49 protein-coding genes, 1 tRNA gene and 1 pseudogene are annotated in these 57671 nt (G+C 72.7%); 28 read left to right on the forward strand and 23 right to left on the reverse strand.

The genetic code is table 11. The features are described from left to right. Window positions 1-268: 268 nt before the first annotated feature. A complete protein-coding gene (locus tag PUR56_RS11065) occupies window positions 269-469 on the reverse strand; it encodes a hypothetical protein (RefSeq protein WP_329948755.1) in 201 nt (66 codons plus the stop codon). Next, the gene (locus tag PUR56_RS11070; RefSeq protein ID WP_329948756.1) at window positions 462-2561 is read right to left on the reverse strand and encodes a type I restriction-modification system subunit M/S; all 2100 of its coding nucleotides are present in this window, start codon (window positions 2559-2561) and stop codon (window positions 462-464) included. The genes PUR56_RS11065 and PUR56_RS11070 overlap by 8 nt, the downstream gene beginning before the upstream one ends. Before the next feature lie 970 nt (window positions 2562-3531). Here PUR56_RS11070 and PUR56_RS11075 point away from each other — a divergent pair. Together PUR56_RS11075 and PUR56_RS11080 are read left to right on the forward strand one after the other, a co-directional pair. Continuing rightward, window positions 3532-3780: a hypothetical protein gene (locus PUR56_RS11075; RefSeq protein ID WP_329948757.1), complete on the forward strand. Its 249-nt coding sequence runs from the start codon at window positions 3532-3534 to the stop codon at window positions 3778-3780. A 740-nt stretch (window positions 3781-4520) separates the two neighbouring features. After that, on the forward strand, window positions 4521-6632 hold the full coding sequence (locus PUR56_RS11080) for an MMPL family transporter (protein ID WP_329948758.1): 2112 nt from the start codon (window positions 4521-4523) through the stop codon (window positions 6630-6632). Window positions 6633-6881: 249 nt separating this feature from the next. Here the strand turns inward: PUR56_RS11080 and PUR56_RS11085 are convergent, their stop codons facing one another. After that, the gene (locus tag PUR56_RS11085) at window positions 6882-7721 is read right to left on the reverse strand and encodes an NmrA family NAD(P)-binding protein (RefSeq protein WP_329948759.1); all 840 of its coding nucleotides are present in this window, start codon (window positions 7719-7721) and stop codon (window positions 6882-6884) included. A gap of 251 nt (window positions 7722-7972) precedes the next feature. Next, on the reverse strand, window positions 7973-8935 hold the full coding sequence (gene sigJ, locus PUR56_RS11090) for an RNA polymerase sigma factor SigJ (protein ID WP_329884969.1): 963 nt from the start codon (window positions 8933-8935) through the stop codon (window positions 7973-7975). A gap of 165 nt (window positions 8936-9100) precedes the next feature. On the opposite strand from sigJ, the gene PUR56_RS11095 reads away from it, so the two are divergent. After that, entirely contained in the window at window positions 9101-9508 is a 408-nt protein-coding gene (locus PUR56_RS11095) for a hypothetical protein (RefSeq protein ID WP_329884968.1), read from the forward strand. 121 nt (window positions 9509-9629) lie between these two features. On the opposite strand, the gene PUR56_RS11100 is transcribed toward PUR56_RS11095, so the two are convergent. The 3 genes from PUR56_RS11100 to PUR56_RS11110 all read right to left on the reverse strand — a co-directional run bounded on the left by PUR56_RS11100 (window position 9630) and on the right by PUR56_RS11110 (window position 14472). After that, a complete protein-coding gene (locus tag PUR56_RS11100; protein ID WP_443034477.1) occupies window positions 9630-10094 on the reverse strand; it encodes a MarR family winged helix-turn-helix transcriptional regulator in 465 nt (154 codons plus the stop codon). A 257-nt stretch (window positions 10095-10351) separates the two neighbouring features. Beyond that, window positions 10352-11956, reverse strand: a complete 1605-nt coding sequence (gene dacB / locus PUR56_RS11105) for a D-alanyl-D-alanine carboxypeptidase/D-alanyl-D-alanine endopeptidase (RefSeq protein ID WP_329948760.1) — start codon at window positions 11954-11956, stop codon at window positions 10352-10354. Window positions 11957-12183: 227 nt separating this feature from the next. Next, window positions 12184-14472 (reverse strand): BTAD domain-containing putative transcriptional regulator, encoded by a 2289-nt coding sequence (locus tag PUR56_RS11110; RefSeq protein WP_329948761.1) that lies wholly within the window; start codon window positions 14470-14472, stop codon window positions 12184-12186. A gap of 202 nt (window positions 14473-14674) precedes the next feature. Here PUR56_RS11110 and PUR56_RS11115 point away from each other — a divergent pair, with 202 nt between their 5' ends. After that, window positions 14675-15592, forward strand: coding sequence for an alpha/beta fold hydrolase (locus tag PUR56_RS11115; RefSeq protein WP_329948762.1), 918 nt, complete (start codon window positions 14675-14677; stop codon window positions 15590-15592). Window positions 15593-15726: 134 nt separating this feature from the next. Here the strand turns inward: PUR56_RS11115 and PUR56_RS11120 are convergent, their stop codons facing one another. Next, window positions 15727-16563: an isocitrate lyase/PEP mutase family protein gene (locus tag PUR56_RS11120; RefSeq protein ID WP_329948763.1), complete on the reverse strand. Its 837-nt coding sequence runs from the start codon at window positions 16561-16563 to the stop codon at window positions 15727-15729. Continuing rightward, entirely contained in the window at window positions 16560-17687 is a 1128-nt protein-coding gene (locus PUR56_RS11125; protein WP_329948764.1) for a hypothetical protein, read from the reverse strand. Before PUR56_RS11125 ends, PUR56_RS11120 begins: the two co-directional genes overlap by 4 nt. Before the next feature lie 65 nt (window positions 17688-17752). Here PUR56_RS11125 and PUR56_RS11130 point away from each other — a divergent pair, with 65 nt between their 5' ends. Beyond that, window positions 17753-18544 carry an ArsR/SmtB family transcription factor gene (locus PUR56_RS11130; protein ID WP_329948765.1) on the forward strand — a complete coding sequence of 264 codons (792 nt, stop codon included), beginning with the start codon at window positions 17753-17755 and terminating at the stop codon, window positions 18542-18544. Here the strand turns inward: PUR56_RS11130 and PUR56_RS11135 are convergent. The 8 genes from PUR56_RS11135 to PUR56_RS11170 all read right to left on the reverse strand — a co-directional run bounded on the left by PUR56_RS11135 (window position 18507) and on the right by PUR56_RS11170 (window position 29374). After that, window positions 18507-19001, reverse strand: coding sequence for a DinB family protein (locus PUR56_RS11135; RefSeq protein WP_329884962.1), 495 nt, complete (start codon window positions 18999-19001; stop codon window positions 18507-18509). The two genes, PUR56_RS11130 and PUR56_RS11135, sit on opposite strands and share 38 nt — an antisense overlap. After that, window positions 18998-19804: a VOC family protein gene (locus PUR56_RS11140; RefSeq protein WP_329884961.1), complete on the reverse strand. Its 807-nt coding sequence runs from the start codon at window positions 19802-19804 to the stop codon at window positions 18998-19000. The genes PUR56_RS11135 and PUR56_RS11140 overlap by 4 nt, the downstream gene beginning before the upstream one ends. A gap of 178 nt (window positions 19805-19982) precedes the next feature. Beyond that, complete coding sequence (locus tag PUR56_RS11145) at window positions 19983-22646, reverse strand: terpene synthase family protein (RefSeq protein ID WP_329948766.1); 2664 nt, start codon at window positions 22644-22646, stop codon at window positions 19983-19985. 189 nt (window positions 22647-22835) lie between these two features. Beyond that, window positions 22836-24158, reverse strand: a complete 1323-nt coding sequence (locus PUR56_RS11150) for a hypothetical protein (protein WP_329948767.1) — start codon at window positions 24156-24158, stop codon at window positions 22836-22838. Beyond that, complete coding sequence (locus PUR56_RS11155; protein WP_329948768.1) at window positions 24155-26113, reverse strand: hypothetical protein; 1959 nt, start codon at window positions 26111-26113, stop codon at window positions 24155-24157. The genes PUR56_RS11150 and PUR56_RS11155 overlap by 4 nt, the downstream gene beginning before the upstream one ends. Continuing rightward, window positions 26110-26913 (reverse strand): toll/interleukin-1 receptor domain-containing protein, encoded by an 804-nt coding sequence (locus PUR56_RS11160; protein ID WP_329948769.1) that lies wholly within the window; start codon window positions 26911-26913, stop codon window positions 26110-26112. Before PUR56_RS11160 ends, PUR56_RS11155 begins: the two co-directional genes overlap by 4 nt. Before the next feature lie 92 nt (window positions 26914-27005). Then, the gene (locus PUR56_RS11165; protein WP_329948770.1) at window positions 27006-28346 is read right to left on the reverse strand and encodes a helix-turn-helix domain-containing protein; all 1341 of its coding nucleotides are present in this window, start codon (window positions 28344-28346) and stop codon (window positions 27006-27008) included. 287 nt (window positions 28347-28633) lie between these two features. Continuing rightward, window positions 28634-29374, reverse strand: a complete 741-nt coding sequence (locus PUR56_RS11170) for an NAD(P)-dependent oxidoreductase (protein ID WP_329948771.1) — start codon at window positions 29372-29374, stop codon at window positions 28634-28636. A 73-nt stretch (window positions 29375-29447) separates the two neighbouring features. Here PUR56_RS11170 and PUR56_RS11175 point away from each other — a divergent pair, with 73 nt between their 5' ends. From PUR56_RS11175 to PUR56_RS11185, 3 genes are all read left to right on the forward strand, one after another. Continuing rightward, the gene (locus PUR56_RS11175; protein WP_329948772.1) at window positions 29448-30191 is read left to right on the forward strand and encodes a TetR/AcrR family transcriptional regulator; all 744 of its coding nucleotides are present in this window, start codon (window positions 29448-29450) and stop codon (window positions 30189-30191) included. A gap of 161 nt (window positions 30192-30352) precedes the next feature. Beyond that, window positions 30353-30907, forward strand: coding sequence for a class IV adenylate cyclase (locus tag PUR56_RS11180; RefSeq protein ID WP_329948773.1), 555 nt, complete (start codon window positions 30353-30355; stop codon window positions 30905-30907). Window positions 30908-31096: 189 nt separating this feature from the next. After that, on the forward strand, window positions 31097-31711 hold the full coding sequence (locus PUR56_RS11185) for an HhH-GPD-type base excision DNA repair protein (protein WP_329948774.1): 615 nt from the start codon (window positions 31097-31099) through the stop codon (window positions 31709-31711). 105 nt (window positions 31712-31816) lie between these two features. Here PUR56_RS11185 and PUR56_RS11190 read toward each other — a convergent pair whose 3' ends face one another. Both PUR56_RS11190 and PUR56_RS11195 read right to left on the reverse strand, forming a co-directional pair. Beyond that, a complete protein-coding gene (locus PUR56_RS11190; RefSeq protein WP_329948775.1) occupies window positions 31817-32155 on the reverse strand; it encodes a DoxX family protein in 339 nt (112 codons plus the stop codon). A gap of 289 nt (window positions 32156-32444) precedes the next feature. Then, window positions 32445-33899 carry an MFS transporter gene (locus PUR56_RS11195; protein ID WP_329948788.1) on the reverse strand — a complete coding sequence of 485 codons (1455 nt, stop codon included), beginning with the start codon at window positions 33897-33899 and terminating at the stop codon, window positions 32445-32447. A gap of 153 nt (window positions 33900-34052) precedes the next feature. Between PUR56_RS11195 and PUR56_RS11200 the strand changes: the two genes are divergently transcribed. After that, window positions 34053-35021 (forward strand): helix-turn-helix transcriptional regulator, encoded by a 969-nt coding sequence (locus tag PUR56_RS11200; RefSeq protein ID WP_329884950.1) that lies wholly within the window; start codon window positions 34053-34055, stop codon window positions 35019-35021. Between the two features lie 146 nt (window positions 35022-35167). Here the strand turns inward: PUR56_RS11200 and PUR56_RS11205 are convergent, their stop codons facing one another. Further along, a complete protein-coding gene (locus PUR56_RS11205; RefSeq protein ID WP_329884949.1) occupies window positions 35168-35686 on the reverse strand; it encodes a YbhB/YbcL family Raf kinase inhibitor-like protein in 519 nt (172 codons plus the stop codon). A 115-nt stretch (window positions 35687-35801) separates the two neighbouring features. On the opposite strand from PUR56_RS11205, the gene PUR56_RS11210 reads away from it, so the two are divergent. After that, window positions 35802-36467, forward strand: a complete 666-nt coding sequence (locus PUR56_RS11210; RefSeq protein ID WP_329948776.1) for a rhomboid family intramembrane serine protease — start codon at window positions 35802-35804, stop codon at window positions 36465-36467. A 90-nt stretch (window positions 36468-36557) separates the two neighbouring features. Further along, complete coding sequence (locus PUR56_RS11215) at window positions 36558-37721, forward strand: hypothetical protein (RefSeq protein ID WP_329884947.1); 1164 nt, start codon at window positions 36558-36560, stop codon at window positions 37719-37721. 61 nt (window positions 37722-37782) lie between these two features. On the opposite strand, the gene PUR56_RS11220 is transcribed toward PUR56_RS11215, so the two are convergent. After that, complete coding sequence (locus tag PUR56_RS11220) at window positions 37783-39465, reverse strand: helicase HerA-like domain-containing protein (protein WP_329948777.1); 1683 nt, start codon at window positions 39463-39465, stop codon at window positions 37783-37785. A 147-nt stretch (window positions 39466-39612) separates the two neighbouring features. Here PUR56_RS11220 and PUR56_RS11225 point away from each other — a divergent pair, with 147 nt between their 5' ends. Continuing rightward, on the forward strand, window positions 39613-39909 hold the full coding sequence (locus PUR56_RS11225; RefSeq protein WP_030061387.1) for a type II toxin-antitoxin system VapB family antitoxin: 297 nt from the start codon (window positions 39613-39615) through the stop codon (window positions 39907-39909). Window positions 39910-40209: 300 nt separating this feature from the next. Further along, complete coding sequence (locus PUR56_RS11230; protein ID WP_329885014.1) at window positions 40210-40881, forward strand: LytR C-terminal domain-containing protein; 672 nt, start codon at window positions 40210-40212, stop codon at window positions 40879-40881. 92 nt (window positions 40882-40973) lie between these two features. Here PUR56_RS11230 and upp read toward each other — a convergent pair whose 3' ends face one another. Next, the gene (upp, locus tag PUR56_RS11235; protein WP_329884945.1) at window positions 40974-41609 is read right to left on the reverse strand and encodes a uracil phosphoribosyltransferase; all 636 of its coding nucleotides are present in this window, start codon (window positions 41607-41609) and stop codon (window positions 40974-40976) included. Window positions 41610-41804: 195 nt separating this feature from the next. On the opposite strand from upp, the gene PUR56_RS11240 reads away from it, so the two are divergent. The 8 genes from PUR56_RS11240 (at window position 41805) to PUR56_RS11275 (ending at window position 46941) form a co-directional block, all read left to right on the forward strand. Continuing rightward, complete coding sequence (locus tag PUR56_RS11240) at window positions 41805-42041, forward strand: hypothetical protein (RefSeq protein WP_329884944.1); 237 nt, start codon at window positions 41805-41807, stop codon at window positions 42039-42041. A 243-nt stretch (window positions 42042-42284) separates the two neighbouring features. Next, window positions 42285-42833 (forward strand): tRNA adenosine deaminase-associated protein, encoded by a 549-nt coding sequence (locus PUR56_RS11245; protein WP_329884943.1) that lies wholly within the window; start codon window positions 42285-42287, stop codon window positions 42831-42833. A 57-nt stretch (window positions 42834-42890) separates the two neighbouring features. Then, window positions 42891-43400 carry a tRNA adenosine(34) deaminase TadA gene (tadA, locus tag PUR56_RS11250; RefSeq protein WP_329948778.1) on the forward strand — a complete coding sequence of 170 codons (510 nt, stop codon included), beginning with the start codon at window positions 42891-42893 and terminating at the stop codon, window positions 43398-43400. 138 nt (window positions 43401-43538) lie between these two features. Next, window positions 43539-43628 (forward strand) — tRNA-Ser (locus PUR56_RS11255). A gap of 460 nt (window positions 43629-44088) precedes the next feature. Then, window positions 44089-44253: a hypothetical protein gene (locus PUR56_RS11260; protein ID WP_329884941.1), complete on the forward strand. Its 165-nt coding sequence runs from the start codon at window positions 44089-44091 to the stop codon at window positions 44251-44253. Between the two features lie 62 nt (window positions 44254-44315). Beyond that, a complete protein-coding gene (locus PUR56_RS11265) occupies window positions 44316-44609 on the forward strand; it encodes a Dabb family protein (RefSeq protein WP_329948779.1) in 294 nt (97 codons plus the stop codon). Window positions 44610-44926: 317 nt separating this feature from the next. Continuing rightward, window positions 44927-45772, forward strand: coding sequence for an RNA polymerase sigma factor SigF (locus tag PUR56_RS11270; protein WP_329948780.1), 846 nt, complete (start codon window positions 44927-44929; stop codon window positions 45770-45772). Window positions 45773-45963: 191 nt separating this feature from the next. Next, window positions 45964-46941: an RNA polymerase sigma factor SigF gene (locus tag PUR56_RS11275; RefSeq protein WP_329948781.1), complete on the forward strand. Its 978-nt coding sequence runs from the start codon at window positions 45964-45966 to the stop codon at window positions 46939-46941. A 130-nt stretch (window positions 46942-47071) separates the two neighbouring features. Here the strand turns inward: PUR56_RS11275 and PUR56_RS11280 are convergent, their stop codons facing one another. Beyond that, complete coding sequence (locus PUR56_RS11280; protein WP_329948782.1) at window positions 47072-47980, reverse strand: tyrosine-protein phosphatase; 909 nt, start codon at window positions 47978-47980, stop codon at window positions 47072-47074. A 415-nt stretch (window positions 47981-48395) separates the two neighbouring features. Here PUR56_RS11280 and PUR56_RS11285 point away from each other — a divergent pair, with 415 nt between their 5' ends. The 7 genes and pseudogenes from PUR56_RS11285 to PUR56_RS11315 all read left to right on the forward strand — a co-directional run bounded on the left by PUR56_RS11285 (window position 48396) and on the right by PUR56_RS11315 (window position 57594). Next, the gene (locus PUR56_RS11285) at window positions 48396-50783 is read left to right on the forward strand and encodes a hypothetical protein (protein WP_329884936.1); all 2388 of its coding nucleotides are present in this window, start codon (window positions 48396-48398) and stop codon (window positions 50781-50783) included. A 104-nt stretch (window positions 50784-50887) separates the two neighbouring features. Further along, entirely contained in the window at window positions 50888-52393 is a 1506-nt protein-coding gene (gene pelF / locus PUR56_RS11290; RefSeq protein ID WP_329948783.1) for a GT4 family glycosyltransferase PelF, read from the forward strand. 73 nt (window positions 52394-52466) lie between these two features. Continuing rightward, window positions 52467-53999 carry a hypothetical protein gene (locus PUR56_RS11295; RefSeq protein WP_329884934.1) on the forward strand — a complete coding sequence of 511 codons (1533 nt, stop codon included), beginning with the start codon at window positions 52467-52469 and terminating at the stop codon, window positions 53997-53999. A gap of 86 nt (window positions 54000-54085) precedes the next feature. Continuing rightward, complete coding sequence (locus PUR56_RS11300) at window positions 54086-55078, forward strand: SDR family NAD(P)-dependent oxidoreductase (RefSeq protein WP_329884933.1); 993 nt, start codon at window positions 54086-54088, stop codon at window positions 55076-55078. Between the two features lie 70 nt (window positions 55079-55148). Beyond that, a pseudogene (locus PUR56_RS11305) lies at window positions 55149-55856 on the forward strand (nucleotidyltransferase family protein); the annotation flags it as partial. A 134-nt stretch (window positions 55857-55990) separates the two neighbouring features. Further along, the gene (locus PUR56_RS11310; RefSeq protein ID WP_329948784.1) at window positions 55991-56896 is read left to right on the forward strand and encodes an NAD-dependent epimerase/dehydratase family protein; all 906 of its coding nucleotides are present in this window, start codon (window positions 55991-55993) and stop codon (window positions 56894-56896) included. After that, window positions 56893-57594 (forward strand): spherulation-specific family 4 protein, encoded by a 702-nt coding sequence (locus PUR56_RS11315; RefSeq protein ID WP_329948785.1) that lies wholly within the window; start codon window positions 56893-56895, stop codon window positions 57592-57594. The genes PUR56_RS11310 and PUR56_RS11315 overlap by 4 nt, the downstream gene beginning before the upstream one ends. The last annotated feature ends 77 nt before the right edge of the window (window positions 57595-57671 follow it).

The raw sequence follows: 57671 nt of genomic DNA on the forward strand, positions 1-57671 counted from the left end.
AGCGTCCTGTTCGCCATGCTCCGCGACGGCACCCTCTACGAATCCCGAACCCCAGCCGCCACCCCCGCCGCATGACCACCCCCAACAGCACCAAAACCGGCACCACATCCTTGACGAAGGACATAGAGGCACCCCCCCCGAACAACCGGACAGACATTTGGAAAGCGTGTTGAGGGCAACCCCTCACGAGTTCGAATCTCGTATCCTCTGCCGGCAGAAGGCCCGGACCGCTCAGCGGCCCGGGCCCTCGTCGTTTCCGATGTCCGGTTCAACCGCTCACGGCGGCGGAGAGGACCGCGAGGCAGAGCAGCATGCAGCCGGCGAAGGCCGCGCCGGCCGTGATGACAGCACTGTGCCGGTCCGTGCCGGCGCTCCGCTTCAGCATGAAGGCCAGCAAGGCGATGATCACGGAAGCAAGCGCGGAGACAAGCAGCCACGGAACTCGCGTGACGACGGGCAGGCTACTCATCTTCGGCTTCCTCTTCTGTGGTGTGGGCGATGTAAGGGACGAGTCCGGCATCGGGCTGGTGGGCGGCCGGCATCGCCGCGATGTCCATCAAGAGTGTTGAGAGCTCGCCCCTGGCGGCATCGGCTGCGGTAGCCACCTGCTGGTGGGCTGCGACCTGGTCATCAAACACGCGCAAAAGCTCTCCGATGCGGTGCTGCTCCTCGTACGGCGGCAGCGATACCGGGAGCTGCCTCATCGCGCTGGTCTTGATCGAGTCAACGGTCGACATCGCCGCCCGGTCCTTGATCCACGCCTGGGTCCCCGGAAGGGAGAGGTATGCCAGAACGAAACGCGGGTCCACGCCGGGCTCGAAGCCGTGCAGCCGAAGGAGATTTCCGTTGTAGAGGCTGCCGGCCCCCTCCGCTCCCACCAGTGCCACGGGTCCGACCGTCCCGGTACGCGTGCAAAGGATGTCGCCCTCGCTCAACAGGAACCGTTCGAGCTGCCGCGCGTCGCGTGCCGAGATCCTGGTGTCCTCGCTGCCGTGGATCCGCCGGTTTCGCAGGTGCTTGGGCAGCACCACACGAACAGGGCCGTCCTCGGAGTACATCCCGGGGTTCAGCAAGGAGGGTGACGGTCCGGGCTGCACCTTGCACAGATCCTGCAGGAGCACGTTCCGTCGGCCACCCGCACTGGGTCCCGGACTGCGTCCGGGCGCGGCCCGCTCCCAGCACCGCCGCGCTTCCTCGTCCAGGGATCCCGCCAGATCCAAGGCATCGTCGAGTTTCCGGCGGACGGATTCCACCTGCGCGGGTGTCGCCGCTACGTACGCACCGAGGCTGACGTAGTCGACAGGGCTGAGCGAGTAACCACGCTGCTCGATCTCTTCCACGGAGACCGATCGACCGAGCGCACGAGCTTCGTCGGGCATCGGGTTCCCGGCACGCAGCGATCGGTGGATCTGCCCCAGGAGCCGTACGTCATCGGTGCTCAGCTCTCGGCGGGTCCGAGTGACCAACTCACCCAACTCGCGGGCATTGATGAAGTGCACCTCGGTACGCTGCGACGGTGCCGACAGAAACCAGATGCAGGCCGATACCGCGGTGCCGGTGAAGAGGTGCGGGGGAAGGGCGAGGATGCCGTCGACGACCCCGTCCTCGACCAAGGCCTGCCGGATCGCACGCTCCCTCGGCTGGTCGGATACGGCAGCGTTGTCCGCCATGATCACCGCAGCTCGTCCGCCGGGCCCGAGGGTGGAGAGGATGTGCTGGATCCAGGCGAAGTTGGCGTTGGACGGCGGCGGGGGCCCGTATCGCCAGCCTCCGGCCGCGACCCGGCCCGATTCGGCGTTGAACGGCGGATTGGTCAGAACCAGGTCCACCGGCTCCTGCCGTCGCTCCGCCGGCTCGGGCCATGGTGCGATGTCATGGGTGCCCACCCGTGGAGTCACACCGTGGAGCATCAAGTTCATCGCGGTCAGGCGCAGCGTCGCCCCGTCCGGCTTTCCCGCCGTCACCGCCGTCACCGAACCATCGCCGCTGGCCGCCACCATGGCCGACAACAGTTCACCGCCGCGCGGATAGGGATCGTGGATCCGGCCCGACACACCCTCCGGGGCAACCAACTCGCTCAGCAGGGCCACCACCGTTCTGGGGGTGAAGGCTCTACGACTGTCCATGCGCTCGATGTCGGCATGCGCATCGAGCAGATCCCGGAAGGCGTCCCGGTCCAGTCCAGCCACCGAGGCCATCAACTGCCGTACTTCAGCAGTGGGTAGGGGCTCAAGACCCTGAAGCGCAAACCGCATGGCTGGCGCCACCTCACAGCCCTTCAGCAAGCGATCGGTTCGCTCCCCCACCTCGCTGAGGAAGCCCTTGGGTGTCACCGCCAGGTGTGCGTCGACCCGGTCCTCCAGGGCCGCCCAGTCCTTGTGTGCTCCCCACCTCAGAAAGATCAGGCACATCGGCAAGGGAAGATAAGCCGTCAGCGACGGCGCGCCCCACATTTCCACCATCTGGGGCTTCAGCAACTCCGCCAGAACCCGCCGGGACCGCGACCGCTGCTGCTCGGCACCCGGTGAAGACACGGCGAACCCAGCGGCCTGGCCAGCCACGGGAACTCCCTCGGACAGCCCGGCCAAGGCTCGGACCCTGTCACCGTAGGTGACCCCTGAGGGCTCCTCCTCCCTCCGTGCCGACTTGGGCACAGACCGGGCGTCAAGCCATCGCACGATGTCAGCGAGCCGGAACAGTCGCTTGTGGCCGACCCTCAGCTCCTGCGGAAAGTCCGGATAGCGGTTCTGCCAGTTCGTGACCGCAGAGGCGCCGACACCGGCCAACTCTGCGATCTTGGCTCGGGAGACGAGTCTCCCGTCACTACTCTTGTCACTCAACGCAGTCATTCTCCCCGCCATCGATCAGCTGCCCTGTGGAGCAAAGCTAGATGACCGACCATTAAGTCACCAAGTGCGCACTGAAGTGCGCAAGACTCTCCATTGCAGCAGCCTGCAGAGGAAGTACAGACCACCGATCAGAAGAGTGCGCATGAGCTGCATCTTTAGGGACTAGCTGCGAACGCGCCCCTGTGGTCAACCGGCACAAGAAGCAAGCCGTGAACTTCACACTGACAGGGAGGGCGCGCCGCAAGAAGCCTTCGGGAGTCCTCTGGAAGTCGGCGTCCCCGAAGGTTGCGAGAAGCGTCGACACTCTCCGTAATTCCGACTGCAGAGCGGAGGCATCAACCCGGCGTCCGCCCCCGTTCAATGCGACCCCACGCAGGACCTCCTGCCCGATCGACCGCCCCGGACTCCGGCCTCCGGGGCGCAGTCCTTTCAATTGACTTCGGAACGTATTCCGAAGCGGCGTGGCCGCATGTCCACTCTCACCGCGTCGTTCTCCGATCTCTCGAAGAACTCGAAGTGTGTCGCGGACACCGTCGAACAAGCGCAGCGCGTCCACGTCACTCGTCGTGACGGTGAGGATCTGTAGCTGACCACCGAACGTCACGGCCGCCAGCGCGAGGAGACCGCCGACGTCACCGCGCGGCTTGTCGCGGCCCTGATCACCAGCGACGAGGGTGCTCGCGTGGTCCTCCTCGCCCTCCCCGAGGTCTTCCCGTGGACCCGGCACCTGTCGGCCGAGGAGGTGCGCGAGTTCGTCGTCAACCTCATGAACGCCACCCGCGACGTGGTGGAACTGGACGTCCACGCCAATCTGCACCGCGTGATCGCCGAGTGGCGGGCCACCGCCAGGATCCTGGCCGACCCCACGCTGAGCGCCCAGCTCACCGGGCCGCTCCCCGGCGATGACCACGGCGAGGTACCCGTCCCGTGAACCCCAAGCGCGAAGACGACGGCCCGCGCGTCTACGCCTCGCCTCGGCATCCCAAGGAGCCACCACCCAACTGCTCACTCCGCCGCAGTTCAGGACGGGAGTGAACCCCGGCGGACGGCGTTCGTGAGAATTGGAAAGGGTCTTGGGGCAACCCCTCACGAGTTCGGATCTCGAATCCTCCGCCTCTGCCGGCCATGGCAGCACGAAGGCCCGGACCGCCCAACGGTCGGGGCCTTCGGCGTTCTCCTGTTGCAGCTTTGGTTTGCACTCGCCTCCGTACAGCACCGCCCGGAGTCTCTTGGTCGGCGCCGCACCGCCGCCCCGCCGCGCGGATCGCGGCGGTGGGTCGGCGGTGCCCTCGGTGGGCCGGGCGCGTAGTGCGCGACAAGTGGGGCGAGGCGCCGACCTCACACTCCGGTGCGCTGTTTCGTCGAAGTGTCTGACAGCGAAAGCGGACGAAGAGAAGACCCGGGGGCGCCGCGGCCATGATCACCTCATCCGAGCCGGGGCTCGCCCCGTCCACGGCCGGGACAAGGTCGCCCGTCTGCTCGCGGCTCTCGCCCCGACTCCGGCCGAGGCCTCACCATCACCCGACGCAGGGCCGACGGCGACCCGTCGGCGCCGGCCGGTCCTCGTCCTCGTCCTCGGCCTCGCTCCGGACGGCAGCCAGGTGTGCCGAACCTGCACCGTCGCCGAGCCCGACAAGCTCTCCCACGCCAACTGAACACTGAGGAATCAACGTGATACGAAGAATGGCGTCCCTGCCCGGTGGAAGGGTGGGGAAGTGGGTCGTCCTCGCACTCTGGGCGGTCGTCCTGGTGCCGGCCCTGATGCTGGCCGGCCGGCTCGGCGACGTCGAGAAGAACGACAACTCGGCCTGGCTGCCCGGTAACGCGGAGTCCACCAAGGTCGTCGAGCGGGCCGAGAGCTTCCAACTCGGCGACACACTGCCCGCGATTGTGATCTACGACCGGCCCGAGGGCATCACCCCTGCTGACATGGCCAAGGCCGAAGCCGACGCCGAAGCCTTCAAGGGCATCGACAACGTCGTGGGTCAGCCGCACGGGCCGTTGAAGGCCCAGGACGGCAAAGCCGTCCAGACCGTGGTCCAGCTCCACAAGGACCAGAAGGGCTGGGAGGGGATCGGCGAGATCGTTGCCGCGATGAACAAGGTCGGCGGGGAGAACGCCGACGGTCTCGGCTTCCACGTCACCGGGCCGGCCGGTTACGCGTCCGACTCGATCGAGGCGTTCAGTGGGGGAGGCGCCCTGACGACGATCACCGCACTGGTGGTGGTCGTGATCCTGCTGCTCACCTACCGGAGCCCGTTGCTTCCGGTGTTGCCGCTGCTGACCGTGGGCGTCGCCCTGGTCACCTCGGAAGCGGTGATCTACCTGTTGGCGAAGGATGCCGGACTCGTCGTCAACAAGCAGACCAGCTTCATCCTCACCGTGCTGGTGTTCGGCGCCGCGACCGACTACGCGCTCCTGCTCATCTCGCGGTACCGGGAGGAGTTGCTGCGGCACGAGGACCGGCACGAGGCGATGGCCGAGGCCCTGTACCGCTCCAGTCCCGCGATCGTCGCCAGCGCCGCGACCGTCGCGGTCAGCCTGATGCTGCTGATGCTGGCCATTCTCAACTCCACCCAGGGGCTCGGACCGGCCTGTGCTGTCGGCGTGCTCGTCGGACTGGTCGCCATGGTCACCCTGATGCCGGCCCTGCTGGTCGTCTGCGGCCGCTGGATCTTCTGGCCGGTGAAGCCGTCGCACGGGTCGGCCGAGGCGGCCGGGGAAGGCATCTGGACCCGGGTCGGCACCGCTGTCTCCCGCCGGCCGCGGATCGTGTGGATCGGCACCACGCTCGCCCTCGCCGTCATGGCGATCGGGGCGTTCGGGCTCAAGGCCGACGGGCTCTCCAACAAGGACCAGTTCACCAACACACCACAGATGGCGGTCGGCGAGGAGATTCGGTCCGGGCACTTCCCGGCCGGGTCGGGCGACCCCGTCCTCGTCGTGGCCAAGGCCGCCTCGGCGGAGCGGGTGAGGACCACGCTGTCCGGCGTACCGGGAGTCGGCGACGTCTCGACGCCGATGGTCAAGGGCGGCGAGGCCGTCCTGCTGGCGGAGCTCAAGGACGACCCCAGCAGTACGACCGCGATGCGCACTGTGGAGCAGGCAAGAATCGCGGTCCACAAGATCGAGGATGCGGATGCCCATGTCGGCGGCAGCACGGCGATCATGCTCGACACGCAGGAGGCGGCCGCTCGCGACTCCAAGGTGATCATCCCCATCGTCCTGGTGGTGGTGCTCCTCATCCTCGCGCTGCTGCTGCGGGCGATCGTCGCGCCGCTGTTGCTCATGGCCACGGTGGTGCTGTCGTTCGGAGCGGCCCTCGGCGTGAGCAGTCTGCTGTTCAACCACGTGTTCCACTTCGCCGGCGCGGAAGCCTCCTTCCCGCTGCTGACGTTCGTGTTCCTGGTCGCCCTGGGCATCGACTACAACATCTTCCTGGTCACCCGGGTGCGCGAAGTGGCGCTGCTGCACGGCACCCGGCGCGGCGCGCTGACGGGTCTGTCCACCACCGGGGGTGTGATCACCTCAGCGGGTCTGGTGCTGGCCGGCACCTTCGCGGCGATGGCCTCGCTGCCGCTGGTGTTCGCGGCCGAGCTCGGGTTCGCGGTGGCGTTCGGCGTGCTGCTGGACACCATGATCGTCCGCTCGGTGCTGGTCACCGCGCTGACCCTGGACGTGGGTCGATGGATGTGGTGGCCGGGCAAGCTGTTCAGGCACCATGACGACCCCCGGCCGCGGGCGGACAAGGCCGACCGCGAACCCGCACTCGTGGGCAGGTGACGACCGACTCGCGGAGCTGATCGCGGTGCCGTGGTCGGCCGCCGGGCGGCACGCCCGCCTTTTCGCCGACGTGGTCCGCGTGTGGGACCGGCCATGGCAGCCCGAAGGCCCCGACCGCCCAGCGGTCGGGGCCTTCGGCGTTCCGCGGGCCGGGCGGAGACGGTCCGGCGGCGATCCGGTGCACCCGGTGTTCCTCCCGCTCCCGCGCGCCCGCGCCCGATTCCACGACCTCGGGCGGAGCGGCGGGGGTCAGCGGAAGTCCGCCAGGTGATCCGCGACCCACTGCGCGTACGGGCGTGCCGGGTGGCCGGTCAGCTTCTCGACGGTGTCGCCCACCGGCGCCGGCCCGCCCACCGTGTTCGCCATCAAGTCCATCAGGGCACCCGCGAAGTCGGCGTCCATGAACCGGCCGAGTTGCTGCCGCACCACGTGATCCGCCAACTCCTCGAAGCGGAGCTCACGGCCCAGGGCCCGGCCGAGCACCTCGACCTGCTCGGTCTGGGTGAGCGACTGCGGCCCGGTCAGTTCGTGGACCCGGCCGTGGTGTTCGACGGCGCCGAGCACGGCGGCGGCTGCCTCGGCGACGTCGCGCTCGTGCACCACCGAGGCGGCGGCCGCGGCGTGCGGCCCGCGGACGGTGTCCCCGCCCTGCACCTGCGTCGCCCAGGCCAGCGAGTTGATCGCCGGGAAGAACAACCGCAGGAACGTCCAGTCGACGCCCGTCGCCCTGATCTCCTGCTCCACCTTCGCGTGGTAGGCGGCGATCACATCGGGCTGCGGGTCCGCGCCGTCGACGACGGCCCCCGAGGACAGGAACACGATCTGTCGCACCCCTGCCTGCCGCACCTGGTCCAGCAGCGGCCGTGCATCAGCACCGTAGGGAAGCGCCAGGAACAACTCGGTGACGCCGTCCAACGCAGGCCCCAACGTCTCCGGCCGGGCCAGGTCGCCCCCCACCACCTCCACGCCCTCGGGCAGTCCCGCCCGTTCAGGGGTGCGCGACAGGGCCCGGACCTGCCGCCCGGCGCCCGCCAGCGCCTCCACCGTCTGCCGCCCGAAGTGCGCGGTCGCGCCGATCACGAGAATCATGACGGATCCCTCCGAATCACCGTTCCGATCAGTTCCTTCCCGACAGACGGTAGGGAGCATCTAGGACGGATTCCGTCCTAGGAAGAGCCCGTCGGGCGGACCGCGGAGCAACCGGCGGGCAGGAGCGCCCGGGCATGGCGACCCGGGGACGAACGGGGCCCGCACGCCGTGCGGGCTCACCGGGGCCGGCGAGCCGATCGGCGCGCGGGGAGCAGCGGATCCGGACCGAGCCCGGACCGAGCCCGCACGGGTCAGCCGTCGGTCCTGTCGCCGTTCCGGTGCCAGGGGCGGAGCTTCTCCGGGTTGCGGACCGCCCAGATGCGGGTGACGCGGCCGTCGGCGAGGCCGAACGCCGCCACGGTCACGGTGACGCCGCCGAACTGGGCGACCAGGCCGGGGCTGCCGTTGACCGTCCGTTCCAGGAGCGTCAGCCCGGGGGCCCTGTCGGCGATGTGGATCAGGTACTGGGCGATGCGCTCGCTGCCCTCGACCGGGCGGAGGGCCGCGCCGACCAGCCCGCCGCCGTCGGCGACCATCGTGGCGTCGGGGTCGAGGAGGTCGACGAGGGACTTGATGTCCCTGGCCTCCCACGCCTCCTTGAAGCTCCGCACGAGCCCGGCCTGACCGGCCGCCGGGACGGCCGTGGCCCCTGCGGCGCGCACACGCCGGCGGGCCGAGGAGGCCAGCTGACGGCAGGCCGCCGGCGTCCGGCCGACGATCTCGGCGACCTCCGCGAACGAGTACCGGAACACGTCGTGCAGGACGAACGCCACGCGTTCGGCCGGCGTCATCGTCTCCAGTACGACGAGGAATGCCATGCTGACCGACTCGTCCAGCGTCACCCGGTCGGCCGGGTCGGCCGGCTCGGTCCCGCCACCGCCCACCGGCCCGCCGATCCACTCCGCGCGGTCGGGCAGCGGCTCGGGGACCCACTCACCGACGTAGCGCTCGCGCCGGACCCGCGCCGAGCCCAGCAGGTCGAGGCAGATGCGGCCGGCCACCGTCGTCAGCCAGGCACCGGGCGACTCGACGGCCTCCTGGCTCCGGCGCGGCATCGCGTACCAGCGGGCGTACGTCTCCTGCACGGCGTCCTCGGCCTCGGCCAGCGAACCGAGCAGCCGGTAGGCGACGTTGGTCAGGTGCCGCCGCTCGCCGACGATCTCGCGCAGGCCCGGCTCGGACCCGTCATGCCCTGGCTCGGACGGAGTGCTCATGGCCGGGGCCGCTCCCTGGTTCTTCCCGTCCGCCTCCGCAGCCGTCACGTCGACGAACCCCCGGGCCGGACATCGACGCTCCACCTCACATTTCGCGGGCCCACGTCGTCGGACTACCGAGACAGTACCGATCAACCGCCGCGAGGCGGAAGAGGGGACCGCACCATGGCCACACCGATGACGGCAGGACACCGCAGCTTCACGTTCGCGCAGGTCGCGATCGCCCTGCAGACCCTGGCCATCCTCTTCCAGGCGGTCACCGCCGGGCTGCTCCTGACCTCCCACAGCGGCGAGGTCCTGCACAGCGTCGGAGCGCGCGTGATGTACGGCGCGTCGATGTTGTACCTGCTCGCCGCGATCCTCGCGTGGCGGCCGGGCGGCGGATCGCCCCGCCCCGTCCTGTACGCGTCCGGCTTCCTGGTGCTCGCCTCGGTCCAGGTCGTGCTGGGCGTCGCGCACGTCCCGTCGTTCCACGTCCCCCTGGGCGTGCTGATGTTCGGTCTGAGCCTGCTGGTGCTGGGGCAGACGCTGTCCGCCCGCCGGTCGGAGCACTCCGGCACCCGGTGGTCGTGACCGATCGCGCGAACCCCGTCGCCGGGTGGACGCCGCCCCCGCTCTTCGGGCCGGGGCCTGACCCGGACTCGGACTCGGACTCGGACCCGGGGCCGGGCCCGGACCCGGACCCGGGCCCGGGTCAGACGTCGGCGGGACCGGTGCGGAGGTGGTCGGCGGCCTCCCGGTAGGCGTCGGCGGCGCGGGCGAAGTAGTCGAAGAGGACGTCGAGCTGCTCCGGCGCGTACCCGGCGAGGATCTCGCCGACCCGCTCCCGGGCCGGGGCCATCACCCGGTCGAGATCGGCGGGCCCGCCGACCGGTTCGACGATGACCTTGCGCCGGTCGCCGGGATCGGCCGCCCGGCGCACGTAGCCCGCCTGCTCCAGCCGGTCGACGAGGCGGGTGGTCGGGCCGGTGGTCAGCCCGGTGCGGGTGGCCAGTTCGCCGGGGGTCATCGCCCCGGACAGCTGGAGGATGTTCAGCGCGTACAGGTCGGTCGCGCCGAGCTCGCAGGCCCTGGCACTCGCGTGGCCGTGGAGCAGCACGGCGCTCAGGTACCGGCGGTAGACCTCGCTCGCGTCGGGCCGCATGGCGGGCGTGGACACGGGCTCCCCCTCTCCGTACTCCCTTCCCCGGGGAGGAGGGAGATGTCTCGTCTCTGCGGTGGCTGCCGGACGGCGGTCCGGTCGGAACCCCGGCGGGCCGCACGTCGGGTCCCAGTCCTACACGCCCGGTGGCCGGTCGCGAAAACGCCCGAAGGCCCCGGCCGCGCACGGGGGCGGAGCGGCGAGGGCCTTCGGGGCCGGAGGGGAGCACCGGAGCGAACGGAGCCGACAGGGCTGACGGAGCGAGCGGGGTGGGGTCAGGAGCGGGCTTCGGCCTGCTCCTGGAGGAGGCCGGAGATGAGCGAGAGGTCGCCGATCATCTCGATGACGCCCTCGATGTCCGGCGTGGAAGCCCCGTTGACGGCCAGGTAGTAGGTGTGGAGGCGGCCGTGGCCCGCGTCGAGGTACCCGCCCAGGGTCTGGGCGCCGACGGCGATGCGGTTGTTGACGGCGTCGAAGCCGGCGACGGTGCCGGGCTTGGACCAGACCTTGCCCTTCCCCGGGCAGGTGGGACAGCCCTCGCAGACGGACGCGAGGCTGCCGTCGACGCCGAGGATCGGGAGGGCCTCACGGAACCGGGTCGCCTCGGGGGTGCCCTGCCAGTAGTGGAGGATCTGGTTCTCGACGCGCGGGGTGACCCGGTCGACGGGGTTGCCGCCGCGCCCGTCGAGGAGCTGGACCTGGGTGGGGTCGATGCCGGCCTGGCGGAGGAAGGCGGTGAGCACGGGGAACCCGTCCTCGCACTGGTGGCTGCCCGCCGTCACGGCCATCAGGCAGATGCCGAGGTTGGCGCCGAGGTTGTGGCTGACCTTCAGGATCAGCCGGGTGTACTCGGCGAAGACCGGGGAGACGTAGGCGGCGACGCGCTGGGTGCCGTCGTAGGAGTCCGGCAGCGTGCCGGACGGGTTCGGCCCGGTCGGCGGGGCGGTGACGGTGACACCCGCCCGGGCGAGCGCCTCGATCAGGGCGGTACGACCGAAGGACGCCGGGTCCTGCACGTTCGAGATCCGGAGCGTCGGGGGCGCGTCGGCGGCGATCGTCCCGGAGAGGGTGATGCGGGTGCCGTCGGGTGAGGCGGAGACGGTGAGCTCGGTCGGGCCGCCCGCCGCGACCGTCTGCACCGTCGACTCGACCTGGTACGGCGCGACCTGCGGGCGCCAGCTGAGCTGAGCGGCCTGGCCGGGGGCGGTCGGGGTGGTGAGCAGGTCGATGACGTTGTCGTTGATGATCAACGGGGTGGGGCTCGGGTCCAGGTCGGGGAACGAGGTGAAGAGGCGGGAGTCGACGGCGACCTCCCCGTGGACCTCGGTGATGCCGGCCTGCCGCACCTGCCCGGCGATCTCGTCAAGGCCCGCGAGCGGGTTCTCGGGGGTGAGGGTCGCACCGGGGACGTCGTTCGCGTAGGTGTGGTCGATCGGGGTGAAGGAGACGGAGCCGTCGGGCGCGGTCCGGCCGCCCATCGTGAGGTCGCCCTGGGCGACCAGGACGAGCGAGCCGTTCAGGACCTCCCCGTCCCGGCTGCCGACGGCCTGCACGGGCGTGGTGAAGCGGTGCTCGCCGCCGAGGGCGTGCCAGGCGCCGGACACGCTGACCAGCTTGGCCGTCGAGCCGGGGATGAAGAACTGGTCCGGGTAGATCGAGTGGATGACCTCACCGGTCGTGTCGTCGATCTCCAGCAGGCCCCACTGGGCGTGCTGGTAGGCCGGTTTGGCCATGATCGCCCGGATGTCGGGGCTGAGGGAGCCGAGGATGCCGTCTTCGGGCGCCCCGGACGCGGGCGCGGCCGTGCCGAGGGTCACGGCGGCGAGGAGGACGGCCAGGGCGCCCGCCCGGATGCGTCTCTGACTGACGGTCGAACTCATGGATCCACCTGTCCCGGGCCGTGCTTCGGCGCCGATCCGACGGTTGCGCAGGTCCCGGGCAGGGATACCTCGCAGGAGTCCGTGATCGAACCTTCCGCGGCGCAGTTCACTCGCTCGACCGTCAACCGGAACGGCGACCGAGGGCGGGCACAGGGGCGAGGCGGAGGCGGACGGAGGCAGGCACACCCGGCGGGCGGAGGCGGACGACGCGGGCCCCGGACCGGCCGTCAGCCGGCGTGACCCAGCGCCCGGGCGACGGTCGCGAGGTGGCCGGCGACCGGGCCGAAGGAGAGCAACCCCGATGCTGCGCCCGCGAGTTCACCGACGGCGGGGAGCAGGCGGGCATGGGCGCGGCGGAGCGCCGGGCGGTCGTGGAGCAGGCGGGCGGCGGCGGCCTCCAGGCAGCAGCAGACCTCGTAGAGGGGATCGGCCGGGGGCTCGGGGAGGGCGTGCAGGGCGGCGCGGGCCTCGGTGTCCCGGCCTGCGGCGGCGAGCACGAGCGGTTCGACCCACGGGCGGTACGGACCCCAGTCCCGGTCCGGTCCGACGGCGCGTGCCCAGTCCGGGTCGCGGTCCGTACCGCGGTCCGTACCGCGGTCCGCGTCGCCGTCCATGGCCCTGTTCTCGGAGCCGCCCCCGGCCCCGCTCTCGATCTCGTCCGGCCGCCGGGCCTCGGCCCGGGCTCGTTCGGCGGCGGGCAGCGACAACAGCGCAAGCGCGCGGAGTCCCGGGGCCATGCCGGGCATCCCGGCCGCGTCGAGCCGGTCGGCCACGGCCCGGTAGGCGGCCTCGGCCCGTCCACGCCTGTCGGCGGCCCACCCGGCGGCGGCCCTCCCGGCGGGGGCCCTCCCGACGGGGGCCGGGTGGTCCTCGGCGGCCAGCCGCAGCGCGCGGTACCCGTCGGTGAACACCCCCACCGACGGAAGCTCGTGCCGCTCGGCGAGCCGGTCCGCAGCGGCGGCGTGCCCGTCGGCGGTCGGCCAGTCCGCGAACGCGCTGCGGGACTGCATCCGGATCAGGTGGCCGAGCACCTCGTACGTGGTCAGACCGTGGCGGGCGGCCAGCGCGACCAGTTCCGCCCCGATCGCATCCCGCCGCCCGGCGAGGCCGGCTCCGGCGAAGGACTGCATGAACACACCGTTGAGGGCGAAGGCGAGCAGCGCCGGGTCGTCCAGCCGCCGGGCGATCGTCTCCGCCTCGTGCGCCGCCCGCAGCGCACGGGCCGACCGGGCACCGCGCGTCTCGACGGCGACCGTCGCCAGCAACCGGCAGCGCGCCGGATCGTGGACGCCGCCGTCCGGAAGGGCGGCGAGGGTGCGTTCGGCGGCGGCGACCAGCCGGGCCGCGAGCGCCGGATCGTCGCTGCGCGGCCAGATCGCGGGGACGTCGAAGGCCCCGAGTACCCGGGCGGTGAGCTCGGGATCGCCGAACTCCTCCGCCGCCTCGACCGCGGCCCACCGGTGCTGTCGGGCAGCCGCCAGGCCGTCGGGGCCGGTGACCGCCAGGCTGCGGAGCAGGCCGACGGTGGACTCCAGGCGGGCCCGGGCCCCGGCGGCCACGCTCCGGTCGTACGCCGCGGCGGCGGACGTCCAGAGCCGGGCGGTGGCGTCGACGGGCCCGCCGTCCACGGCACCGGGGCCCGGTCCGGGACCGGTGCCAGGGCCAGGGCCAGGGCCAGGGCCGGGGTCGAGGTCCCGGTCCCGGTCGCCGTCGAGGGCGGGCGACTGCGCGAGGATGTCCGCCTCCAGGGCACGCAGCCGCGGGGCCGGGTCCAGTCCCAGCTGCTCGACCAGCGTCGTCCGGGCCCGGCGCAGCACGGCGAGCGCCTCGCCCTGGCGGCCCTGCCGGTAGAGCGCGAGCGCCAGCAGCCGCCAGGCGTCCTCGCGCCAGGGGTGGTCGACGAGGTGCGCGTCGAGGTCGGGGACGGCGTCGGCGGCCCGGCCGAGCGCCAGCCTCGCCTCGGCCCGCCGCTCCACGGCCAGCAGCCGCAGCTCGGCGAGGCGGGCCCGCTCCGCGCGGGCCCAGTCCTCCTCGACGTACTCGGTGTAGGCGGGGCCGCGCCAGAGAGCGAGCGCCTCGTCCAACCGCAGCAGGGCCGCCTCCGCGCCCTCACCCCGCGCCGTTCCTTCCCCGTGCACCGCGCCGGCGACCGCGGCCTCGAAGCGCCAGGCGTCGACCTCGTCCGGTCCGGCGCGCAGCGCGTAGCCCCGCCCCTCCGTGACCAGCAGCCTCGCCGGGGAACGCGGCGGGCGATCCGGTTCCAGGACGCGGCGCAGCGCGGAGACGAAGGTCTGTACGGCCCCGACGGCGCCCGGCGGCGGCTCCGTCCAGAGGTCCTCGACCAGACGGGTGACGGGAACGACCCGCCGGCGGGCCACGATCAGCCGCGCCAGCACCGCCCGGTGCCGCGGCCCTTTCAGTGCGAGCACCCCGCCGCCGGCCCGCTCGGCCACCACCGGCCCGAGGACCCCGAACACGGTCCCCGTCCGCCCCGCTTCTCCGGACACCCTCGTCACCCCGCCACCGTACGACGTCCGCCGCACCGGCCCGGTACGCCGACCCCGGCGACCCCGGCGCTCCTGGCGACCCCTGCGGCCGCACCGACACCGGCCGCAGACACCAGCCGCCGACAACTGCCGCTGACGCTGACCGGATGCTGATTCGCGTCGGCGAGGCTCGTGGTGCAGCGAAGAACCGCCCACCGAGAAAGGCCGCCCCGTGCCCCTCCCCACCCCCCGGCCGACCCCCGTCCCCACGCCCTCCCCCGCCGTCCCCGGCTTCGAGTACCTGCGCGTCCCCGTCGCGGAAGGCGTGGCGCTCCACACCGCCGTCGCCGGCAGCGGAAGCCCGGTCGTCCTCCTGCACGGCTTCCCGCAGACCCACCTGATGTGGCGGCACGTGGCCGCGGACCTCGCCGCCGACCACACCGTCATCTGTCCCGACCTGCGCGGCTACGGCGCCAGCGACAAGCCCACCGACCCCGGGGGCACCGCGTACAGCAAGCGCACCATGGCCGCCGACGTCGTGGCCCTCGCCCGGGCGCTGGGTCACGACCGCTTCGCGCTGGCCGGGCACGACCGCGGCGCGCTGGTCGCGGTCCGGGCCGGGCTCGACCACCCGGACACCGTCACCCACCTCGCCGCGCTGGACGTGCTCCCGACCCTCGACACGTGGGAGGTCATGCACGGCACCACCGCCGCCGTCGGGTTCCACCTCTACCTGATGGCTCAGCCGCCGGGACTGCCCGAAACCATGATCGGCGCGAGCGCGGACGCCTTCTTCGGCCACTTCCTCGACCTCTGGGCACGCGACCCGGAGGCCCTGCCGGACGAGGTCCGCGCCGCCTACCTGTCCGCCTGCCGCGCCGCCGTCCCGTCGATCGTCGCCGACTACCGCGCCTCGGCCGGTACGGACGTCGACCACGACCGCGCCGACCGCGAGGCCGGCCGACGGCTGCGCATGCCGGTCACCGTCCTCCAGCAGGACTGGGGCGCCGCCCTGGGCTTCGACGCCGCCGCCCGCTGGCGCGCCTGGGCTCCCGACCTGCACCACGCGACCGTCCCCTACGGCCACTTCATGGCCGAGGAGGCCCCGGCCGAGGTGGCGTCCGCCCTCCGCGCCCTCCTCACCCGCTGACCCTCCGCACCCGCTGATCCTCCGCACCTGCCGGCCCTCCGATTCCCCGTCCCGCCGCCTCCCGCAGGACGACGGCGGGACGCCGGGGTGCGACGGGCGCCGGGCGCCGGGCGGCGGAGCACCGGCGTCGGCGGTCAGCGGGGCGGCGGCCCGGCCGGGGGGACCGGTCCGGGCCGGTCGTGGTGGAGGGCCTGCACCGCGGCGTAGCCGGGCGTCCCGGTGCCGGGATCCGGGGCAGGGGCGCCGGCACGGATCGCGACGGCGGTGGCCGTGGCGGCGGCCAGGGCGGTGCGGTAGAGGAGCGAGCCGAGGCTGACGCGGGAGACGCCGAGGGCGGCGAGATCGGGGACGGTCGGTCCGGTCGGGCTGTAGAGGATGTTCAACGGGACGTCGAGGGTGGCGCAGAGTTCCGCGATGGCCGCCGGATCGGCGAGGCCCGGGACGAACACCCCGTCCGCGCCGGCCTGCCGGTAGGCGGCGAGCCGGCGGTCGGTCTCCCGGCCGGCGTCCGGCACGGCGAGCCAGTGGGTGTCGGTACGGGCGTTGACGAAGAGGCCGGGAGCGGCGGACCTGACGGCGGCGATCTTGGCGGCGTGCAGGGCGGCGGGGGTGAGCGTGCCGTCCGCACGACCGTCCTCCAGGTTGATGCCGACGGCCCCGGCATCGGCCAACTCGGCTGCGAGGGAGCCGACCTCTCCGGGGTCGTCGCTGAATCCGTTCTCCACGTCGACGGAGAGCAGGTAACGGCCGGTGCGGCCGAGGCGGCGCGCCAGCCGGAGGGTCTCCGCCCGGGTGGCGGCGACACCGTCGGGCAGCCCGGCGGCTGCGGCGACGCCCAGGCTGGTGGTGCCGACGGCGGGGAAGCCCTGCTCGGCCAGGAGGGCGGCGGAGGCGTGGTCCCAGGCGTTGGGGAGCAGCAACGGCTCGCCCGCCCGGTGGTGCAGGGCGGCGAACGGGGTGGGCGCGCTCATCGGGCGGTCCTCTCGTGCGGGCGGAGGTCGCCGCCCGGGCCGGGGACGCCCGGGCCGGGGACGAGCCCGTCGGGGTCGGGGGCGTCGGGGTCGGGGTCGGGGGCGTCGGGCGAGGATCCGGCCGGGTCCGCGGCGCCGTGCAGGATGCCGGACGCGATCGCCAGGGCGTGGGTGCGGCCGGGGCAGAGCCGGGGCGGAGCGCCGAAGGTCAGCGGGGGCAGTGCGGGGCGGCCCGCCTGGGCGGCGGCGACGTCGAGCACCACCTGGGCCCCGGCGGGGACCGGCACCCCGCCGACCTCGGTGTCCCGGACGGCGTGGCGGCGCATCGTCCGGACGGGCGGGTCGTGGCGCAGCGCCGCGTCGATCGGGTCGGCGCCGCTGCCGACGGCCCGGCGGGCGTGGTCGACGAGGGTTGCGGTGGCGTCGAAGGACTGGACGAGCAGGCCGATCCGGTTGGCGGCCCGTTCCTCGGCCGCGCGGACGGCAGCCGCGCCGTGCTCCGCCGGCCGGCGCTCCGCCGGACCGTGGCCCGCCTCCGCCCCCGCCCCGCCGCGCCCCACCGGCTCCTCGTCGGGCAGCATCCGGGGCAGCAGCCAGGCCACGGCGGCGTCGGCCTCCGGGTCGTCCGGCCGCTCGACGAAGTAGACGCGCGCCACCGCGGCGACCGCCCGCGCGACCGCGTCCGGCTCGGCCAGGCCCAACGCCTGCGCAAGGACCCGCACCGCCCGCAGACCGGCGTCCGGCTCGGAGCCGGCGGCGGCCGACGCCCGCAGCGCGTCCGGGTCGAGCCGGGCCAGGTCGGCCTCGACGCCCGCCCGGCGCACGGCGTGCCGCTCGCCCGCGCCGAACCGCGCCACCGTGGCGCGCAGCCAGGCCGCGCCACCGACCGGCCCGGGGGCGGCGGGCACCGGCACGAGGGCGGGATCGGCGAGCGCGGCCGTGACGTGCTCGTACCGGTCGAACCGGACCGGTACGAGCGCGTCGGCGCCCCTGGCCGCACCGGTCACCGGCTCGGGGTCGCGCTCGGGGACCGCATCCGGGCCCAGGGCAGGAACGGACGCACGAACGGGAGCCGGAACGGGAGCGGACGAGGAGGAGGCGACACGAACGACCGGAGTACGCATGGCCCTCACGCTAGGGACGGAACACTTCGGTGTCGGCCGAAGCGTCCACGCGGCACCATGGAGCCATGTCGCTCGCCCAGCTCGCCGGACTGCTCGCCGACCCGACCCGCGCCGCGTTCTGCACCGCTCTGCTCGACGGCCGGGCCTGGACCGCCGGCGAGCTGGCCCGGTACGCGGGCGTGGCCCCGTCCACGGCGAGTGAGCATCTGTCCCGTCTGATCGCCGGCGGCCTGCTGGCCGAGGAGCGGCAGGGCCGGCACCGGTACGTCCGGCTGGCCGGCCCGGCGGTGGCCACACTGATCGAGGACCTGTCGTCGTTCTCGCCCGCGACCCCGGCGTCCGGCGTCACGCTGGCCCCGACCCCGCTGTCCGCGACCCCGCGGTCCGCCCCCGGGCCGCGTTCCCTGCGCGAATCCACCCGGATGAGCGCCGAGGCCCGCGCCCGGACCTGCTACGACCACCTCGCGGGCCGGCTCGGCGTGGCGGTCTGCGACGCCGTCCTGACGCGCGGGCTGGTCGCCGAGGACTCCGGTCCGGCCCTCACCGAGCGGGGGCGGGCGTGGCTGGCCGAGCTGGGTGTGGAGCTGCCGGCCCGGTCCGGGCGCGGGGGCGGGCGCCCGGTGGTCCGCAGCTGCCTGGACTGGACGGAGCGGCGCGGGCACCTGGGCGGCGCGTTCGGAGCGGCGCTGTGCCGGACGGCGCTGGACCGGGCCTGGGTGGAACGCATCGGCTCCGGACGGGCGCTGCGGGTGACGGCGGAGGGCGACCGGGCGCTGCGCGAGCTGCTCGGGGTGGAGTTCGAGGCGCGGGAGGACCCGCTCAGCCCATCGTCTTCGCGCCGTCCAGCGACTCCCTGATGATGTCGGCGTGCCCGGCGTGCTGCGCGGTCTCGGCGATGACGTGCAGCAGCACCCGCCGGGCCGACCAGGAGGCACCCGGTTCGAACCACGGCGCCTGGGGCAGCGGGTGGGTCAGGTCGAGGTCGGGGAGGGTCGCGACCAGTTCGTCGGTCTCGGCCGCCACCCGCTCGTACGCGGCGAGCAGTCCGGCCAGGGTCTCGCCGTCGGTCATCAGGAACTGCCCTGCCCAGTCGACCGGTTCGTCCTCCATCGCGGCCGCGCCGCCGACCGCGAACCGCAGCCAGCGGGACTCCACCCCGGAGACGTGCTTGATCAGGCCGCCCAGGCACAGCTCGCTGGCCGTCGTGCGGCGGGCGGCCTGCTCGTCGGTGAGGTCGCGGACGGTGTAGCGCAGGAAGCCCCGGTGCTTGTCCAGGGTCTGGAGCAGGTCCGCACGCTCGGAGTTGCCGCTCATTCGGCCACCATCCCGGGCATGTCGCCGACGGTCGCGCCGAGGGCGATCACGCCGAACGCCGCGCCCCCGGGGTCGCCGACCGCCGCGAACCTGCCGAACGGGCTGTCCATCGGGCCGAAGTAGAGCTGCCCGCCGTGCAGGGTGATCTTGGCGACGGTCGCGTCGCAGTCCTCCACCGCGAAGTAGACGCTCACGTAGTTCGGCGCCTCGGGCGGCAGGTCGTCCGGACCGGCCTTCATCCGGCCGAGCACCGGGGCCCCGCCGATCTCGAAGACCTTGTAGTCGACCTCTTCGACGTCCATCCGCTTGACCGTGTAGGGGAAGACGGCGGGGAAGAACGCGTCGGCCCGGCCGGGCTCGCGGGTGACGACCTCGGCCCAGGTGTAGGCACCGGGGACCCCCTGCACCTCGAACCCCTCGTGGGTGCCGGCCTGCCAGACGCCGAAGACGACGCCTCCCGGGTCCTTGGCGATCACCATCGAACCGAACTCGCCGACCTGCATCGGGCCCATCAGGACCTCGCCGCCGTTGCCGCGGATCTTCTCGGCGGTGGCGGCGGCGTCCGGCGAGGCGAGGTAGAGGCACCACGCCGACTTGATCGATTCGATCGGCTGGCCGGGCATGGGCGGGACGATCGCGGCGACGGCCTTGCCGTCCACGTAGGCCTGCGTGTAGTTGCCGTACTCGGACGAGGACTCGCCGAAGGTCCAGCCCAGTACTTCTCCGTAGAAGACCTTCGCGCCCTCCAGGTCGGTGAACATCGCGTCGGCCCAACAGGGCGTTCCCTCGGGTTGCACGGTCATGGCCCAGCCCTCTCCGTGTGGCATTTCGTCCCGATTTGCCACACTAGCCAGTCCCCCGGGCGCCCGCGCGTCCACCCGGCCACGACCACCCGCGAGGCCCGCCCCGCCGCCCCGCCCGGGACGCGACGACGGCCCGCCGGGACACTCCCCGGCGGACCGCCGCGCACCGTCGTGACCGCTACCCGACCTGCGACACACCCGCGACCGGCACCGGCTGCGCACCCAGCGTGCCGAACCCGGTCGGCCCGGCCGGCACCGCACCCGGACGCGGCGCCGACTCCGCGGCGCCGCCGACCGCCCCCGCCTCCGCACGCACCACCGACGCCGACGCCGCCGGGCGGACCGCGGACGTCCCCAGCCCGGTCGGGACGAACCACGCGAACCCGGCCCGGGCGGGCTCCGGCACCACATCGCCGTCGGCCGCACCCGCCGTCACCGCCGTACCCGGCGCCGCGACACCCGCGGCAGCGGCGTCCGGAGCCACCGGCGCCACGTCTCCCGCCCCCACTTCGTCCGGGACCGGGCCCGCCTCGCTCCCGAAGTGCCGCAGCAGGTCCTCCTCCCGGTACCGGCGGCAGTCCCGGTGCCAGATCAGGATTCCGGCCAGCCAGTTCTCCAGCTCGCCGACGTACCCGTCGAGCATCGCCCGCGCGGCGGGCTCCAGCGCGAAGTCGTCGTACAGCACGGGGAATTCGTTCGCCGCCACGTGCTGGAACTGGGCCAGCCGCGAGTGCATCAGATCGTCGACGATCCGGACCGCCGCCGGGTAGTCGCAGTTGAAGAAGTTCTGCACCACCAGCACCATGTTGTGCACCTCGCCCTCGAACTGCACCTCCTTCTGGTACGAGTGGAGGTCGTTCATCATGCAGGCGTAGTCGGCAGCCGCCTTCTCCAGCGAACCCATCGGGCCGCTCTCGTAGACGGCGGGAGGGACGATCTGTCCGTGGGCCAGCCGGCAGAGGCTCATGGTGAGGTCGGACCCGAAGGTGGCCCGACGCATCTCCAGGTAGTCGACCGGGTCCGGGATCCGGTTCTGTGCCTGGTTGTTGAGCTCCCAGATCCAGCTCAGCGTCATCTCCTCGACGGCCTCGCGGAGCCGCCGCCGGGCCTCGACGGTCATCGGCCCGGCGGTCCGCGCCCAGGCGTCGGCCAGCCCGCGCTCCAGGGCGTTCCCCGGCACCGGGGCGGGCCCGCCGTCGACCGGCATGAAGTCCGAGAGCCGGGCGTTGACCGCCTTGGCGCCGGCGAGGTCCCGGGTCTGGCCGAACACCGCCGGGAAGTAGTCGTCCGCGTACGTGCCCCAGGTCAACCAGGCCGAGGTGAGGTCGAGTTGGGCGGCGCTGGCGTCCGGGTGGATGCCGGCCGAGCAGAGCGGGAAGTCGTAGTCGGCGAGCTTCTCGGCGGTCCAGATGTGCGAGGCGGGGACGCCCGGTTGGGGCTCCAGCATGCCCATCCGGCGACCCCACTCGACCGTGTTGAGCCGTGCCGCGTCCAGGTACGGGCTCAGCTCGACGGTGAACGGCAGCCTGAACTCGGGGAGCCGGGAGGGTCCGACCTCCTGGAACGGCACGTGGGTGTGCGAGCGCGCCCGCCGCACGCCGGGCTCGGCGTCGCCGTGCGAACCGCCGATCAGCCCCGTCCCCGGAGACTCCAGCGAGGCCGGCGACAGGCCCGCGATCACGGCCGCACCGGGCCCGGCGGCGGCGCGCGAAGCCGGCCCGGACCGGCTCAACGACCCCAGCTCGTCGGCGAGGTCACGCAGCGCGCCGGAGCGCAGCACGTCCAGCGCCGAGGTCCCGACGCCGCCGATCGCGAACGGGTCCCACCAGGTGGCCTTGCCCGCGGCCGCGCCGCCGCCGTTCATGTACCGGCTGGACCGCATGTGCCACTCGTGCCCGCCGGACTGCCAGTCCTGCAGACCCTTGACGTAGGCCAGCACCTTGGCGCAGCCCGCCGGGTCGAGCCCGGAGTCGGCGAACAGCTGCGGGAGTTCGGTGAACACGGTGTTCTCGAACTGCTGGAGCCGCGAGGTGAGGAGGTCGTTGACGGCCTCGGCGGCCTCCTGCGTGGTGCAGTCCAGGAACCTCTCCAGCACCAGCACGCCGTTGCTGAGTTCGCCCTCGTCCTCGACCTCCCGCTGGTACGAGAAGAGGTCGTTGCGCAGGTGGACCCCGTCCGAGAAGGCGTCCATCAGCACCCGCAGCGGACGCGAACCGGACACCTCCGCCGGCACCTCGGCGTGGGCCGCGTACTCGATCAGCCCGGCCGACCAGGGCGCGCCACCGACCTTGCGGCGCATCTCGATGTACTCGACCGGGTTGCTGACCCGGCCGGCGTTGATGTTGGCCAGCTCCCAGAGGGACTCGTTGAGGAGGTTCCGGGTGCTCTCCGCGAACCGGACCCGCCAGTCCTCGCCCATCGACGGCACGGTGCGACGCCAGAGGTCGGCCAGGCCGGCCTCGACCGGGTTGGTCGGCTCGGGCAGCGGGACACCCGGGTCGGCCGGCATGAAGAGCGGCAGCCGGTCCAGGTACGCCTTGCCGCCCTTCCGGTCGTTGGTGCGCTTGTAGATCTCCAGGAAGTGGTCGTCGAAGAAGAACACCCAGACGTACCAGTCCGTGACCAGTGACAACGCCTCGGCGGAGGCGTCGGGGTGGGTGTAGGCGCAGAGCAGTCCGTAGTCGTGGGCGTCCAGGTCGGCCTGGGTCCAGATGCCCGATCCCTCCAGCATGCCCATCTCCCGGGCCCACTCGCGGGAGTGGACCCGGGCCTGTTCGAGATGGGGGCTGAGACGCGCCGGGTGCGGCACGTAGAAGGACGGCAGTTCGAACGGCTGGGTCACCGGGCGAGCCTTTCTGGACGCGTCGACGGGGCCGACCGGCACGGCGAAACGGAGCTCCGTTGCACGGCACCGCCACCCGGTCGGCTCAGCATTACCCGTCACCGACGATCTCGACCGACGAACAGGAACAGTCATATGAGATAACCCGACCGGTTCGAACACCCGCCCAAAAACCACCCCCACACTGGATCACCTGTACGACTGATCGGCCCCACCCCAGTCATGTGCCACCGGCCCCGACGCCCCCGGTCCCGCTTCCCAGACGGCGGTCACCAAGTCCTCGTCGGCCTCGTCGTCCTCGCCTTCGTCCTCGCCGTCGGGTTCGACAGGACGGATCCGCCCCGGGGCGAAGCCCGCCGCCGAGTCCGGTGCCGGATCCGGCGCCGCCGGGCCGGGCCCGCCGAGACTCTCCAGGATCAACGCCGCCGCCTCCGGCCGGCCCACCGCCTCGGCCAACCGGGCCACCCGGTGCGTGAAGACGAGGCGTTCGGCCTCGTCGGCCAAGGCGACGTCGTTCATCAACTCGCTCAACGGCCCGATCACCGACGGCCCCCGCCCCGGCCCGCCCGGGCCCGCAGGCCCGGACGGCGACACACCTCCGCCGCTCTCCTCCGGCCCCTCACCGCGCCCGTCACCGGCCCGGGGGGCGACATCGTCCAGGAACGGGATCGCCTGCGACCCCGGCCGAGGCACCAGGTGCTGGTACAGCGCCTCGACGGCCTGGTCGTTGGCCGCCGCCGCCAGCTGAGCCAGCGGCCCGATCATGTCGACCGCTCCGCGGACCTCCTCGTCGTGCCGGGCCAGCCACCACACCACCGCGCTGCCCGGTGAACTGAGCACGTCCTCCCCGAGGTACGCCCGCTTGCTCCGCTCGTACCGCCGCTCGTGCTCCCAGACCTCCTCGGCCTTCCGGACCTCCGCGAGCTTCCCCAGCCGGTCCCGGTCCGCTTCGGACAGACCCAACCCGACCCGTCCGGCCATCGCCACCACCAACCCCGAGGTGTCGGGGCTCTGCGTGCCGAGCACGCCGTCCAGCCGGTGGCGGACGAGGTCCAGTCGACCGGGGTGCTCCCGTTCGGTCACGGCCCGCGCGCGGGCCAGGACCGTCTCGATCGCCAGGCTTCCCGGCGCGGCGTGCACCAGCCCACCCCCGTTCGGCACCGGACGCCACCAGACCGTGGCCGAGAAGACGAAGTCGTAGTCCGGCACGGCGCTCGGCAGCGCCACACCCACCACCGAGGTCTCCTGGTAGGGCAGTTCGGCGGGAGCCGCCGTGGCCGGCGGCGGCACCGCCGCCGACACGTCCGAGGGAACGTACGGCGGGACGTACGGCGGGACACCCACTGACGGCCGGACCCGCGTCGCCGTCGTCAGCAGCACCGGCAGCGCGATCCCGACGGCCAGCGCCACCCAGAGCCAGACGGGCCACCCGGCCCACGACCCGAGGGCGACGGGCACCACCGCAGCCGCGACGACGAGCGCCGCTGTCCGACCCTTTTCCATGGAGTTCACCGGGTCCTCTCCCCACTCCGCCGCGCCCGCACGGAACCCACCGGCTCGATGCCCTGCGCGATATCGATCTTCTGCCACAGCCGCGACGCCATCTCCGCCCGCTGAATCCGGACCTCCGCCGGCTGCACGGCGGCGGTCCAGGCGAAGGCCCCCAGGTAGAGCCGGCCGAGCAGTTCGGCCCGGCCCTCTGCAACGCCCACCAAGGTGTCCAGCAGACGTTCGTCCTCCCCCGGTGGTGCCACTACGGCCGCCGCCAGCCACTGCTCCACTCCGGCACGCGACCGCGAGGACAGGTCAGACCCCACCACCCCGCGCAGACAGCGGGCCTCCACGTCGGGCTCGGTGCCGAACTCCACCGGCGTGATCAACCTCAGGAACAGTTCTGCGTCCGGCCCGCCGTCCCGGCCCGCCTCCAGCTGATCGGCCACCCGCGCCAGCAGCTTCCGGTAGAGCCGCCGGTCACGCCGGACCAGTGCGAACAGCGTGTCCCGGGCCTCGGTGACGCCGCTGCCGACGGTTCCCCTCGCAAGATGGTGCAGCCGGACCAGCGCCTGGTCCGGGTGAGTCCGGGCGAGCACCTCGGCGCAGACCCGGGCGAGCACCCGGACCGCGCTCGGCTGCAGCCCGCCCTTGGTCGACTGGTCGTAGAGCCACCCGCGGAACCCGGCGCCGTACCGTTCGTCCTCCAGCCCGAGCCGGATGACGACGTACGCCTCCTCGCCGTGCCGGGGATCGTCGGCCCACGTTCCGGCCAGCCGCTGGAGCAACGCCCACTCCCCCGTGCGCAGGCTCTGTTCCGTGAAGCGGCCGACCAGCCTGGTCCGATCGTCGACGTTCGGCATGGCCACCGGCTTCTCGACCGTCCCGGCCACCCACGTGCCGAACTGCTCTCGCAGGCCCGGAAAGTACGTCCAGAAGTGAGCTCGCACCGCGCCGTCGTAGGCCAGCGCCGTGAACCGGATCCGGCCGTCGACGACCTTCAACGGCAACTTGCCGAGCCGCTCGGCGAGATCCGCGCGCTCCAGCGGGGGCCTGCCGTCCGGAGTGTGCTCGACCATCGCGAGCAGCCGGTCGGTGTGGTGGAACACCGCATCCGCGGGCGCGCCCTCCAGCATCGCCGCCGACAGCAGGAGTGCCCGCTGTGCACCCGAGTCGAGCGCCGCCACCTGGACGGCCACGTCGTCGCTGCGGTCGCTCAGGGCGGAGAGCGTGTCCTGGAGCCACCCACGAATGCCCCGGCCGTGGCGGTCGGCCGACCGGGCCTGCCCCACCAGGACGGTCAGTCGCCGCATGTCCCGCATGGCAAGGCCACCGAGCCGCCCGGGCGGCGTCTCCGCCCGGAGGTCATCGAGGTCGAACGGTACGGCCGCACTGACCAGGTGCCGGCGGAGCACCGCCTGCTCCCTCGGCCTGCCGATCTCCAGCAGCAGCGGGTGGAGTGCGGAGTCCACCAGGGCCTCGTCGGTCGAGGGCAGCACGGCGACCATCCTGGCTCCGGCCTCCGCGATCTTGCCCCGCCACCGGAGCAGGAATCCGGCCGCACGCGCGTACTCCGCCTCGGCCAGCCCGGACAGGTTCAGCAACAGCCGCTCGCCCGGTTCCGGGTCGGGAAGCCGCTCCCGGTCGCCCGGGAGCGACGACTCCCGGAACAACCTGTCGTCGCCGCCGACCCGGTGCAGGGCCATGAGCCCGGCCGTCCGGCGTCCGTCCCCCGGCGAACCGGCCAACAGCACGGTCGCACCGGCCGACCCGAGCCTCTCGACCACCGCCCCGTAGCCGGGCGGCGGCACGAAGCACTCGGCGAGGTTCAGCCGCTGATCCAGCGCCACCTGCCAAGGCTCGGCCGTCGTCCTGCGCTCCCGATAGACGTCGGCACCGATGAAGATGTTCCCGGAGCCGCTGTGAACCGGTCCGTTCGCCGTCTCGAACCGGACGTCTCCTCCATCCTCGCTCACCGCCCACGGTCCTCGCGGTCGCCGTCACGACCGCCGAACCGCTGCTGTGCCGTGCCCCGCTCGATGTAGTTGCCGCCGTCGCCGTTGAACGTGACACGGCTGCCGTGCCGGATCTCGTTGTTCTGATCACCGCTGCCCGTGTGCAAGGGGCCGTTGGCAGTGTTGATGAACGTCCCGGAGTTGCTGACGTTGCTCACTCCGCCGTCCTGCAGATGGTGGTACTCCCGGGCCCGGACGACACCGCCGTCCGACCCGCCGGGCCCGTTGCCGATACCGACGCCGGCACCGGCGCCCGCCTCCCCGTCAGTCCGCGAGATCTGGCGCTCCGCCTCGGCCAGTTGGGGCAGTGCCTCGGCCAGATCGTCGCCGATCCGGGCGAGGTCGGCCTCAGCGTTGCGGGTGTCCAGTCGGAGGTACTGGCAATCGGCCAACTCGGCCAGTTCGGGCGGAAGATCCCGCCGATTGAGCCGGGTGGCCCGACCGATCAGCACGGGCACAACCAGGGCTCCGCTCTCGAATGCCTCGACGATCTCCCGGCGGGTCCAGTCCTCCGGGTCGTCCAGCGCGCGGAGGCCGTCGGCACTCCGGGCGTCGGCCCAGCGGTCACCGATGACGGCGACCAGCACGCTGCTGCGCCGGACGGCGGTGAGCAGTTCCTGCGGGAAGCGCCGGCCGGCCTTGATCGACTTGCTGGCGCGAAACACCCGCTCGCTGCCGAACCGCCGGGACAGTTCGCGCTCGATCAGGGCGGCGCCGGTGTCCTCGTCGATGGTGCGGTAGTTCACGAAGATGTCGGGCATGACGGATCACCTCTCCGGTGAGTGAGGGTTCGGTTCCGGCCGATGAGGCTCGGAGGAAGGCGGACAGCGGCTCTGTCCGAGGCGCGGCAGCCCTACGGCTGTCGCGGGTGGAGCGCCCCGGCGAGCGCGGGTTGCAGGTCGAGCACAGCCCGGTTGGCACGGAACCGGGTCAGCTCACGAGCCAGTCGAGCCACGTCGGTGGTGATCGTCGCCGACCTCAGCACCGTGACACTCGGGAGCAGTTCGGCCGCCAGCGCGCAGGCGTGCTCGACTTCCCCCGCAGCCGCGTGCGCGAGGGACCGCCGCAGGCCGTACCGGGCGCGACTGCGGACGGCGTGCGGGGGAATCCGCAGGCATTCGCGGTCGAGTACCTCGGCGGCCTGTGCGGGATGGCCGAGGTCGTGGAGACACCACCCGGTGACCATCGCTGCCGGATCGGCCAGATTGCCGGTGCCGAGCACGGGCTCACCCGTGCCGTCGTCGGCCGCCGCCCGTGCCAGCAACTCGCGTGCGCGGTCGAGGCTCCGGAAGCTGGCAGTGCGGTCGCCGGCCAAGGCGTGCCCCTGGGCCTCACGTTGGGCGGCGAGGCCGCGGATACGCGGCGGCAGGCGGCCGTCCTGGGCGGCGGCGACGAGTTCGACGGTCTGGGACGCGTCGCCCGCGTAGAACGTGACGAGGGCCCTTCGAACGAGCGCGTACGAGGCGAGATGGCGGTCACCGCCGGCCTCGGCCAGCTCTACCGCACGGGCCGTCCACCAGAGCGCCGACTGGTCGTCACCGGACTCCTGAGCCATCCAGCCCGCGTACTCGGCGTACCGGGCAGCCAGCGTCAGCAGTTCCGTCCGCTCCGCCGTGGCGGCCTGGACCGCGAGTTCACGCAGCGTGTGAGTCTGGACCGTGAGCATGGGCAACAGCAGCACGGGATCGACGCTCTGGCCGAGCAGTCGCATCTGGTCGAACTGCGCCCGGAAGATCCCGACCGGCGCCAGGTCCGCCGGCGCTCCGTCCGGCATCGCTCCGGCCGCGACCGCGCTGTCGCCAGGTCTCGGCGTGCCGATTCCGGCCACGCCGAGCCCCAGCACCGACGTCGCCCCGGCCGCGAGCAGTTGGCGCCGCCCGAGGCCTCCGGGCCAGCGGACGCCGTCCCGGTCGACTCGGAGCAGCGGGGACTCGTCACCGCTCGGGCCGCCGTCCACCCCCGTCTCGCGCCCGTTGGCCGTGCCGGACGGCGCCAGTACCTCCAACTCGCCACCGGCGCCGAGGCAGGCGTCGCAGCGGCGGGCCAGGTCGGGTGGCGGAACCTTGCGCCCGCATTCGATCTTGCTGAGGTGGCCCTTGCTGTAGTTGAGCAACTCGGCGAGCCGAGTGAGCGTCAGTCCGGCGGCGAGCCGCCGCCTCCGCAGCTCTGGCCCGAACTCACTGGATGCGTTCATGCCAACCCCCATTCAGAAACCGTCCGACCGGCGACTCCACCTTGGTCCGGAAGCGGCCCCATCCCCTGCCTCCGCATGAATATTGGCACGCGAAGGCAGGGGCGAGCAGGGGTTGGCGGTGTTTCCCGTTTCCTCTTTCCGAGGCGCCCACCATTGCCGATTCGACGATTATCCGGTCTGCCGACAAAGGGAATTGACGATAAGTCACTTCATGCGACCGGCCCACGCGGGGCGCCCCCCATCCGCCCCTGCCCCGGTCGAGGGTCCGGCGGGCGGGGGGCTCGGGGTCAGTAGCCGATCGTGAAGCGGCGCTGGACGAAGCGGGGCAGTTCGGCCTCGTCGACGAGGGCGACTGCGGCGTCCTCCGCGGAGATGTGACTGCGCCCGTCGGCGTCGAGGACGGGCTGGTCGCCACCGATCCGGAACCGGCCGGTGCGCTCGCCGGGGGCGATGGACTCCGCCGGACTGAAGTACGTCCAGAGCCGGTTGGAGGTGCGCAGGACGTTCAGCGCGTCCCGGTGGCCGCGCACGGCGGCGGCGTACTCCCGGGGCAGGCCGACCCCGTCGAGGGTGTCGTGCAGGAGTTCGTCCGAGTCGGCCCGGACGAGGCCCGGCTCGGCCTCCAGACTGCCGGCGCCGCCGATCACGATGAGCCGGGTGCGGGGGTGGGACTCCAGCGCCTTCAGCAGCGCCCGGGCGGCGGTGGCGTAGACGGTGGGATCGGCGATCGACCGGCGCAGGGTGTCGGCCATGTCCTGGGCGGCGTTGCCGGGCTGGTAGCCGCTGATCAGCACGTCCAGCCCGGGCAGGACGGCCGCGATGCTGCCGGCGTCGAGGACGTCGACGCTCCTCCAGTCGATGTTCTCCCGCCCCTCGCGGATCCGGGCGGCGTCCCTGCTGAACGCGGCCACCCGGTGCCCGCGCGCGAGGGCTTCGGTGACGACGCGGCTGCCGATGGTCCCGGCCGCTCCGATGACTCCGATGTGCATGGCTCTCCCCTGTTCCGGCACGTCCGACATGATTGCCATACGGCGTTGCGAAACTATACGGCGTGAAGTTTTGATACGGCAATCAGAATTGAGGCGCTGTACAGTGACCGGCGTGGAGAGCGCGACGACGAGAAGCACCCGGGGACGCCGCGAACGACTGCGGGCCGAGACGACGGCGGAGATCAAGGACGTCGCGCTGGCCCTGATGGCCTCGGGCGGACCGGACGCCATCACCCTGCGGGCCATCGCCCGGGAGATGGGCATGACCGCCAACGCCATCTACGGCTACTTCGCCACCCGCGACGACCTCGTCACCGCACTGATCGACGACGTCTACACCGCGCTGGCCGATGCCGTCGACGCCGCGTGGGCCGCCACGCCCGCCGATCCACCGGCCACCCGGATCCGCGCCTGGGCGCGCGCCTTCCGGGACTGGGCACTGGGCAATCCGGAGGGCTTCCGACTCATCTACGGCGACCCCGTGCCCGGCTACCGCGCCCCCGAGGGCGGCGCCGCACCGGACGCGGCGCACCGCGTCTGCACCGGGCTCGCCGGCCTGGCCGACGCCGCCTGGCCGCACGCCGGCCCGCGCCACGCGGACCACGCGGACCACGGGCCGGAGTCGCCCGGCTTCGACTGGTCCGACTTCGACCCCGGCCTCCTGGCCAAGGTCCGCCCGGCGTACCCCGACCTGCCGCCGGCCGGCGTGGCGCTCGCCCTTCGCATCTGGGGTTCCCTGCACGGCACGGTCTCCCTGGAGGTCTACGGGCACCTGAGCCGGCAGACCGTCAGCCCCGGAAAGCTCTTCGACCAGGAACTCGGCGCGCTCGTACGCTCCTTGGGCCTGAACCGCTGAACGAGCGAACCGCTGATCGGGCGACTGGCTGACCGGCCTAAGAGTCGACCGACCGGCGCCGCCGACCGGCACCGGAGGGGAGAGTGACGGGTGACCGATCACCCGGGCGGCGCCGGCGCTCCGCCCACCGGAGCCCGAACCGCACCCTGGGGGTACCCGTCGTGCAGTACACCGAGATCGAGCAGAAGTTCCGACTCCCCTGCCCTCCTGAGGAGTTGAAGGCGCTCCTCCTCGCCCGCGGCGCCACCCCGGGCCGCCCGAGCCGCCAGGTCGACACGTACGACAACGCCCCGCACCGGGACTTCCTCGACAACCGGGTGGTCTCCGAATGGCTCCCCGTCCGCGTCGAGGACGGCTCGTCCTCCCTCAACTTCAAGCGCTTCCACCCGCTCCCGGAGCCGGTCAAGACCCACTGCGACGAGTACGAGACGACCGTCGCCGACGCCGAGGCGGTCCGCCGCCTCCTCGACGCCCTCGACTTCGCCGAACTGACCGTGGTCGACAAGGTCCGCGAGGAGTGGCGGGCCGACGAGGTCGCCGTCGCCTTCGACACCGTGGCCGGGCTCGGCGACTTCGTGGAGTTCGAGTTCAAGGGTGACGCCGACACGGTCGAGGACGCCACCGCCCGGCTGGAGGCGTTCATCGCCTCCCTCCGCATCCCCCTGGGTCCCCGCGTCCACCTCGGCTGCCCCCACCTGGCCCTCGGCCTGGCGTGAACGACGCCGCGCGGCGGCCCCCCACCGGGGCGCCGCTGCCTCGCTCGTCGACACCGAAACAATTCCGCTGACGAACCATCCGCTTGCGCCAAGCAATCCATCCCTTCTGGCGTGTTGACGCCGTCGCCTCCTCCCCCGTCCAGCAGACTGGGCGGCGACCCGAGTCCATGCTCCGAGGAGGTCATCCCCATGAACGTCACCGTGCGGCTGGCGCAACAGCCCGAGGCCGACGAACTGCTCGGGCGGAGCCCGCTCGCCGCGCTCGTCGGAATGCTGCTGGACCAGCAGGTGCCCATGGAGTGGGCGTTCGCCGGGCCGCTCACCATCGCACAGCGGCTCGGACACAAGGACCTCGACGCGCACGAGATCGCCGCGTACAACCCGGAGGCGTTCGTCGCGCTGCTCTCCGACAAGCCGGCCGTGCACCGCTACCCGGCGGCGATGGCCAAACGGGTGCAGCAGCTCTGCCAGTTCCTGGTGGCCCAGTACGACGGGGACGCCGCCGCCCTCTGGCGGAGCGCCACGACCGGAAAGGAACTGCTCAGCCGGCTCAACGCCCTTCCCGGGTTCGGGAAGCAGAAGTCGCAGATCTTCCTGGCCCTCCTCGGCAAGCAGTACGGCGTGCAGCCGGACGGCTGGCGCGAGGCGGCGGGTACGTACGGCGAGGAGGGGGCCTTCCACTCGGTCGCCGACATCACCGGCCCGGAGTCCCTGGAGCAGGTCCGCGCCCACAAACAGGAGGTGAAGCGGGTCGCCAAGGAGGCCAAGGTGGCGGCCGACGCGAAGGCCAAGGTCCGGGCCTGAACGCCCGGACTTCCCGGTATTTCTGAACGTCCGTCACCGCCGGTGCCCGGCACTCCGACGCGAGTGCCGGGCACCGGCGGTGACGGACTTCCTCCGCCGCACCGCTCAGATCAGCAGCAGTGAGGCCGCCGCCGGCGCCATGTAGACGAGCGGGAAGGCGACGTGGGCGTAGGAGCGGGCGCGGACCACCGTGATGACGGCGCCGCCGAAGTAGAGCACCAGGCCGGTTGCCGCCAGCACCCCGACGACCGGTGCGAACAGGCCGACCAGCAGCCCCAGCGCCCCGGCGGCCTTGGCCGCGCCGAGCCAGTTCCACCACGAGCGCGGCACGCCGTACTCGGTCAGCGGTTCCACCACGAAGGCGGCGCGGGCGAAGATCGATCCGCCCGAGAAGCCCGCCATGACGGCGGCGAGGACGGTGACGACGATGAAGGCGGTGGACATCGGAGGGCTCCTCGTGCGGTGGGTGTTCGTTGCGTTCTCGCTTCCCTGACCCGCAGCACCGCGCGTGTGTGACAGCCGCGCCGAAGAAACTTTTCCGGGCCCCGCCGTCGCGCCCCACCGTCGCGCCCCGTCCGCCGATCCGGCCGCCCCGCCCCGGCGACCCACCCCGGCGACCCGCCCCGGACGGAACGCACCACCGACGGGCGCACCGGCGGACATGCCGACGGACATGCCGACGGGCCCCGGCCGCACCGCGCGACCGGGGTCCGCCCTCCTACCGGGGGGACGCTCAGACCAGCACCGGCTCCCGGGCCACTGGAGCCGCACCCCCACCCGCACCGGTGTCCGCACCGGTGTCCGCACCGGCATCCCCACCCGACGCCTTTCGCGCCGGCATCGCGAACATCAGCAGGAACGCCACCACCAGCACGCCCAGCACCCACCACATCGCGTGCACGAACGCCGCCCCGAACGCGTCCCCGACCGAGGGGGCCGCAGCCGGCACCGCCCCGAAGAACGCCACCGAGACCAGTCCGAGCCCCAGGGCCAGCCCGACCTGATTCACCGTGTTGATCAGCCCGGACGCCGACCCGGCGTGCTCGCGGGGCACCTCCGCCAGGACCGCGTCCGTGATCGGCGCGACGATCAGGCCCATCCCCGCGCCCATCACCACCAGCGGCAGGGCCATCTGCCAGGGCGTGACCTCCGTGCCGTACCGCTCGGCCTCACCGATGTAGAGCAGCACGCCGGCCGCCATCACCAGCGCCCCCGCCTGGAGCACCTTCCGCCCGAACCGCGGCACCAGCTGCTGCACCGAGATCCCGGCCGCGGTCGACACGGCGAGCGAGAACGGGATGCCCGTCGCGCCGGCCTTCAGCGGGCTCCAGCCGAGCCCCAGCTGCATGTAGAGCGTCCAGACCAGGAAGAAGATCCCGGAGACCACCCCGAAGGTCAGCTGCACGCCGATCCCGGCGGCGAAGCTCTTGACCCGGAACAGCGACAGCTCCACCAGCGGGGAGCCGTCCCGCCGTGCCTTCACCCGCTCGTAGGCGACGAACAGGGCGAACACCGGCAGGCTGCCGGCCATCGTCAGGTACCCCCAGAGCGGCCAGCCGGCCTCCCGGCCATGGGTCAGCGGGTAGATCAGCATCAGCAGTCCGGCGCTGGCCAGCGCCACACCGACCAGGTCGAGCTTCAGGGCCCGTTCGGCCTTCGACTCGCCGATGAAGGCCCGGCCGAGCAGCAGTCCGGCCACGCCGACCGGCAGGTTGATCAGGAAGATCGGCCGCCAGCCCAGCCCGAACAGGTCCCACTCCGTCAGTACCGCACCGATCATCGGACCGGTGACCGCGCCCAGCCCGATCACCGCGCCGTACAGGCCGAACACCTTGCCGCGTTCCTCCGCCGGGAAGGTCGCATGGACGATCGACAGCACCTGCGGCACCATCAGCGCCGCCGTCCCGCCTTGCAGGATCCTCATCGCGACCAGCATCTCGGCCCCGCCGGCCAGGCCGCACAGTGCCGAGGCGAGCGTGAACCCACCCATCCCGATCAGGAACAGCCGCTTCCGACCGTAGATGTCACCGAGTCGACCGCCGGTGATCAGGCCGATCGCGAAGGCCAGCGCGTACCCGCCGGTCACCCACTGCACGGCGGAGAACGACGCTCCCGTCGACTCCTGGATGCTCGGGATCGCGATGTTCACGATCGTGACGTCCACCAGGTCCATGAACGAGGCCGTCATCACGATCGCCAACGCGATCCACCTCCGCCGGTCCGCCGCCCGGTCCGAAACCGTTCCCACTGCCTGCTCCTCGTCGCCGTTCCTCCACACGTCGACGACATTAGGAGGCATCTAGGCCAGATCCTGTCCTGGACTTCCGGCACCCTGGATGCCATGACCGACACTCCGGCACGACTCCTGAGCCTGCTCTCCCTCCTCCAGACCCCCCGTGAGTGGCCCGGCAGCGAACTGGCCGGGCGCCTCGACGTCAGCCCCCGCACCATCCGCCGCGACATCGACCGGCTCCGGGAGCTCGGCTACCCGGTCGAGGCCACCATGGGCCCGATCGGCGGCTACCGGCTGGTCGCCGGCACCGCGATGCCGCCGCTACTGCTGGACGACGAGGAGGCGGTGGCCATCGCCGTCGGTCTGCGGGCGGCGGCCGGACACGCCGTGGTCGGCATCGAGGAGGCCTCGGTCCGCGCCCTCGGCAAGCTGCTCCAGGTGCTGCCCTCGCGCCTGCGCCACCGGGTCGCCGCCCTCGACAAGGCCACCCTCCCGTTGCTCAGCGGCGACGGGCCGACCGTCGACCCCGAGGACCTCACCGTGCTCGCCAACGCCGTCGCCAACCGCGAACGCCTCCGCTTCGGCTACCGGGCGGGCGACGGCGCCGAGACCCGGCGCCAGGTGGAGCCGGACCGGCTGGTCTCGGCCGGCCGCCGCTGGTACCTGGTCGGCTTCGACCTCGACCGCGACGACTGGCGGATCTTCCGGGTCGACCGGCTCGCCGACCCCTTCGCCACCGGCGCCCGGTTCACCCCGCGTCCGCTCCCCGCCGAGGACGCGGCCGCCTACGTGGCGGAGAAGCTGCGCCGCCTCGCCCCGGTCTACACCCTGGACGCCACCCTGCACGTGCCCGCCGCCGAGGTCGAACGCTGGCTGAGCCACAACGGCGACTCCGAGGTCGAGGCCGTCGACGACCGGACCTGCCGGCTGCGTTCCCGCGCCGACTCCCTGGAGTGGCTGGCGATGCGCCTGCTGATGCTGGGCTGCGAGTTCGAGGTGCACGAGCCCCCCGAGATGCACGCCCACCTCCGCGCCCTCGCCGGCCGGGCCGCCCGCGCGGCCGACGCCGGCCACTGACCCCGGACCCACCCGGGCCCCGGGCACCGACGCACCCGGAGCCGCCGGAACGCGGAACGCCGCCGCCCGCAGACGAGCGGGCGGCGGCGACAGCGCAGCAACAGCAACAGCAACAGCAGGGAGAACAGGACGGAACGGAAGACCGCTCAGATCCCGTACTCGGCGGTGAGCACCGCGCGGGCCAGGGTGTGGAAGGTGATGTTGAAGCCGATCTGGGCCGGCGGGAGGTCGGCGGCGACGTCCAGGGCGTCCACGTCCAGCGCGTGCACCGCGAAGGCGTAGCGGTGGGCCGGGCCGGGCGGCGGGGCGGCACCGTCGTACTTGTTGCCGGGGAAGTCGTTGCGGCCGTGGAAGGAGTTCCCGCCCGGCAGGTCGGCGTCCGAGGAGCCGGCGCCGCGCGGCAGGCCGGTCGTGTCGGCGGGCAGGCCGAGGGCCAGCCAGTGCCACCAGCCGGAGCCGGTCGGCGCGTCCGGGTCGTAGCAGGTGACGGCGATCGACCGGGTGCCCTCGGGCAGGCCGGACCACGCCAGCTGCGGCGAGAGGTTGCCCCCGGCGTGGATGAACTCCTCGGCCAGCGTGCCGCCTTCGGTGATGTCCTCGCTGGTCAGCTCGAAGGACGGGACCTGCGGAAGGAACTCGTACGGGAGCGGGGGACGAACACTCATGGGGCGGGTCACCTCTCGACGAGCCGGGAACGGCCCCGACCGGGGCGCGGGTTGATCGACGCGATTCACCTTAGTGGGGTGACCGCGGCGGTGGCCCGGCCCTACAGTCGGAGTCATGGCCCCGCGATTCACCCGTCTGCTCCGCGACTCCCGCCTCGCACTGTTCACGATGCTCGGCGTACTGGCCGTCATCTGGGCCGTCCAGGTGGCGAACTGGCTCGACGACTACCGGCTCTCCTACGAGTACGGCATGAGCTCCGGACGGCTGGACGAGCTGCCGGACATGTTCACCATGCCGCTGCTGCACTTCGGCTGGGACCACATCCAGGCGAACTCCTGGCCGCTGTTCGCCTTCGGCTTCCTCTCCGCGTACCGGGGGGTCAAGCGGTTCCTGCTCGCGACGCTGCTGATCGTGGTCGCCGGCGGGCTCACCGTCTGGCTCTTCGAGCGCCCGGACGCCGTGACGGCCGGGGCCAGCGGCCTGGTCTACGGGTACTTCGGCTACGTGGTGCTGCGCGGGATCTTCGACCGCAACCTGGTGGACACCACCATCGGCGTGGTCGTCGGCGCGCTGTACTCGTACCTCCTGCTGGGTGTCCTGCCGAGCGCCCAGGGAGTCAGCTGGCTCGGCCACCTCGGCGGGCTGATCGGCGGGCTCGCCGGCGCCTGGCTGCTGCGCGACCGGGCCCCGAAGGCGGCTGCCGCCCCCACGCCCGCACCCGCCGGACCCGCCGGACCCGGCTCCGCCCTGCTCAGGGAACTCGACGACCTGGGCATCTAGCCGTACCGGCCGGTCACGTCAGGTATAGACCATTCCCCTCACTGCGGTTAGCGTGAGCAGGCACCTTGCCCCCTGCTCCGGAGCCGCACCGTGGAGTCGTCCGTCCTCGCCTTCGCCACCGACCTGATCGACGAGGGGGCCGACACCTTCTTCGGCAACCTCACCGACCGGGCCGGGGTCGGCGGCGTCACCCTCGCGTCGGTCTACCACGAGGCCCGCGACGTCTTCCCGCACAACCCGCGCCGGGTGATCCGCTACCTGGAGCCGGGCGCCGCCTACTTCCGCCCCGACCCGGCCCTCTGGTCCGGACGGCGGCTGCGGCCCGTCGCGTCCACCGCGATCGGCGACCGCGACCCGTTCGCCGAGGCCGCCGCCGAGGCCGGCCGCCGGGGCATGAAGCTCCACGCCTGGACGGTCTTCTGCCACAACGACCGGCTCGGCTTCGAGCACCCGGACTGCGCCCCGGCCAACGCCTTCGGCGACCGGCACCTCACCGAGCTCTGTCCGGCCAATCCGGAGGTCCGCGAGTACGCCGTCTCCCTGGTCGCCGAGCTGGCCCGGTACGGCGTGGACGCGATTCGGGCCGAGTCGCTGCACTTCCACGGCCTGCGCCACGGTTACCACCACGAGCGTTACTTCGAGGAGCTGGGCCCGGCCGCCGAGGCGCTGCTCGGCCTCTGCTTCTGCGACCACTGCCGCGCCGCCGCCGTCCGCGCGGGCGTACCGGCGGACGAGGTGGCCGGGGCGGTCCGGACCGAGCTGCGCCGCCGGCTGGCCGACGACGCGGCCGCCGCCGAGCCCGCGGCGCTGGACGAGCTGGCCGGTGGCGCCGTCGCCGCCTACGTGGACGCCTCCGCCGCGACCGTGACCTCGCTGGCCGCCGAGGTCGCCGGGGCGGCGGAGCAGCACGGCATGCGGCTGAGCTTCATGGACGGCGGCGGTCCGGGCACCGGCTGGCTCTCCGGCATCGACCTGCCGGGCCTGGCCGGGGCCGCGCACCAGATCGAGACGCTCGGCTACGCGCGCACCCCGGAGGCGGTCCGCGAGAAGATCGCCGCCTTCGCCCTGCACGGGGTGCGCCCGCAGGACATGGCGGTGATCCTGCGGCCGATGGCCTCGGACTGCGACGGCCCGGCGAACCTCGCGGCCAAGATCGCCGTCCTCCGCGACCTGGGGGTGCCGGAGGTCGAGTTCTACAACTACGGCCTGATGCGGCTCTCCTCGCTCGACCGGATCGGCGCCGCGCTCGCCTGATCTTCCCCTCCCCCTCCCCTTCCCCCCTCCGGCTCCCGGAGAGGCCGCTGCCGCGGTCGGCTCACCTCCGCCGCCGGGACGTCCCGAACAGGCTCCGGGAGATCTCCCGCCCGAGCTGCGTCCCGGCGGACCGGGCGAAGGACTTGAGCGCCGGGTTGCTCAGCAACGACCCGAGCAGCCCGCCGCTCTCCTTCTCTCCCGGCGCACGGCCCCGCGCCGTACCGCCCCGCACCGCACCGCCGTCCGACGGCCCGGTGCGTGACTCCTCCCGGTCGGGTTCCCCCGTCGGCGCCGGTTCCGCCTCCGGCCGGGCCGCCCGCGCCGCCAGCTTCTCGTACGCCGACTCCCGGTCGACGGCGTCCCGGTACTTCGCCACGATCGCCGACCCGTCCACCACCGCCTGCAGTGCCGCCGGCTCGATCGGGCCCATCAGCGACTGGGGTGCCCGCAGCCTGGTCGCCGCGACCGGCGTCGGCGCGCCCTTCTCGGAGAGCACCGTGACCACCGCCTCCCCCGTACCGAGCGAGGTCAGCACCTCCCCCAGGTCGTACGCGGGCGACTTCGGGAAGGTCGAGACGGTCGCCCGGAGCGCCTTCGCGTCGTCCGGCGTGAAGGCGCGCAGCGCGTGCTGCACCCGGTTGCCCAGCTGCGCCAGCACGTCGGCCGGGACGTCCTTCGGCGTCTGGGTGACGAAGAAGATCCCGACCCCCTTCGACCGGATCAGCCGGACGGTCTGGGTGATCGCCTCCAGGAAGGCCTTGGACGCGCCCCTGAACAACAGGTGCGCCTCGTCGAAGAAGAAGACCAGCTTGGGCCGGTCGAGGTCGCCCACCTCGGGCAGCTCCTGGTAGAGGTCGGCCAGCAGCCACATCAGGAAGGTGGAGAACAGCCGGGGCCGGTCCTGCACCGCCGGCAGTTCCAGCACCGACACCATGCCCCGGCCTCCTCCGCCCTCCGGGCCGGAGCCGCCCCCGTCCACGGTCCGCAGCAGCTCGGCGGTGTCGAACTCCGGTTCGCCGAAGAACGCGCCGGCGCCCTCGTTCTCCAGCGTGGTCAGCGAACGCAGGATCACCCCGGCGGTGGCGGCGGAGAGACCGCCGATGCCCTTCAGCTCCTCCTTGCCCTCGGGCGAGGCGAGGAAGGTGATCACCGCGGTGAGGTCCTTGAGGTCGTACAGCTCCAGGCCGTTCCGGTCGGCGTAGTGGAAGACCAGCCCGAGCGAGGACTCCTGGGTCTCGTTCAGGTCCAGCACCTTGGAGAGCAGCAGCGGGCCGAAGCTGGTCACCGTCGCCCGGATCGGGATGCCGGCGCCCAGGCCGCCGAGTGCGTAGAACTCGGCCGGACAGCCCCGGGCCCGCCAGTCCTGCCCGACCTCGGCGGCCCGGGCGGCGGTCCGCTCGCCGGGCGTGCCGGGGGCGGCCACGCCGGAGACGTCGCCCTTGACGTCGGCCAGGAAGACCGGCACTCCCTGGGCGGAGAGCTGTTCGGCGATCAGCTGGAGGGTCTTGGTCTTGCCGGTGCCGGTGGCGCCCGCCACCAGCCCGTGCCGGTTGAGCACCCCGAGCGGCACCCGCACCTGGGCGGCCGGGTAGGCGGTGCCGTCCAGCAGCACCGCACCCAGGTCGAGGGCCGGGCCGGTGAAGGCGTAGCCGTCGGCGATCTCCCGGACGGCGGCCGGGACGACGTCTCCGGGGGACACGCCGGAGGAGGAAAGAGAAGGGGACGGCGGCTCGGCAGCGGACATCGGGCACACTCCTGGGCAGAACTACAGATAGACCTTCGCGACATTTCCCATGAAACAGCCCCAATCCGCCGCCCGCAGCTCGCACCCGAGCGCGTGGCGGCGCCGCGGCTGCTGCGCCATCCGCCGCCCAAACGGTAGGCTTTCCGTGTGATCTTCAAGCGCATCGGCAATGGGCGGCCGTACCCGGATCACGGCCGTACCAGCACCCGCCAGTGGGCGGACGTCGCCCCGCGCCCGGTGCGACTCGACCAGTTGGTGACCACCAAGGGCCAGCTGGATCTGGAAACCCTCCTGGCGGAGGACTCCACCTTCTACGGGGACCTCTTCGCGCACGTCGTGAAGTGGCACGGGGACCTGTACCTGGAGGACGGGCTGCACCGCGCGGTCCGCGCCGCGCTGCAGCAGCGCCAGGTGCTGCACGCCCGTGTCCTCGAAATGGAATGACGGACCGGCCACCGGCGGAGAAGTCGACGGGGTCGACCGGAACGCCGGCGGAGATGTCGGGGCAGCCGGCCCCTCACGCGACGTCGGACCGCCCTCCGGTCACCACCCGGAGGGCGGTCCGTTCGCACCCGGATACCCCCTTTCGGGTGCCGGGATACTCCAGATGATGATCGTTTAGTACCTTCGCAGCCGTACGGCACTAATCTGCTGACTACGGCCGCGGCCCCGTTCCGACACCGCGCCCCGGCCGGCCCGTCACCCGATCCCCGCCCCGGCACGAGGGGGAGACAAACCGTGAGCATGTTGACTCCCCAAGGCCTGAAGGGGAAGCAGTACCGCATCACCGGCAACGCCTATCCGCGGCTTGGCCGACCACCGAAGAAGAGCCGCAAGGTGTTCGCCCTGATCGGCGCGCTGCTCGCGCTGGCGCTGATCGGTCTCGGCGGCGTCCAGCTCTGGGACATCTTCAGCGGCAAGGGCAAGCACGCCTCGGCCCAGGCCTGCGCCTCCCCCTCCGGCAAACCGCTGGCCGCTCCCACCCCGGACGGCGCGGCGACCGCCCCGGGAGCGCCCGGCGCCCCCGTCGACCCGCAGGCGATCCCGCAGCCGGCGTCGGTCACCGTGAACGTCTACAACGCCACCGCCAAGGCGGGGCTGGCCGCGCGGACCGCCGAGGAGCTGAAGAAGCGCGGCTTCACCATCGGCAAGGTCGGCAACGCGCCCGCCGAACTGGACAAGAAGGTGCCCGGTACCGCCCAGGTGGTCGCCGGCCCGGCCGGCGCCGGGGCGTCCACCCTGGTCGGCTCGGTGATCGCCGGTGCCACCAGCACGGCCGACGCCCGCACCGACGGCACCGTGGACTTCGTGATCGGCGACAGCTACAACGCGCTGCTCGACGAGACCCAGGCCGCCGCCGCGCTGGCCCTGGCCACCAAGCCCACGCCGGCTCCGAGCACCACCGGCAGCTGCTGAACCACCGACAGCCGGCGGTCCGCCCGCCCGGTCGACCGACGAGAGCCCCCCGGCACCGCGCCGGGGGGCTCTCGTCGGTCGTACGGGGCTGCTCAGCCGGCCGTGCCGTACAGCCGGTCGCCGGCGTCGCCGAGGCCCGGAACGATGTAGCCGTTCTCGTTCAGCCGCTCGTCGACGGCGGCGGTGACGACGGTGACCGGCAGGCCGGCCAGCTCCTTCTCCATCACCGCGACGCCCTCGGGCGCGGCCAGCAGCACCACGGCGGTGACGTCGGTGGCGCCGCGCTCGATCAGCATCCGGATCGCCGCGACCAGCGTGCCGCCGGTGGCCAGCATCGGGTCGAGCACGTAGACCTGGCGGCCGGAGAGGTCGTCCGGCATCCGGGTCGCGTAGGTGGAGGCCTCCAGGGTCTCCTCGTTGCGCACCATGCCGAGGAAGCCGACCTCGGCCGTCGGCAGCAGCCGGGTCATCCCGTCCAGCATGCCGAGGCCGGCCCGGAGGATCGGCACCACCAGCGGGCGGGGGTAGGACAGCCGGGTGCCGGTGGTGACCGCCACCGGGGTGGTGATCTCCACCTCGTCGGTGCGGACGTCCCGGGTGGCCTCGTACGCGAGGAGGGTCACCAGCTCGTCGGTCAGGCGACGGAAGGTCGGCGAGTCGGTGCGCTCGTCGCGCAGGGTGGAGAGCTTGTGGGCGACCAGGGGGTGGTCGACGACGTGGGTCCGCATGCATCGAGGTTAGCCCGCGCCCGGACGCCCGTACGACACGCCGTGCCAGACCCGGGCGCGCCGCCCCCCGTCCGCCCCCCGTCCGCCCCCCGTCCGCCTCCTGCCGGACAGTGACACGCCGTGACGCACCGCGAACGTCCGGACGGATGCGCTTCCTGTGGTATCAACCGGGCCGATCTGGGAAGGTCAGGTCTTATGACGAGCAACCCGAACACCGGGGACGGCTCGGCGGACGAGGCCGCGACCTCGTCGGACGGCCGTTTCGGCCCGCCCCCGGACCGCCCGGAGACCGAGGCGGAACGCCGCAAACGGCGTGCCGTCTTCCTTCGCGAGCTCACCGAGGCGCGCGAACTGCGCGAGCGGGTCCAGCCACGCCGGACCAAGGAACGCCGCATGCGCGAAGCGATGCGGATGCGAACCTTCCGGATCTGACAAGCCCTCCACGGCTTCTCCACATGCCTCTTCCCGCCCCGTCCCCCGTTCGCCGTCCGGCAGCCAACCCTTCCGACACGACCTGCAAAGACGCGCTGCCGAACACCCCCCGCAGAGCCGGGCTTTCTGTCACGATTCCGATGGGACGGTCCGAACGGCGGACCGCCTCTGGCGCGGGGGCGGCCAGTTCCGCGTTGCCCGAGAGCGCCGACAGCCGAGACCGAGATCTTGGGAGTGTCCCTGGTGGCGTACTTCGCTGCACTGCTTGCTCGCACCGACGACGGGTGGGATGTGAGCGAGACGGAACTCGACAACGTCGAAACCCTCGCCGATCTGGCAGACCTGGCCCGCGAGGCGACCCAGGACGACGACAGCGTCCTGGTCTTCATCGAACAGGAGGACGCCTGGTTCGCCGTCGTCCGGGTGGACGGCGAGGAGGATCCCCGCATCTTCGTGTCGGACGGCGCCGCCGCCGCCCGGAGCTCCTACGGGTCCGTCCTCACCGACGAGCTGGTCGACCAGGCCGGCGAGAGCGAGTTCGGCGACCTCGACAACCTGGTCGCCGAACTGGAGGAGGGCGGCGAGGCCGGGGAGCAGGACGACGACGAGGAGTCCGGCGACCGCGGCAGCGTCCCGGTCGGCCCGCTCGGCGACGCCCACCTGCTCACCGAGTTCGGCCTCGCCCCGGACCGGCTGCTCGCCCTCAGCGGCGAGGGCGCGGTGCCGGGCGACGCCCTGGAGGAGATCGCCGAGGCGCTCGGCTGCGGCGAGGTCCTGGAGGCGGTCCGGTAACGGTCCGTGTCCGCCGTCCGGACGGCCGGATGCCCGCCATGCCCGACACTGGATGCCATGCAGTCCGCCCGCCCGATCCCGCCGCTGCCCGCCCCCGTCCGCCCCGACCCGGTCCGTGACCGCTGGGCGGCGCCGATGCGCCTCGCCATCGCCGAGGCCGCGCTGGCGCCGGCCACCGGAGACGTCCCGGTCGGGGCGCTCGTCCTCGGTCCGGACGGCGAGGTCCTCGGCCGCGGCCACAACGAGCGCGAGGCCGTCGGCGACCCGACCTCCCACGCCGAGGTGGTCGCCATCCGCCAGGCCGCCGGGAAGATCGGGGAATGGCGCCTCGGCGGCTGCACCCTGGTCGTCACCCTGGAGCCGTGCACCATGTGCGCGGGGGCGATCGTGCTCTCCAGGATCGACCGCGTGGTCTACGGCGCCCTCGACGAGAAGGCCGGCGCGGCCGGCTCCCTCTTCGACGTGATGCGCGACCGCCGGCTCAACCACCGCCCCGAGGTGGTCCCGGGCGTCCTCGCCGACGAGTGCGGCGAGCAGCTCCGCGCCTTCTTCGACGGCCACCGCTGACACCACCGCGGACACCGCCGTCGGCACCACCCCCCGGCGCACCGCCGAAGGCCCCCGCGCACCGCGCCGCGGACCGCCGCAGGCCCTTCCCCGACAAAGATTTCGTGACGGTGCCACCCGTCCGGTAGAGTTCCCCTCGGTAGCGTGTCCGAGCGGCCAAAGGAGCACGCCTCGAAAGCGTGTGTGGGGGCAACTTCACCGTGGGTTCGAATCCCACCGCTACCGCCAGAAAGCCCGAGGGCCCGTCCGGAAGTCCGGACGGGCCCTCGGCGTTTCCGCGCACCCTCATACACGGAAATGGGCTCCGCACTCGGGGGCCGATGACCACCAACGCCCGGTCGAGTACGGAGCCTGGAAGGGGGGAGCGGCTCGGGGGGACTGACCGCTCCCCCGACGGAGTCCCACAACCGGGGTCGCGTCGGGGGGGAAGTCGCGACACCCGGTCCCACAGCGGGGAGCTCCGGATCCACGCACCGGGGATTCCTGCCAGATCCTCGGTACGTTCCCCATCCTGCCGTCCGATCCGCGAGCGGGCACCCGGAGAAAGGCCCCTGTCGCGGGGACCTTCGTCCCACCGGGTGAACGCGTCGCACACCTGATGGGCCGTCCGGGTGGATAAGCTGCCCAGTGCAGAGGACCGCTCGGGGACCGGATGGCGGCGGCCCACGGCAAGGAGGAAGGTCACCGGATGGCACAGGCGAAGAAGATCGGAATGGTCCTCCTGCTCGTCTTCGTGCTCTACACGATCATCACCTCGCCGGCCCGCGCCGCCGAGCTGGTCCAGCTCGGCTTCGAAGGCATCTCGAACGCCGCCAAGGCCGTCGGCACCTTCATGACCGGGCTGGTGAAGTAGCCCGGACCCCACCGGCTACGGTGGGCCCTGACTCTCACCCCCCGTCCGCGAGGAGCGGCATCGTGATCCGGCACCTGGTCCTGTTCAAGCTCAACGAAGGCGTCAGCAAGGACGACGAGCGCGCGCTCGCCGGCGCCAAGGCCTTCGAGGAGCTCGGCCCGGTCGTTCCCGAGCTCCGCGAGTGGGAGTGCGGCTGGAACACCACCGAGCGCGACATCGCCCACGACTACGCGATCAACAGCCTCGTCGAGGACCGCGAGGCCCTGCAGGCGTACCTCACCCACCCGGCCCACCAGGCCGCGGCCGGCCAGTGGCGCGAGTTCGCCACCTGGGTGATCGCCGACATCGAGGTCTGAACCCGGAGGGCCGTCCCGACGCACCCCCGGCGCGTCCCCCGGACGGCCGCGGCGCCCCGCCCGGAACCCGGACGGGGCGCCTTGCTCTGTCCCGGAACGATCCGCCGCCGCGCCGCCGGAGGGCCCGGTGGATCCTCCGGCGCGGCACCAACACACCTCCACGCGGTGCTTGCCCGACGTGCGCCCGCCTTGTGATGCTATGACCGGTTTTGCCGGACATCGCTAGGTGGTGCACGAAACCCGACGACACCCGGTCCACAGGTCTCACCGTTGTCGACTTTGGGAGGGGTGACGTGTCCGTGCGGACACCAGGGAGCGTGCCGGACGACGAGGTGCTGGCCACCGTGATCAGCCCGGCCGGCGAACTCCGCCCGGACGGCCTGCGCGGCCCCGGAGGCCGTCCGACGGTGGACGTCCGGACCCTGACCCGGGTGCTCTTCGAGCGGCTCGCCGAGCTGCCCCCGGACGCCCCCGAGCGGGAGCGGGTCCGGGCGGCACTGATCGAGGTCAACATCCCGCTGGTCCGGTACGCCGCCACGCGGTTCCGCAGCCGCAGCGAACCGATGGAGGACGTCGTCCAGGTCGGCACGATCGGCCTGATCAACGCCATCGACCGGTTCGACCCCACCCGGGGCGTGCAGTTCCCGACCTACGCACTGCCGACCATCCTCGGCGAGATCAAGCGCTACTTCCGGGACAACGTCCGCACCATGCACGTCCCGCGCCGGCTCCAGGAGCTCTGGGTCCAGGTCAGCGGAGCGATGGAGGAGCTGACGGTCACGCACGGCCGGGCCCCCAAGGTCCCCGAGATCGCAGCCAGCCTGCGCATCCCCGAGGAGGACGTCCGCGCCTGCCTGGACGCCGGCCGGGCGTACAACGCGGCGTCGCTGGAGGCCGCGCAGGAGCACGAGGGCGGGCTGGCCCTCCTCGACCGGCTCGGCTACGAGGACTCCGCGCTGGCCGAGGTGGAGCACCGGGACATGGTCCGTCACCTCCTGGTGCAGCTGCCGGAGCGGGAACGACGGATCGTCATGCTGCGGTTCTTCGCCAACCTGACGCAGTCCCAGATCAGCACCGAGCTGGGCATGTCCCAGATGCACGTCTCCCGACTGCTCTCCCGGATCCTGGCCAGGCTTCGGACCGGCAACTCCTGGGAAGACTGACCGTCACAATCCCCGACAAAACAGGACGGCGCTCCGTGCGACGGCGGGATCGCTCCGCGTTACCGGCGCGTGACGTCTTGCGACCCCCTGGTTTGCCGGAGACCGTGTTCCGGTATGGAGGGGGAAGGCATCGCTCGGGAACCGCCGGGCGACGGCACCCGTTCAACTGTCAGTCACAAGGGGGTGGGTGCATGTCCGGAGAGCTGGGCACTGCGGAGATCCACGCTGGTCAGGCCGAAGGAGCGACGTTCGCCGTCGACCGGATCCCGTTCCGGCGGGGCCCGGCCGCGCCACCCGGCGCCGAAGCGGGAGCACCCCCCGGGGCGGGCCCGGCGGCAGCCGGGCCGAGCACCGCGGAGGCGGGCCCCGAGCCGGTCCCGGAGGCCGCCCCGGCGCCGTCCGGCGCCGGGCTGGACACCCGGACGCTCTCCCGCTCGCTGTTCCTGCGACTGGCCGCACTGGCCCCCGGCAGCGCCGAACACACGTACGTCCGCGACACGCTGATCGAGCTGAACCTGCCGCTGGTCCGGTACGCCTCGGCCCGGTTCCGCAGCCGCAACGAGCCGATGGAGGACATCGTCCAGGTCGGCACGATCGGCCTGATCAAGGCCATCGACCGGTTCGACCCGGAGCGCGGGGTCGAGTTCCCGACCTTCGCGATGCCGACGGTGGTCGGGGAGATCAAGCGCTTCTTCCGGGACACCAGCTGGTCGGTCCGGGTGCCCCGGCGCCTCCAGGAGCTGCGCCTGGCACTCACCAAGGCCGGCGACGAGCTCTCCCAGCGGCTGGACCGCTCCCCCACCGTCGCCGAGCTGGCCGTCTGCCTCGGCGTCAGCGAGGAGGACGTGGTCGAGGGCCTGGCGGTCGGCAACGCGTACACCGCCAGCTCGCTGGACTCCAGCCCGGGCGAGGAGGACGGCGACGGACCGCTGGCCGAGCGGCTCGGCTACGAGGACCTCGCGCTGGAGGGCGTGGAGTACCGGGAGTCGCTCAAGCCGCTGCTGGCGAAGCTGCCGCCGCGCGAGCGCCGGATCATCATGCTGCGGTTCTTCGGCAACCTCACCCAGTCGCAGATCGGCGACGAGATCGGCATCTCCCAGATGCACGTCTCCCGGCTGCTGACCAAGACCCTCACCCAGCTGCGCGAGGGCCTGATCAGCGAGGGGTGACTCCGCCGTCCCGACCGGGTGCGTGCCCGACGGCTCCCGCCGGACGCGCACCCGGCGCCGGGGCACCCGCGGATCGCCGGTCAGACCGAACACCCGGCGGATCGCCGGGCGGGCCGGGGCCGGGCGGGCCCTACGACTCCAGCAGGTTGGCGCGCAGACCGGCCAGCACCTCGTCGTCCAGACCGAGGCCGTCCGTCCAGAACGCCTCGAAACCGGACCATCCGGACTCGACCTCCTCGAACGCCGCCTCCAGGTAGCAGCGCTCGGCCCGGAAGACCGGCAGCAGCAGCTCCGGCTCGTGCATCAGCCCCCGGGCGCGGAAGCTCTCCACGATCGAGGCCACGATCGCGGCCGACCGCTCGTTGGTGAGCAGGTAGTCGGCGAACACGGTCTCCCGATCGACGCCGAGCGCGGTGAGCAGCACGGCCGCCGTCCAGCCGGTGCGGTCCTTTCCGGCCGAACAGTGGAAGAGCAGCGGCGCACCGCCCGGCGCGGCCAGCAGGCGCAGGACGGCCGAGAATCGTTCGCGGGCGATCCGGTCGGTGACGAACCACCGGTAGAGGCCCGTCATCATCGCGCCGGCCCGGCCGTCACCGAGCAGGGCGCGCTGCTTCTCCGGGCTACGGTCACCGAGCGCTTCCCGCAGTGCCGCGAAAATATCGAAGTCCGCCGCGAAAACGGGCAGGTGATGAAGGGTCACGCCGTCGGGCGCGGCGCGTTCCACGGTGATCGCGGTGGCGGAGTGCTCGGCGTCGGCGATCACCGCGACCGGCAGGCCGGGCACCCGGTCGGGGCCCGCCTCGCGCACTTCCTCCAGGCTGCGCAGGTCGACGACCTGCCGCAGGCCCAGCGCGGCCAGCAGGGCGAGGTCCTCGTCGGTGAGCCGGTTGAGCCCGTCGCTGCGCAGTACGGCACCGGGGCGGAGGAGCCGCCCGCCGACCGTCCGATAGCCACCGAGGTCGCGGGCATTGACGGCACCGAACAGACCCAGGCTGCGGGCGGCCGGGAAAACGGCGGTCTCGGTCTGCTGTTCGGTCACGCGGCGGCCTCCATTGGATATTCGGACGGTGACGTGGCACAACCCTGCGCGATATTGCATGAACCTGCCCATCGAAACGGCAGGGTGTGCGAGAGTGTGAGGCGCGACGCCGCCAGTGTAGGGTCCACCTCGCCCGCCCGGACCACACGGTGGGTGAGCAGCGGTAACGCTCAGGCTTCGGGTTTTAATTTTTAATTGATTATTTGCGCAGCCGGTGCCGTTCCGGCCACAATCAGCGCTTTCATGGCCCGACCATGAACGTTGGTAACAGATTCGCTGCACTCCTGCCCATTTGGTCCCACCTGGAACGGACTCTCCACCAGGATGGGCGCCGGGCAGCATGCTGCCTGCGAACAGCGACAGGGCAGGCGAGTGCCGAGCAGCGGAGCGCCCTGCCCAGGGGAGGAAAGACAACATGGGTCGAGCGACCCGAAGAGTTGCCGCCTGCGCGGCAGCCGTTCTGCTGGCCGGTGGCCTGCAGTCGTCCCTCGCACACGGTGCCACCACCACGCCCCGGATCGACCTCACGGTCCTGGTCATCAGTGACGGCGGACCGGCGACGGCGGCGATCGCCGCCGAGCTCAAGAGCCAGGGCACCCCGTACAAGATCGTCGACCTGAACGACGCCAACCGCCCGGTGATCGACGCCGCCTTCCTCAGCGACACGCTGAACGGGCAGCCGCGCGGCAAGTACCAGGGCATCGTGCTGCCCAACGACAACCCGTTCGCGGCCGGCTCCGCCGAGATGACCGCGATCGCCACGTACGAGGCGGCGTTCAACGTCCGCCAGGTCGACGCCTACACCTACGCCCGGCCCGAGGTCGGCCTGAACTGGGCCGTCAACCCGGGCTACATGGGCACGCTGGACGGCTTCCAGGGACAGGTCTCCACGGCCGGCCTGACGGGGCCGTTCGGGTACCTCAAGGGTTCCGTCCCGTTCGAGGACAACGACCCGAGCGTCTCCGAGAGCTACGGCTACCTGGCCACCCCGCTGGCCACGCTGCCGGCCGGATCGAGCTTCACCCCGCTGGTCGAGGTGCCGATCCCCGGCAGCACCGCCAAGGGCTCGCTGGTCGGCGAGTACAGCCACGACGGCCGCAAGGAACTGGTCGTCACCTTCGTCTACAACCAGTACCAGCAGCAGTACCGCCTGCTGGCCCGCGGCATAGTCGACTGGATAACCCAGGGTGTCCACCTCGGCTACGACCGCAACTACTTCGCTGCCCACGTCGACGACGTCTTCCTCGCCGACGACCGCTGGGACACCGTCCTCAAGTGCACCCCCGGTGACGTCACCTGCCCGCCCGGCACCCCCGAGACGGCCAACCCGATCCGGATGTCGGTCGCCGACGCGCAGTTCGCGAAGCAGTGGCAGACCACCAACAACTTCACCATGGACATGGTGTTCAACGGCGGTGGCAGCGAGGACTGGAAGGTCGACCACGAGACCACCACCGACCCGGTGGTGGACCAGATGATCGCCGACCAGACCAGCTACCGCTGGGTCAACCACACCTACACCCACCCGTACCTGGGCTGCCTCCAGGACGTCTCGGTGGTCCCGTGGAAGTGCTCCAAGGACGGCGCGGGCAACACCGTCTGGATCGACCAGGCGACCATCAGCTCGCAGATCAAGAACAACCTCGACTGGGCCACCGCCCGGGGCCTCACGCTGGACAAGACGGAGCTCGTCACCGGCGAGCACTCCGGCCTGCTGACCGCCCCGCAGGAGACCAGCGACAACCCGTTCCTGGCTCCCGCGCTGGCCGCCAACGGGGTCAAGTGGACCGCCAGCGACGCGTCCCGCGAGCCCGCCCAGCGGGCCGTCGGCTCGTCCACGCTGACCGTGCCGCGCTACCCGATGAACGTCTTCTACAACGCCGCCACGGCGAAGGAGCAGACGGACGAGTACAACTGGATCTACACCAGCGCGGCCAACGGTGGCAGCGGCGTCTGCGAGAACAACGCCAACTCCACCTGCCTGCCGACGCCGCTGGACGTGAACACCGGCTACCTCTCGTACATCGTTCCGCTGGAGGCCCGGATCGACCTCGGCCACGTGCTGAGCAACGACCCGCGGCCGCACTTCATCCACCAGTCGAACCTGGCCGAGGACCGGATCGTCTACCCGGTGCTGGAGCGGATCCTCTCGACCTACCGGTCGCTGCACGCCGACAACACCCCGATCGTGAACCTGGCGCAGAAGGACCTCGGCGTCGAGTTCCAGCGCCGCGCGGCCTGGAACACGGCGCTCTCCTCCGGCCAGGTCACCGCCTACCGGACCGGCGACACCGTCACGGTGAACGCCCCGGCCGGCGTCCAGGTCCAGGCCACCATGCCGACCGGCACCGTCCAGCAGCTCGCCATCGGCAGCACCGCGTTCGGCACCGCCTACGCCGGTTCGCTCTCCGGCTGGGTCAAGCCCGGCCAGCTGCAGAGCGGCATCCAGCTGAAGCTGCCCGCCGCGGGCACCCCGGCCGCCCCGGCCGGCACCAGCCCGAGCGTCGCCGCCAAGTCGGTCACCGCCCCGGCGCCGAGCGACACCAAGGTCGTGCCGCAGGGCACGGCGGACGCCGTCCCGGCCGGCCCGGGCGACACCGACCGCACCGACGCGCCGACCCTGGTCCCCGGAAGCGGGGCCCCGGTGGCCGGCAAGGGCGCGGTCACTGGTACCACTGCTGGTAGCACGACCGGTACCGCCGGGAAGGCCGCCGGCAAGGGCACCACCCCGCAGCACGGCAAGGCCTCCGGGGGGAAGGCCGAACCCGCCAAGAAGACCGCCGGCAAGACCGGCACCCGCTAAACGGTGACCCGGTGGCGGGCCGGTCCTCCCGGCCCGCCACCGGAACCACCCGACCCGGCCACCACGGCCGGGTGCTTGACGCAAGAACAGGAGGGGGGACAGAGATGCGCGTCACCCTGCTCACCGAGGGGACGTACCCGCACCAGCACGGTGGTGTCAGCGTCTGGTGCGACCAGCTCGTCCAGGGCATGCCGGACGTCGACTTCGACATCATCGCCGTCACCGGAACCGGCCACGAACCACTGGCCTGGGAACTGCCCGCCAACGTGCGGTCCGTCACCACCGCACCGCTCTGGGCACCGGCCGCGGACGGCCGGGCACCGCGCGGCAAGGAGATGCGGCGCTTCCTCAACGCCTACGAGCGCTTCCTGCACTCCATCCTGGACCCGGTCTACACCACCCACTTCGGCACCGAGCTGTACGGCTTCGCCGACCTCGCCCGGCGCGGGCTGCTCAGCCCGGCGCTGCGCAGCGAGCGGGCCCTGCGCACCCTCCAGCACGTCTGGACCCGCGACTACCTCTCCACCGCCGTCTCCCGGCCCACCCTGCACGACGCGCTGAACGCCACCGACCTGCTGGAGCACGCCCTCCGGCCGCTCTCGGTCGACCCGCCCCGCGACGGTGTGGCACACGCAGCCAGCGGCGGCCTCGCCACCCTGCCCGGCCTGATCGCCTCCCAGCAGTACGGCGTACCGTTTCTCCTCACCGAGCACGGCATCTACCTGCGCGAGCGCTACCTCGGCTACCGCACCGGCCCGTACCGCTGGCCGGTCAAGGCCCTGCTGCTGGGCTTCTACCGGATGCTCGCCGAGGAGAGCTACCGGCGGGCCGCGCTGGTCACCCCCGGCAACCGGTACAACCGGCGCTGGGAGGAGCGCGGCGGCACGCCCTCCGCGCACATCCGGACCGTCTACAACGGTGTCGACCCGGCGGCCTTCCCGCCCGCCGGACCCGAGCCGGAGACCCCCACCCTGAGCTGGGCCGGCCGGGTCGACCCGATCAAGGACCTGGAGACGCTGATCCGGGCCTTCGCGATCGTCCAGCAGGAGATACCCGAGGCACGGCTGCGGTTGTTCGGCGGCACGCCCAAGGGCGGCGAGGCGTACCGCGACGGATGCATAGCCCTGGCCGCCGAGCTCGGCGTCGCCGACTCGGTGGCCTTCGAGGGCCGCGTCGCGGACATCACCGACGCGTACGCCGCGGGGAACGTGGTGATGCTCTCCTCGATCAGCGAGGGCTTCCCGTTCACCCTGATCGAGGCCATGTCCTGCGGCCGCTCCACCGTCTCGACCGACGTCGGCGGTGTGCGCGAGGCGGTCGGCGACACCGGCCTGGTCGTTCCGCCGCGCGAGCCCGAGCCGATGGCGGCCGCCGCGATCGAGCTGCTGCGCGACCCGGAGCGGCGGGCCCGGCTCGGTGAGCAGGCCCGGCTGCGGGTGATCGAGCAGTTCACGCTCCGCCAGAACATCGACGGCTTCCGCGGCATCTACACCGAGCTGCTGGGCACCTCCCGCTGGCTGCCGGAAGGCGTGGTCGCCGTCACGGACGGCCCGCCGGACCCGGACTGGGAGCAGCCGTCCGAGCCCGAGCGCAGCGAGGTCACGGCATGAGCGAGCGCAGCGAGCGAATCATCAGCAGGTGCGCGTACCGCGAAGCGGCCGCCGAACGCGGCGAGGTGGAGGCATGAGCGGTCCCCTCCGTCTCGTCCCCGACGAGGCCGGACCCGACTGGGCCGAGCAGACCGTGCAGCTGCGCACCCTCCCGCCGCGGGGGCGGCGCCGCCCGGTCCTGCCCGAGCAGCGCCCCGAACCGGCCGAGGACCCGCTCGACCTCTCCCCCGACCCGCTGGACGAGCTCGCCGAGCGGCTGCGCGACGTCTGCGCGGACGCCGTCCACCCGTACGAGATCGCGGCCTTCCTGGAGTCCGACGGCCTCTCCGACGAGCAGGCGGCCCTGCTGTACGGCCGGCCCGACTCCTTCACCGTCGCCGCGGAGCTGTTCGAGAAGGTCGAGCGCCGCTACCCCGGCCCGAGCGCCGAGTTCGCCAACCCCTGGCGGGCCGACCCCTGGCGCTGCGTGGTCCGGGGCCTGGTGTTCGCCCTGCCCGGCCTCGGCTACCTGCTCGGCGCCAACCTGTTCGCCGCCGACCGGATGCGGTTCGGGCTGCCCTCGGGCATGCTCGCGCTCTCCGTCGCCACCCTGGCCAGCTGGGCCTGGAACCAGGCACTGGCGCACCGCTCGTACGCCTGGCTCGGCCGGGGCCGGCGCCGGTCCGCCGCCGCCTGCCTCGCGATCGGGGCACCGCTGGGTGCGGTGGCCTCCGCCACCGCCGGGTACGTGGTCGGCGGGCCGCTGGGCGCGCTCTGCTTCGCCGCCGGGCAGTCCGGCTACCTGGCGGCGGCCACCGTGCTGCTGGTGCTCGGCCGGGAGAAGTTCCTGCTGCTCGCGCTGGCACCGTCCGCGCTCGGCGCCGGCGTGGTGCTCGCCGTCGACGTGCCGCAGGTGGTCCGCACCGCGGTGCTGCTGGCCTCCCTCGGCCTGGCGATCGGCCTGGCCGCCCGGGAGCTGGTGCGCTGTCGTCGCAGCGAGCCGGAGCCGGTGCCGTTGCGGCTGCCGCTCGTCAAGGAGGTGCCGCACCTGCTGTTCGGCCTGGCGGTCGGCACCCTGACCATGATCGCCGGTCTCGGCGTCACCGTGCACGAGGCGGTGCGCACCGGAGCCGCCGAGGGCGCCTCGGCCAGCCCGACGGGGCCGGCCATGATCGCCCTGACGCTCAGTCTCGGCCTCGCCGAGTGGCTGCTCTTCCGGTACCGGGCGATGGCGGTGGCCGCGCTGCGGACCAGCCACACGCCGATCGAGTTCGTCCGCCGCACCGGCGGCGTGCTGCTCGGATGCCTGTTCATCTACCTCACCACCGTGGCCGCCCTCGACGCCGCCGCCACCGTGCTCTGGCCCGGCGCCCCGGCGCTGGGCGTCCCGGAGCTCGGCGCGCTGCTGCTGCTGGGCGGCTCGCTCTGGCTGGCGCTGCTGCTGAACGCCTTCGGGCTCAGCTGGAGCACCGCCCTCATCTGTCTGGCCGCCGCGGGTGCCGAGTGCGCCGGGCTGCTGACCGGTGTGGACCCGACCCTCCTGCAGCTGATCGGCTGCGGGGCCTCGGCCGCGCTCCTCACCGCCATCGCCGGGCCCGTGCTCGGCCGCACCACCAAGCACCGCTGAACCACCACCGGCCGGGTCACCACCGTTCACACACCCGGCCCGGTCCCAGAAAGCCAGTCCCCAGAGAGAAGAAAGCGAATCACCGTATGAGCAGCGTCGCCATCACCGGAGCCGAGGGCTTCATCGGCTCCCACCTCGTCGAGGCCCTGGTGGCCGACGGCCACCACGTCCGCGCGATGGTCCAGTACAACTCCTTCTCGTCGTTCGGCTGGCTGGAGACCCTCTCCAAGGAGGTGCTGGACTCGGTCGAGATCGTCCTCGGCGACGTCCGCGACCCGGGGTCGGTCAACGGCCTGGTCAAGGGCACCGAGGCGGTCTACCACCTGGCCGCCCTGATCGCGATCCCGTACTCCTACCAGGCACCGCACTCGTACATCGAGACCAACGTGACCGGCACCCTCAACGTGCTGGAGGCGGTGCGTCACCTGGACATCCCCCGCCTGGTGCACACCTCCACCAGCGAGACCTACGGCACCGCGCAGACCGTGCCGATCAGCGAGGACCACCCGATCAACACGCAGTCCCCGTACGCCGCCTCCAAGGCCGGCGGGGACCGGCTGGCCGACAGCTACCACGCGAGCTTCGAGACGCCGGTCGTCACGCTGCGCCCGTTCAACACCTTCGGCCCGCGCCAGTCGATGCGCGCCGTCATCTCGACCGTGATCGCCCAGCTGGCCGCCGGCGAGACCGAGATCACCCTCGGCGACCTGCGTCCGACCCGCGACTTCATGTTCGTCAAGGACACCGCGCTGGCCTTCCGCACGGTCGGCACCGCCCCCGCCGAGACCGTGGTCGGCCGGACCTTCAACGCCGGCACCGGCGGCGAGATCTCGGTCGGCGACCTGGTGATCCTGGTCGGCAAGCTGATGGGCGTGGACGTCACGGTGAAGGAGGACGAGCAGCGCATCCGTCCGGCCAACTCCGAGGTCATGCGCCTGGTGGCCGACGCCACCCGGCTGCGCACCGCCACCGGCTGGGCTCCGCAGTACTCCCTCGAAGAGGGCCTGGAGCAGACCATCGAGTTCTTCCGCGACCCGGCCAACCTGGCCCGCTACAAGACCGACATCTACAACGTCTGACCCAGCCCGCCTTCCGTCCGCTCCCGGCATCGAAGGCCCCTGTCGCACCGACTTTCGTGGGGGAAACACCATGCACGCAGTGATCCTGGCCGGCGGTAAGGGCGTCCGCCTCCGCCCGTACACCACCGCCCTTCCCAAGCCGCTCGTCCCGATCGGCGACCAGCACGCGATCCTGGAGATCGTGATGCGTCAGCTCGCCGCCGCGGGCTTCAAGACCGTCACCCTGGCCATCGGCCACCTCGGCCACATCATCCGCGCCTACGTCGGCAACGGCTCCCAGTGGGGCCTGCGGGTCGGCTACGCCGTCGAGGACAGCCCGCTCGGCACCCTCGGCCCGCTGCTCACCCTGCAGGACCGGCTGCCCGAGCACTTCCTGGTGATGAACGGCGACGTCCTCACCGACCTGGACTTCGCCGGTGTGCTCAAGCACCACGAGGCGTCCGGGTCGCCGCTGACCATCGCCACCTACGCCCGCCAGGTGAGGATCGACTTCGGCGTCCTGACCACCGAGTCCGGCTCGATCACCGGCTTCCAGGAGAAGCCGACCATCGACTACCGGGTCTCGATGGGCGTGTACGGCGTCTCGCGCTCGGCGCTGGCCAAGTACACCCCGGGCCTGCCCCTCGGCTTCGACGAACTGGTCCTGGACCTGCTCGCCGCCAAGACGCCGCCGGCCGCCTACGAGTTCGACGGCTACTGGCTCGACATCGGGCGCCCGGACGACTACGACCGGGCCAACGCCGAGTTCGCGCTCAACCGGTCGCTGCTGCTCCCGGGCGAGGCCGCGGAGGGCCTGTACGCCGTGCCGAGCGAGCAGGAGCTGCCGATCCCGGCCGCCCGTACCGCACCGGACGTCGCCGACCAGCCCGCCGCGGTGGGCCAGGCCGGTTCAGAGAACGACGGACGGGCCGCGTGAGAATCCTTCTGCTCGGTGCCGACGGCTTTCTCGGCCGGCACGCCGCCGTCGTCCTGCGGTCCCTGCCCGGGGCCACCGTGCTGACCGCCGGACGGCGGCCCGACCACGACCTGCGCCTCGACCTGGCAGCCGCCGGGTCGGGCCCGCTCGGCGAGGAGCTGGCCGCGCTCGCCCCCGACGCGGTGGTCAACTTCGCCGGTGCGGTGGCCGGCAGCGCCGTCAAGCTCGCCGAGGTCAACGCCCGCGGCCCGGCCGTGCTCTGCGAGGCGCTCGAACAGGGTGCCCCGAAGGCCCGGCTGGTGCACATCGGCTCGGCCGGCGAGTACGGCGTCTGCCCGCCCGGCAGCTCGCTCGACGAGGACGCCGACGCCCGCCCGGTCGGCGTCTACGGCGCCACCAAGCTGGCCGGCTCCCTCGCGGTGGCCGGCTCGCCGCTGGACGCCGTGGTGCTGCGGGTGTTCAACCCGGTCGGCCCGGGTGCCCCGGCGGGCTCGCTGCCCGGGCGGCTCGCCGCCGAACTGCGCCGGGCCGCCCCGGACGGCGCCGAGGGCGTGGTGAAGGTCGGGGACCTCTCGGCCCACCGCGACTTCGTCGACGCCCGGGACATCGCCCGCGCGGTCGGTCTGGCCGTCACCGCGCAGGGCCCGCTGCCCAGGGTGCTCAACCTCGCCTCCGGAACGGCCAGGCCGGTCCGGGCGATCGCCGACGGCCTGGTCACGGCGGCCGGATTCACCGGCCGGATCGACGAGAGCGGCGCCGGTTCCGAGCGGTCCGCGGCCGTCTCCTGGCAGCAGGCCGACGTGTCGGCCGCCGCCCGGACGCTCGGCTGGCGGCCGGAGACGGGGCTCGACGAGACGCTGCGCGACCTCTGGCTCTCCACCGAACCGCTGGTCGCCGCATGACCGGCGCAAGCCACCACGACGGCCGCCTGCTGGTGCCGCTGTACGTCCACCCCGCGGTGGACCCGGCGGCCTGGCAGGCGGTCGCCGCCGCCGACCCGAAGCGGATCGCCGCCGTCGTGCTCAACCTCGCCGACGGCCCCGGCGATCCGGACCACGTCTTCACCGACGCCGCCGAGCAGCTCCGTGCCGCCGGTCTGCCGCTGCTCGGCTACGCCGACACCGACTACGGTCGGCGGTCGCACGCCGCCGTGGTGAACGACGTCCTGACCTACCGCCAGCGGCACGGCATCACCGGCGTCTACCTCGACCAGGTGTCCACCCAGGCGGGCGCCCTGCCGCACTACCGCCGCCTCGCCACCGCGGCCCGGGCCGCCGGGTGCTCCACGGTGGTGTTCGGGCACGGCGACCACCCCGACCCGGGGTACGCCGAGGTGGGGCTCGCCGACCTGCTGGTCACCTTCGAAGGGGACTGGACGGCCTACCAGTCGCTCACCCTGCCGCTCTGGACCGGCCGGCACGCCGCCGCCCGGTTCTGCCACCTGGTCTACGACGTGCCCGCCGAGCGGGCCCGCGAGGCCACCGCACTGATCGCCGCCCGCCGGGCCGGCGCGGGCTGCGCGGTCCCGGGCGCCGGGGACAACCCCTGGAGCACCCTGCCGCACGACCTGACCGCCCCCGACCTGGCGTCGCCGGCGTGACGGTCCCGGCCGCGCACGGCCGACCCGGCACCACCGGACCGGCCGCCCGACCGACCGACCACCGGACCGGCAGTCAG

The organism is Streptomyces sp. BE303 (assembly GCF_036290945.1).
Classification (GTDB): domain Bacteria; phylum Actinomycetota; class Actinomycetes; order Streptomycetales; family Streptomycetaceae; genus Kitasatospora.

Bases quoted from the DNA above. Each gene is read 5' to 3' on its own strand.
- PUR56_RS11120 (WP_329948763.1), bottom strand. From the start codon at position 16,563: ATGAGCGCGCCCACCCCGTTCGCCGCCCTGCACCACCGGGCGGGCGAG.
- PUR56_RS11295 (WP_329884934.1), top strand. From the start codon at position 52,467: ATGAGCGGTCCCCTCCGTCTCGTCCCCGACGAGGCCGGACCCGACTGG.
- PUR56_RS11260 (WP_329884941.1), top strand. From the start codon at position 44,089: ATGGCACAGGCGAAGAAGATCGGAATGGTCCTCCTGCTCGTCTTCGTG.
- dacB (WP_329948760.1), bottom strand. From the start codon at position 11,956: ATGAGTTCGACCGTCAGTCAGAGACGCATCCGGGCGGGCGCCCTGGCC.
- pelF (WP_329948783.1), top strand. From the start codon at position 50,888: ATGCGCGTCACCCTGCTCACCGAGGGGACGTACCCGCACCAGCACGGT.
- PUR56_RS11140 (WP_329884961.1), bottom strand. From the start codon at position 19,804: ATGACCGTGCAACCCGAGGGAACGCCCTGTTGGGCCGACGCGATGTTC.
- upp (WP_329884945.1), bottom strand. From the start codon at position 41,609: ATGCGGACCCACGTCGTCGACCACCCCCTGGTCGCCCACAAGCTCTCC.
- PUR56_RS11210 (WP_329948776.1), top strand. From the start codon at position 35,802: ATGGCCCCGCGATTCACCCGTCTGCTCCGCGACTCCCGCCTCGCACTG.
- PUR56_RS11220 (WP_329948777.1), bottom strand. From the start codon at position 39,465: ATGTCCGCTGCCGAGCCGCCGTCCCCTTCTCTTTCCTCCTCCGGCGTG.
- PUR56_RS11135 (WP_329884962.1), bottom strand. From the start codon at position 19,001: ATGAGCGGCAACTCCGAGCGTGCGGACCTGCTCCAGACCCTGGACAAG.
- PUR56_RS11125 (WP_329948764.1), bottom strand. From the start codon at position 17,687: ATGCGTACTCCGGTCGTTCGTGTCGCCTCCTCCTCGTCCGCTCCCGTT.
- PUR56_RS11275 (WP_329948781.1), top strand. From the start codon at position 45,964: ATGTCCGGAGAGCTGGGCACTGCGGAGATCCACGCTGGTCAGGCCGAA.
- PUR56_RS11200 (WP_329884950.1), top strand. From the start codon at position 34,053: ATGACCGACACTCCGGCACGACTCCTGAGCCTGCTCTCCCTCCTCCAG.
- PUR56_RS11085 (WP_329948759.1), bottom strand. From the start codon at position 7,721: ATGATTCTCGTGATCGGCGCGACCGCGCACTTCGGGCGGCAGACGGTG.
- PUR56_RS11300 (WP_329884933.1), top strand. From the start codon at position 54,086: ATGAGCAGCGTCGCCATCACCGGAGCCGAGGGCTTCATCGGCTCCCAC.
- PUR56_RS11190 (WP_329948775.1), bottom strand. From the start codon at position 32,155: ATGTCCACCGCCTTCATCGTCGTCACCGTCCTCGCCGCCGTCATGGCG.
- PUR56_RS11130 (WP_329948765.1), top strand. From the start codon at position 17,753: ATGTCGCTCGCCCAGCTCGCCGGACTGCTCGCCGACCCGACCCGCGCC.
- PUR56_RS11240 (WP_329884944.1), top strand. From the start codon at position 41,805: ATGACGAGCAACCCGAACACCGGGGACGGCTCGGCGGACGAGGCCGCG.
- PUR56_RS11315 (WP_329948785.1), top strand. From the start codon at position 56,893: ATGACCGGCGCAAGCCACCACGACGGCCGCCTGCTGGTGCCGCTGTAC.
- PUR56_RS11160 (WP_329948769.1), bottom strand. From the start codon at position 26,913: ATGCCCGACATCTTCGTGAACTACCGCACCATCGACGAGGACACCGGC.
- PUR56_RS11195 (WP_329948788.1), bottom strand. From the start codon at position 33,899: ATGACGGCCTCGTTCATGGACCTGGTGGACGTCACGATCGTGAACATC.
- PUR56_RS11185 (WP_329948774.1), top strand. From the start codon at position 31,097: ATGAACGTCACCGTGCGGCTGGCGCAACAGCCCGAGGCCGACGAACTG.
- PUR56_RS11285 (WP_329884936.1), top strand. From the start codon at position 48,396: ATGGGTCGAGCGACCCGAAGAGTTGCCGCCTGCGCGGCAGCCGTTCTG.
- PUR56_RS11230 (WP_329885014.1), top strand. From the start codon at position 40,210: ATGTTGACTCCCCAAGGCCTGAAGGGGAAGCAGTACCGCATCACCGGC.
- PUR56_RS11095 (WP_329884968.1), top strand. From the start codon at position 9,101: ATGGCCACACCGATGACGGCAGGACACCGCAGCTTCACGTTCGCGCAG.
- sigJ (WP_329884969.1), bottom strand. From the start codon at position 8,935: ATGAGCACTCCGTCCGAGCCAGGGCATGACGGGTCCGAGCCGGGCCTG.
- PUR56_RS11065 (WP_329948755.1), bottom strand. From the start codon at position 469: ATGAGTAGCCTGCCCGTCGTCACGCGAGTTCCGTGGCTGCTTGTCTCC.
- PUR56_RS11205 (WP_329884949.1), bottom strand. From the start codon at position 35,686: ATGAGTGTTCGTCCCCCGCTCCCGTACGAGTTCCTTCCGCAGGTCCCG.
- tadA (WP_329948778.1), top strand. From the start codon at position 42,891: ATGCAGTCCGCCCGCCCGATCCCGCCGCTGCCCGCCCCCGTCCGCCCC.
- PUR56_RS11170 (WP_329948771.1), bottom strand. From the start codon at position 29,374: ATGGCAATCATGTCGGACGTGCCGGAACAGGGGAGAGCCATGCACATC.
- PUR56_RS11165 (WP_329948770.1), bottom strand. From the start codon at position 28,346: ATGAACGCATCCAGTGAGTTCGGGCCAGAGCTGCGGAGGCGGCGGCTC.